The sequence below is a fragment of the Rathayibacter sp. AY2B3 genome, assembly GCF_002931755.1.
In the GTDB taxonomy this organism is placed as follows: domain Bacteria; phylum Actinomycetota; class Actinomycetes; order Actinomycetales; family Microbacteriaceae; genus Rathayibacter.
Genome location: NZ_PSUG01000029.1, coordinates 1 through 48,052, shown reverse-complemented (window position 1 = coordinate 48,052; position 48,052 = coordinate 1). Strand labels below are relative to the sequence as shown.

The window sequence follows — 48,052 nt, the reverse complement described above, 5'->3', positions numbered from 1 at the left end:
GGCGCGAGGCGCCGGGGGCGGCCGTGCTCGGGACGGCAGCGTCGGGGACGGCACCGTCCGGCCCCGCACCGTCCGGCCCCGCACCGTCCGGCCCCGCACCGTCCGGCCCCGCACTGTCGAGATCGGCACCGGAGTCGGCAGCGTCCTGCTCGGCCGAGCCGGGCTCCTCTCCGCGCGCCCCGGCAGCGGACGCCTCAGCCGCCACCGCCTCCTCCGCCGCACCAGCCGGGTCGAACCGCGCCAGCGCCGCCGTGATGTTGTCGTGGCCGCCGCGCTCGTTCGCCCAGGCGACCAGCGCCTCCGCGAGCGTGACCGGATCGGCGCCCACCCGTTCCTGCGCGTCGCGCAGCACGCGCGCGAGGTCCTCGGCGGCGGACGCGTAGTTCCAGAGCCCGTCGGAGCAGACCAGCACCCACCCCGGCTCGATCAGTTCCTCGGTGGTGACCCGCGGCTCCTCGTCGTGTGCGTCGGCGCCGAGCCAGCGGGTGATGGCGTGCGCGTCGGGCGCCGTCTCGGCCTGCTCCCGCGGCACTCCCGAGGCGATCTGCTCCTGCGCCCACGAATCGTCGACCGTGAGCTGCCGCGGCTCGCCCGCGTCCGGCATCCAGTAGCTGCGGCTGTCCCCCACGTTGCCCGTGACGAGCAGCGCGCCGTCGAGCACCGCCGCGGTGAAGGTGCACGAGGGCGGATTCGACCGCTTCTCGGGCACGGCCGCGTCGATCGCTCCGGAGGCGCGCGCGGTCGCCATCTGCAGGAGCGCGCGCCAGCGGTCCGCTCCCGCGCTCTCACCGCCGACCTCGGCCTGCAGCGCGCTGAGTGCGGCGCGAGCGGCGGCGAGCGACGCCTTGTCGGAGTCGGGCGTCGACGAGACCCCGTCGCAGACCACGAGCAGCGCCGTCTTCAGAGAGCCGTCGTCGCCGGTGGTCGCCCCCAGCGCCATCGCGTCCTCGTTGGCCGGGTGCCGGAGTCCGCGGTCGCAGACCCCGCCGACCAGCGGGTGCGGCGCCTCCGCCCAGTGCTCGCGCTCGCTCGGTGCGGGGCGTCCGCACTGCTCGCAGTAGCCGTCCTCGGCGACCGCTCCCCCGCAGGAGACGCAGGTGGCGGATCCTCCGACAGCGACGGGCGGAGCGGAGGGAGTGGCCGCGACGATCAGCGGTGTCCCGCAGGCCTCGCAGAACGCGTCGCCCGTCGTGACCGGCTCGCCGCAGTTCGGGCAGGGCGTCGACAGCGCGCCGCTCACGTCAGCGTCCAGCGTCGGACCTCGTTGGCCCGGTCGACGAGGCGCAGGCGCTCGTCGCGCTCGCGGGTGGAGGCGGCGAGCGCGCGATAGGAGGCCTCGAGCCCATCGCGGATCGCGGCCTCGTTCGCCTCGACTCCGCCGAGGGTCGCCCCCTCGGCCGGGCCGTCGCGCCGCACCAGCTCGAGGGCGGAGGCGAGGACCTGCGTCGTGAGCTCGAGGCGGGTCCGCTGATCGATCGACACGGAGTCGACGCTCGCGAGAGCGGCCGAGAGCGCCGGCAGCCCGCGGCCCGACTCCGCCAGCAGCTCCGCCCGGCGGCGGCGCGCGTCGGAGTAGGAGGAGCGCGTGGGCGCGACGATGTCGAGGGCGTCGAGCGCCCCGTCGAGGTCGGAGCGCAGCTGCCGCACCCGGGCGAGCCCGAAGGCGGCCGGTGCCGTGTAGTTCGCGTCGGCGCGGGCACAGATCACGTAGAGGGACTCGGCGACCTCGGGCTCACCGCTCGCCTCGCACGCCGCGGCGAGCGCGAGCTTCGGGGCGAGCTCGCCGGGGACCTGCCCGTAGACGGTGTTGAAGGAGGCGCGGGCCCCGATGTCGTCGCCGCGCGCGAGCTGCGCGAGGCCGCTCATCCAGACCGCCCGCCACTCCCACGGGTCCTCCGTGAGGATCTCGCCCGTCGCGCGGGCCGCCTCCTCCCAGCGCTGCGCCTCGATCGCCGCCCGGGCGCGGGCGAGCCGCACCTCGACCGTCACGGTGGGGGCGAGCGCGAGAGCGCGCAGGCGCACGATGGGGTCGGCCACGTTCACGCCCGCGAGCCACGACCGCGCGGGATCGGACTCGTCGCGGCGGAGCGCCGGCAGCGCGTCCCACGGCGGGACGCGGTCGACCACGTCGGCCACGGGCGCCTCGAACAGGGCCGACTCCGTCGAGTGCAGCGCGGGGTGCCCCGGACCGCGATCGGTCGCGACGACCTCGCGCAGCACCCCGAGCAGCTGGCCGCGCATCTCGTCCACCGTGGCGAAGCGGTCCTGCGGATCGGGAGCGCACGCCTTCGCGATCAGGCGGTAGAAGGAGTCGTAGCGCTGGAACAGCGGCGTCTCGGACACCGGCGGCAGCGAGGCGACGAAGGTCGTCTGGTTGCCGCGGAAGTCGAGCACCAGCGAGGCCAGCGTCCGGCCGATCGTGTAGACGTCGGAGGCGACCGAGGGACCGAGGTCGGCGACCTCCGGAGCCTGGTAGCCGACGGTGCCGTAGATGGCGGAGTCCTCGTCGTCGATCCGGCGCACTCCGCCGAGGTCGATCAGCTTGACCTGGTCGCCCACCTGGATCATGTTGTCCGGCTTGAAGTCGCAGTAGAGGAGCCCGTGGTCGTGCAGGTAGGCGAACGCGGGAAGGACCTCGAGCACGAAGGCGAGCGCCTGGTCCACCGGCAGCGGATCCGCGGCGCCGCCGTTGGCGTCCAGCCGCTCCTTCAGGATCTGCTTGAGGCTCGGCCCGCCGACGTACTCCATCACGATGTAGCCGGCGCCGTCGTGCAGGACGAAGTTGTAGATCTCGACGATCAGCGGGTGCTCGACCTCGGCCAGGAACCGGCGCTCGGTGACGGCCGCGGCGTACGCATCGGGGTCGCCGGAGTTGAGCAGGCCCTTGAGCACCACCCAGCGTCCCGAGACGTTCCGGTCGCGCGCGAGGTAGATCCAGCCCAGGCCGCCGTAGGCCAGGCAGCCGACGACCTCGTACTGGCCGCCGACCACGTCGCCCTTCACCAGCTGCGGGGTGAACGAGAACGGCGTGCGGCAGTTGGGGCAGAACCCCTCGGTGCGGCCGGGCCGACCGTCGCGCCCGCGGCCGACGGCGGTGCCGCAGTGCGAGCAGAAGCGCTTGCGCTCGGGGAGGACCGCCTCGGTCATCAGGGCGGCCGTCGGGTCGGCGGCCGGGCGGGACGGGACCGTGGTGAGCCCGGCGCCGAGCCTCGGGCCGCGCAGGCGGGTCGAGGTGGTGCCGACGCGGCGGGTGACCTTCGAGCCGGTCTGCGCGGTGCGGGCGGAGCCGAGGGCGGCGGTGGCGAGGCGGGCGGAGGAGGTGCGCGTGCTGCGCGCGGTGGCCGACTCCTCCGCGGGTCCGGGTGCCGCGGCACCGGGCGTGCCCTCGACGAAGCCGGTGCCGAAGGCGGCGGAGGCGGTGGCCGGCGGGGAGGCCGTGGCGGCGCGGCGCGCGGTCGGCGCGGAGGCGGCGGCGCCCTCCTCGGGCGGGAGGCCGCAGACGTTGCAGTAGCCGTCCTCGATCGTCCCGGTGCAGCCGGGCGTCGCGGTGCAGGGGGCGCCGTTCATGGGGTGGCCTTCCGGTGGTGCGCGGGGACGGGATGCGGGAGGTCGCGGGTGACGACGTCGTACTGCTCGACCAGGTGGCGGGCGAGCGGGACGGAGCAGGGCACCGCGTCGAGGGCGGCGCGCACCTCCTCCTCGGCCGCGACGCCGACGGCGGTGGCAGCGCGACCGTTGCCCTCGGCCCGCTCCCGCAGCGCCCGGAGGCGGAAGCCCAGAGCGGCGCGCTCGCGCAGGGGCGACGTGTAGGCGGCCTCGACCGCGTCGAACGCGCGGCCGACGGCGGTGAGCCGCGCGAGGTGCGCGTCGAGCGCCTCGCGGTCGGACGGAGGATCGCCCAGCCGGGAGACGTCGGGCACGGCCAGCCGCGGCGGGTCGGCGATCTCGCGGCGGCAGCGGGCCACGAGCTCGCGCAGCGGCGCTTCGCGGCGCTCGGCCGCCTCCGCCAGCTCGCGCGCCCGCCGGCGGTCGCGCTCGAGTCCGCGCCGCTCGGACGCGGCGATGATCAGGTCGCGCTCGAGCCGGGCGGAGTCGCTCTCGAGCTGGCCGAGCGGCCCCGACACGTCGGCTCCCCGGCCCGCCCGCTCGGCGAGCGCGTCGAGGCGGGAGCGCAGCACGCCGACCCGCTCCGCCCGCTCGCGGTCGACCGTGCCGCTCCCGTCGCGGGTGAGATCGCGGCAGCGCTCGATCTCGGCGCGCACCCCGACGATCCGCCCGGCGACGTCGGTGCCGCTGGGGTCGAGCTCGAGCCGGGAGCGCAGCTGGCCGACGACCGCGTCGCAGAGGCGCACGGCCTCCACCAGCGAGACCGCGCCGCTCCCGGAGGCGTCGAGACGGCCCCAGATCAGCTGCGACATCCGCTCGCGCGCCACCACGTCGACGCGGCCGGAGTCCCAGACCGTCTCGAGCTCGGCGAGACGCCGGGTGACGGATTCGCGGAGGGACTGGGCGAGCACCACGTCCGCCGTGTAGTTCTCGGCCTGCGGCGATGCCAGCGCGGCGGCGTCCAGCCGCGAGAGCTCTCGCGTGGTCCGCTGGAGCCAGCGGGTGAGAGCGGCGAGGTACTCGAAGAGCTCGCGCTGCGGCGCGGCCTCCCCCAGCCGGCCCGGCGCGACGGGGGTCCCCTCCGCGAGACCGGTGCTCATCGGCCGTACACCGGGGCCGGCGGCGATGCCTCGCCGAGGACCCCGAGCCAGCGCTCGTAGATGCTCTGCCAGCGGCCGTCGGAGCGGATGCTCTCGAGGGCGGCGTTGACGAAGCGCACGAAGTCCGGGTCGTCGGCGGGGAGGCCGAGGCCGTAGGGCTCCGAGCTCAGGGCGTCGCCGACGACCTTCGCGTACGGGTCCTGCGCCACGAAGCCCGCGAGGATCGTGTCGTCGCCCGCGATCGCGTCGACCTCGCCGGCCTGGAAGAGGGCGAGGCACTGCGAGTGCGTGGCGGCCTCGACGGCCTCCACCTGCGGGTAGTCGTTCTGCAGGCGGCTGAGCGTCGTGGTGCTGCTGGGCGCGCAGACCTTCTCGCCGTCGAGGTCGCCGATGCCCGTGACGGGGGCGCCGTCCGGGTCGTCCGAGACGAGCACCTTGAGGCCCGCGTCGTAGTACTCGGACGAGAAGGCGATCGAGCTCCAGCGGTCGCAGGTCATCGTGAGGGTGCGGGCGACCATGTCGACCTGCGGGGCGCCGTCACCGCCGGTGAGCGCGGGGAGGCGCTGAGCGGAGGTGATCACGACGTAATCGATGGAGTCGGTGCCGAGGATCGCCCGGGCGACCTCCCGGGCGATGTCGACGTCGAAGCCCTCGATCGACCCCGTGATCGGGTTGCGCGCGCTCATCAGGAGGGTGTCGGCCGAGACGCCGACGCGGAGGGTGCCGCGCCCGCGGATCTCCGCGAGCCTGGTGCTGTCGGTCACGCCGGTCGGCGCGTAGGAGGTGACCGCCGAGGGCGAGCAGTCCGCCGCGGCCGGAGCGGCGGGAGCGGCCTCGCTCGCCGTCGGAGTCGGGGTCGCCGCGGCGAGGGGCGTGCCGAGGTCGTCCGCCCCCGTCGTGCAGCCGGTGAGGGCGAGCGCCGCGGCGGTGGCCAGGGCGAGGGCGGCGGCGCGCAGGCGGTTCATCGGTACTCCTCCAGTCGCTGGGCGATGCCGCGCCAGGCGGACACGGCTCCGGCGAGACCCGCCGCCAGCAGGATCCACGAGACGAGGGTCGCGAACTCCGCACCCCTGTCGAGCGTGGTGGCGGCGGCCAGGGCCTTCTCCTGCACCACGTCGCGGGCGTCGTCGGAGAAGGTGGTGAAGAGGTCGTTCGGGGTGCCGTTCCCGGTGATCGTGGCGACGCGGACGGCCTGGTCCCAGTTCCCGGCGTCGTCCGCCGCGCGGATCTCCTCGTGGAACGACTGCCACTGCCCGAACTCGTCGACGAGCCGCGTCCTCGCCAGCTCGTCCTGCACGCCTCCCGAGAGCTTCTCCCGGGCGGAGTCGACGGCCTGCGTGTAGCGCTCCTCGAGGGCGGCGCCGGAGCCGCGCTTGATCAGCGTGAAGCTCTCGAGCGACTTGGCGTCGCTCGCGGCGATCAGCGCGTTCGAGACGGTGAGCGCCTCACGGTAGGACTCGACCCGCGCCGTCCCCGCGTCCGCCGCGACCGATCCGTAGGCGAGCGCCCCGCCGACGCCGACGACCAGGAGGAGGGCGGTCCCCGTGGCGAGCGGGCGGTTGAGGTAGCGGTGCGTGCGGCGGGCGAGCCAGAGCTGCGCCGCGAGGAGGAGGACCAGCATCACGAGCGAGCCGATCATCAACAGGACGCTCCAGCGGACCGCGTCGTAGGCGGCCGCGACCCGGTCGGCACCGGAGTCGACCAGCCCGTCGAGGTCCTCGAGGATGCCGCCGTCGCCGGAGAGCGCCGTCGCCGCCTGGTCGAGGTAGGCCGAGGCGACGGGGAAGCCCTGCCGGTTGTTGGCTCGTGCCTGCTCGATCAGCCCGCTGTAGGTCGTGATGCTGCTGGCGACGCGGGCGAGGGCCTCGGTGTCGGCCGAATCCGCGGCCGAGAGCCCTGCGATCGCCGACGCGGCGCCGGTGAGGCTCGAGACGTAGGACGCCCGCAGCTCGGTCGGCTCGAGTCCGCCGACGAGGAAGGTGTTGGCGGCGATCGCGTTGGCGTCCACGAGCAGCGTGCGGACGTTCTGCACGCCGAGGAGCTGGGCCGACTGCTCCCGGGCCGTCGTCGCGGCGCGCGCCTGCATCGCTCCGGCCTGCTGCGCGAACACGCCGAACAGCACGGCGGCCAGCGCCGTCAGGGCGAGCAGGAGGCGCAGAGTGCCGGGAGTCGTCGCGGTCGCGCGGGCCAGCAGCGACGGCCTGCGCTGGGCCGCCCGGTTGGCGACCTGGACGAGGGGCGGCTCGGGGATCCTCTGCGCGGGCGGCGCGGCGGGTGCGGTGCTCAACGGCTCTCCTCCTCGGGGTCGTCGGTGACGGGGGGCGCCGCGCCGCTCGGGGCTGCGTCTGGCTGCCCAAAGGCCTCCTCCGAGCCCGCGACCGCGCCCTCGGCGTCCTCGCCGGGCCCGTCCGGGCCGCCCGAGGCGTCGGGGCTCTCCACCACGTCCTCCGGCAGCAGGATGCGCAGCTCGTCGAGCGTCGGCTCCTCCACGTCGCGGAGCCGCCACGCGTGCCGGGCGATCGCCGCGTCGAGGACGTTGCGGACCCAGCGCCCGTTGCCGAACGCCTCCGTGCGCTGCTGCGCCGAGGCGAGGCCCGCGAACGCGGCGAGCGCCTCCTCCGTCGGCTCGAAGTCCGCGGAGGCGGCGAGGCGGCCGAAGATCGCCGAGAGCTCGTCGTCCGAGTAGTCGGCGAAGTCGATCGTGGTCGAGAAGCGGCTGGCGAGACCCGGGTTCGTGTCGAGGAAGCCCTGCATCGGCCCGGAGTAGCCGGCGACGATCACGACGAGGTCGCCGCGGTGGTCCTCCATGTCCTTCACCAGGGTGGTGACCGCCTCTGCTCCGTACTGGTCGAGCGCGAGCGCGTAGGCCTCGTCGATGAACAGGACCCCGCCGCGCGCGGAGGCGATCACCTCCGCGGTCTTCGTCGCGGTCTGCCCGAGGTAGCCGGCGACCAGCTCCGAGCGGTCGACCTCGACGAGCACGCCCTTCGAGAGGATGCCCAGCGATCGGTAGATCCGCGAGACCAGCCGCGCCACCGTCGTCTTGCCCGTGCCGGGGTTCCCCGTGAAGACGAGGTGGCGGGTGAGCGTGGGCGTGCTGAGTCCGGCGGCCTGGCGCAGCGTGTCGATCCGGAGCAGCTGAGTCTGCCGCTTGATCTCGCTCTTCACCCGGTCGAGGCCGATCAGCGCGTCGAGCTCGGCGAGCAGGTCGTCGATGGACTCCGGCGGATCGAGCGGCTCCGGCTCCGAGGCGGGCTCCGCAGCGGCAGCGGCGGCGGGGGCCGGCTCGTCCTGCGGGCCGTCGTGCTCGGTCCGGCGGAGGCGCTCGAGGATCTCGTCGATCCCGGGCACGCCGGCGGGCAGACCGGTCGGCAGGTCGGCGCTCGCGGCACCGTCCGGCGTCCGGCCGGTCGTTCGCAGTGCTCCCCCGCCCGTCGTCGCAGCGGCTCCCCGGGCGCCCGGGACGGCCGAGAGCTGGGCCGCGGCGGTCGCGGAGGCGGAGGCGATGCCGCCGATGCCCGGGTCGCCGAGAGCGCTGGCCGCCGACACGACCTCGGTGAGGGCGCGGGCGTAGGGGGCGGCGTGCGGAGAGCCGGCGGCGACCAGTGCGGCGAGCTGATCGGTCGGCCCCGACCGCCAGCGCCGGCCGCTCGAGGCGGCGGTGAAGAACGCCTCCAGGCCGCCCGTCGCGCCGGTCGCGGCGAGCCAGTCCGGCCCGGCGCCACGGATCGACTCGGCGACGGCGGCGGCCAGACGCGCACCCTCGTCGCGGACGGCGGCGGCATCGAGTCCGGCGGCGGTCCCCGCGAGCACGAGGGCGTCCAGGGCCGGGGCGAGCGCGGTCACGAGGCGCTCGGCGGGGTCAGCGAGCCGGATCCGGACGGCGCTCCCGGCTGCGGAGGCGCGTCGAGACCGCTCGGGGAGAGCGAGGACTCCGTGAACTTCTCGGCCAGGAACTGCCCGTGCGCGATCAGCGCCGAGGCGTCCTGCCGTGAGACGGCGTCCGAGATGCGGTCGAGCGTGCCTCCGAGGAGGTCGAGCTGGTCGCAGAGGATCATCAGCGAGGTCTTCCCCCTGTGCACGGCGCGGCGGTCGGCGAAGTCCCTCGGCAGGCGGAGGTAGCCCTCGACCGCCTCGGGGAGGTAGCTGGTCGCGGTCGCGACGACGGTGTGGCCCTGCCGGCTCATCCCGCCGAGGCGGTCGAGGCGGGGCACCATCTCGCGGACCGTCTCGTCGATCCGCTGGATGCGCGCCGCGACGATGCCGGGCACCTGCCCCTCGGTCCGCGCGCCGACCCTGTCGAGCGCCGCGAGGATGTCCTCGCTCGTCGGGACGCTCGGCAGAGCGGGCGCGGTCTCCTCCGGTGCCGCGGGGGCACCCGTGAACAGTCGGGAGAACCAGCCCATCGGCTAGCGGCCGAGATCGAGCGAGGACGTCGCGTCGATGTCCGAGTTGCTGCGGCGGGCCCGCTCGACGTACTCGCCGGCCTTCGCGGTCTCGGTCTGGAGGACTCCGACGGTCTGGGCCATGCTGTCGAGCGCCTTGATCTTGAAGTCCGAGATCGAGTCCATCGTCTGGTAGATGTTCGCGAACGCGGCCTGCAGCTGCGGCAGCCCGACCGTGGCCGAGGCGGCCTGCGACTGGATCGAGGCCGACTGGTCGGCGAGCATGCGCGAGGTGGCCTCGATCATGTTGGACGTCGTGGTGTTCAGCGCCGTGATCTGATCGAGCACGAGCCGCTGGTTGGCGAGCGCCTGTGCCACGATGACCGCGGTCCGCAGCGCCGAGACGGTCGTGGTCGTCGCCCGGTCCACGCCCTTGATCAGCTCGACGTTGTTCTTGATGACGACGTCGATCGCGAGGTAGCCCTGGATCGACACGGCCAGCTGGGTCAGCAGGTCCTGGTGCTTCTGGCGCGCGTAGAAGAGGACGTCCTCGCGCAGCGCCTTCGCCCGCTCCGGGTCGGTCGCGTCGAGCTCGGCGATCTTCGCCGAGAGCTTCACGTCGAGCCGCTCGGCGACGTAGATGTACTCGTTGAGACGGGTCATCGTCTCCCAGAGGTTCTGCTTCTCGAGGTTCAGGGCCGCGTTGTCCTTCCGCAGCTCGTCCTGCCCGTCGTACAGGGCCTGGATGATCGCGTTCAGGTGCGACTGCGCGCTCTCGTACCGGCGGAAGTAATCGGTGATCCTGTTGCCGAACGGGATGAAGCCGAGGATCTTCTTCTGCAGGTTGTCCTCGGACGGGTCCAGGTCCTCCACCGTGCGCCGCAGCTCGAGCAGCGTCCTGCCGATGGTCGAGCCCTCGGCGAGCCCGCCCTCCTTCAGAGCGCGCACCGGCGTGCTCAGCAGCCGGTTCGACGAGTCGGCGGCCGAGCGGATGTCGGCGTCGCCCATCGTGCGGATGTCGTTGGCCCGGGTCGCGAACTCGGGGCTGCGCGCCTCCGTCGCCAGGAGCGTGTCGAGGTAGCCGTCGACCTTCGCCTCGAGGCCGGGCAGAGCGGCCTCCGGCACCTTCGGAGCGATCGACGGCGCCGAGGTGGTCGGCACCGCCGCCACCGGCTCCGGCGGCGTGAGCGAGAGGGCGTTCTGGACGGGCGGCTGCAGGGCCTCGGTCATCGGGATCCTCACCGTTCCTGGCGCTCGGCGCCGACTGGGATGAACGTCCGCCCAGCATATCCCGGGCCCTCCCGCGGGATCCCCGCGAGCCGCCTCGTCCGAGGACTCGACGCGAGAGGGCGGCTGTGGAGGAGCGTCGGCCGCCGGTCAGACCGCCTTCGGACGCCTCCGCAGCGTCGCCACCGCGACTCCGGCCAGGGCGAGCGCGCCTCCGAGCAGCGCGGCGAGCGGCGGGGTCTCGCCGAGGACGAGCCAGGACAGCAGCACGACCACCGCGGGCACCGCGTAGGTGGACGCCGCGGTGCGGCCCGCGCTGGAGCGCGCGAGGACGTATCCCCACGTCGTGAAGGCGACGGCCGTCGGGAAGATCCCGAGGTAGACCACGGCCAGGATCGAGGAGAGCGGAGCGGCGGCGAGCGCCTCGACGAGCTCCGGGGCGAAGGGCAGGCACGCGACCGTGCCGGCGAGGCAGCCGAGCCAGGTCATCGTCGGCGCGTCGATCCGGCCCAGCAGGCGCTTCTGGAGGGTCGCCGCGCTGCCGTAGACGACGGCGGCGACCAGGCCGAGGGCGACACCGATCACGTCGAACTGCCCGGTGGAGGTGGAGAACGCGATCACCGCGACGCCGGTCAGCGCCACGAGCATCCCCGCGAGGAGGCGGCGGGGGAACCCCTCCCCCAGCAGCAGCCCGGCGAGCACGGCGGTGATCATCGGCGCGATGTTGACCAGCAGCGCCGCCGTCCCCGCGTCGACGTGCCGCTCCGCCGCGTTGAGCGCCAGGTTGTAGACCCCGAACCAGGCGACTCCCCAGCCCAGCACGAGCAGGAGGAGGCGCCCGCGCGGGACCGCCGCGCGCGGGTCGGGAGCCGCCTCCGAGCGGCGCCTCCGGGCGGTGAGGACGACACGCACGACCGTGAGCGCGAGCGACCCGACCACGATGCGGCCGAGGGTCAGCGCGCCCGGGCCGAAGTCCTCCGTCGTGGCGCGGATGCCGACGAAGGCCGACGCCCAGAGCAGGACGGTGACCGCGATCGCGCCCCACAGCAGGAGGGCGTCCCTCGTGGAGGGCGGGGCGGAGGAGGAGACGGCGGTCATGAGGCCATCGTGGCGCTGCCGGCGATTCAGCACCAGTTCCGTTCACTGTCGGATCATTCAGCGGGACTGTACGGTCGTCCCATGCTCGACGTGCACCGGCTCCGCATCCTCCGCTCCGTCGTCGCCTCCGGCTCGATCGCGGGAGCCGCCTCCGGCCTCGGCTACACGCCCTCCGCCGTCAGCCAGCACCTCACCGCTCTGCAGCGCGAGACCGGACTGACCCTGCTGGAGCGGGTGGGGCGCGGCGTCCGCCCGACTCCCGCCGGACGCGCCCTCGCCGCCCAGGCGGACCGCGTCCTCGAGCGCCTCGCCGAGGCGGAGGCCGTGGTGGAGGAGCTGCGCGAGGGCCGCTCCGGCCGCCTCTCGGTGACGTACTTCGCCTCCGTCGGCAGCGCCTGGATGCCGGAGGTCGCCCGCCGGCTGACCGCTGCGTTCCCCGGCCTCGCCCTCGACCTGCGCCTGGGTGAGGAGCTCGACGACGACCTCGGGGCGCGCCCCGACGTGCAGCTCCTGGTCGCCTCCTCCGAGCCGACCGCTCCCGGGTTCACGGCGCACCACCTCCTCGACGACCCGTACCTCGTCGTCCTGCCCGACGGACATCCGCTCGCCTCCCGGAGCGAGATCGACCTCGCCGAGCTCGCTACCGAGCGCTGGGTCGACAACGACCTGCCCACCGGCTGGTGCCGCCGGAACGTCGTGGAGGCCTGCGCCGCCGCCGGATTCGCGCCGCCCTTCCACGTCCAGGCGAACGACCACATCACCGCCGCCGCGTTCGTCGCCGCGGGAATGGGAGTGACGGTCCTGCCGGAGCTCGCGGCCCACCGCCTGCCCGACGGCGTCCGCGCCGTGCCCGTCGTCCGCCCCCGGCCCGTCCGCTCCCTCGAGGCCGTCGTGCGGAACTCCGCCGCCTCCTCCGCACCGGTGGCCCTGGTGCTGGAGACGCTGAAGGCCCTCGCCGCGCGCCGCTGAGCGCGCCTGGACGGGCGAGCTCGCAGCACATCGGAGCACGATGGGCGCGTGAGCTCCGTCGAACCCGTCACCCGTTCCGCGCCCGCGCTCGGCGGGCCGCGCATCCTGAAGCAGCGCTGGACCGAGGCGACGTTCCTGCACTGGCGCGTCGACCCCGCCCTGGTGGCGCCCCACCTTCCGGCCGGGACGAGGCCGGACGAGCACGACGGCTCCTCCTGGGTGGGCCTGATCCCGTTCCGGCTCTCGCGGACGGCCTTCCTCGGCGGCCCGCGGGTGCCCTGGCTCGGCACCTTCCCCGAGGTGAACGTTCGGCTCTACTCCGTCGACGAGCAGGGACGACGCGGAGTCGTGTTCGTGTCGCTCGACGCCTCGCACCTCCTTCCCGTGCTCACCGCGCAGGCGGTGTTCGGGCTCCCCTACCGCTGGGCTCGGATGAGCATCGAGCACCGCCACGGCGCGGTGATCTACGACACGATCCGGCACGCGGACTCGGCCGCCCGCTCCCGGATCGTCGTCCGCCCGGGCGAGGCCGTCGGCGAGGACCCGCTCGCCTCGTTCCTCACCGCACGCTGGGCCTACCACGAGCGCCACCTGGGCTCCACCTGGTACGGCCGCAACCTGCACCGGCCGTGGCCGCTGCGCCGCGCGGCGCTTCTGGCGCTCGACGACGGACTGCTCGACGCTGCGGGCTTCCCCGGGCTGGCGTCGCGCGCGCCGGACTCGGTGCTGTACTCGCCGGGAGTGGAGACGGTGTTCACCGTGCCGCGGCGGGTGTGAGAGCCGCCCCGCTGCGGGTCGCGACGCTGCTCCGGCGGCGCCGTTCAGGGCAGGCGGAGAGCGCTCGTCCTCGGAGCGGTGACGGCGCGGGGAGGCAGCCAGCCGCGCTGGACGGCGAGCACCCCCGCCTGGAAGCGGCTGTCGGCGCCGAGCAGCTCGAACAGGCCGGCGATGTGGCGACGACAGGTGCGCACACTGATGTCGAGCCGGCTGGCGATGACCTCGTCGGTGAGTCCCGCGGTGAGTCCGGAGAGGATCGCGGACTGGACGGCCGACAGCCCCGCGTCGCCCGCCGGAGGGGCCTCCGCGCGGAACGGCGCGGCGAACTCCCACGCCGCGTCGAACACGTGCACGAAGGCCGAGATCACATCAGGAGAGCGGATGACGAGTGCGGCGCGGTCGTCCTCGTCCCGCTGGCGGGAGACGAGGGCGAGGGTGCGGTCGAAGACCAGGAGGCGGAACGGCACGAGCGGCAGCGTGCGGAACTGCGCTCCCAGGGGCTCCAACTCGGCGACGGTGCGCTGAGTCGGCAGGTGGTCGCGGCGGCGATCGTGGTACATCGTGCGACGCGAGACGCCCTGCGCGAGGAGTGCCCGGTCCTTCTCGTTGCTCTCCTCGTGCCGCTCGACACTCGCTCCGCTTCCCGGCTGGACGATGAGCACCTCGCGGGACACGCGCCGACCGACGTCGATCAGCAGGCGCATGACCGTCACCGGGTCCTCGACCACCTCGACCTGCGAGACGCTCGCCACGGTGTCACGGGCCTCGCGGTACGCGGGCAGCAGGGCCATCAGCTCACTGCGCTGCTTCGTCACGGCGGCCCGCAGATCGTGGATGCGGCGCTCGTCCTCGTCGACCAGGCCGGCGAGCGCGACATCGGGCGCGGTCGCGGCCAGCGCCTCGCCTCCCTCGTGCAGCGGGGTGAGGAGCCGCCGCGCGACGAGTTCGTCCCGTGCCTCGACGAGCTCGCGGACCCGCACGCCGAGATCCATCGACGCGCCGTCGATCGTCCATTCGGAGCGCGCGCACACGTACAGATACAGCTCGACGGCATGCTCGCTCAGCACTCGACTACTCCCCCCGGACGGACCCGCCGATCCTACTCACCGATCCGGGGTGGGAGCTCGGCGAGCCGGTCATGACGGCCACAGGCCGTCGGCCCACGCACGTTCGACGGGCAGCGCGTGCGCCGGACGGCGCGGCGCCGGCTCCTCCGAGTGGCACGGCTCCGAAGGGCGCGGCTCCGAGCCGGGCCGCTCCTGGTCGGCCGGCTCCGGGTCGGACCGCTCCGGGTCGGCCGGGGCGCCCGCGGCGGCCTCCTCCCGGTCAGGCACGGCGCCCTCGCCGGAGCGACACGACGGCCAGCACCGCCAGCTCGGCCGCGAAGACGAACGAGACGACGCCGAAGACGAGCGCGCCGCCGAGCCGGAACAGCGGTGTCATCGCGGCGAGGGCGATCATGGGTGCCGTCAGCGCGACGACGAGAGGCCCGCGACCGGCTGCCGGCCGGGCGCGGACAGTGCCGACGATCGCGAGCGCGGTCGCGGCGACGGCGACGAGGACCAGGGCGATCGTCACTCCGATCACCTCGAGGCCGCCGAGCAGGGATGCGCCGAGCGCGATCCAGGCGAGGGCTCCGACGGCCGCAGCGGCGGTCGTGCGAGCGGCGACGGGGGTGCGGGTGGTGGCCGAATTGCTCATCGGTTCTGTCCTTTCGTTGACGGTCGAGGATCTGTGGACGACAGGGCCGTCCAGTCCCGCGCGTGGATCCCGAGCAGGGCCTCCTCGCGCGGGAGGTACCCGAGCCGGTTCATCAGCATGTGGTTCTGGTGGAACACGAGGTGCTGCGGGGTGCGCGGCACCTCCATCCTCCCCGCCGCGGCGAGGTGGTCGTCGATCGCGCGGAACCAGCGGCGGCGCCACGCCTGCACCCCGGGCAGGGCCGCCGTGCGCCGCAGGCGCTCGCCGACCGCGTCCCGGTGCCCGGCGGCCTGCGCCTCCAGAGCGACGCGCAGCGTCTCGTCGCCGAGGACGGCCCCCGTCCACCATCGCGAGTGGATGTGCCAGAAGCGCGACCAGGAGACGGCCCGTCGCGCGGGCCACCGACCCGCGCGGGCGCCGTGCAGGAGCGCACCAGCCGCATCGGCGAGCAGGAGCGCCGCGAGCGCATCGCGTGCACCGCCCTTCTCGTGCTCCGAGACGCCCCAGAGCGCGAGCTCCGACGAGAACTCGAACAGCCGCTCCGCCAGCTCGACGCCGTCGAGACCGCCGTACTTGTCGATCTCGGGCTCGTAGACCGCGGGCCGCACCCCGACCGCGTCGCCGGCACCCGCGAGGAGGGCGGCGCCCGCTCCGGGCACGAGCTCGATCGGCCGCGCTCGGGGCGCGGTCGTGATCAGTTCGAGGTGCGCGCCGAGGTCGTCGACGCTGCGCACGAGGCGGTCGAGGCTCGCCCCCGGTCCGAAGACGCGCAGGCGCAGGTGCGGCCCCCTGCGATCGACGTAGCGGAGGAAGAACCAGCGGCTCGCGCCGAGCGCCCGCACCTCGGCGAGCACGGGCGGCAGGAGCCCCGCGACCACATCGTCGGTCGCGTCCACTCCTCCGGTGTACAGGCACGCGTACCACCACTGCGGGGCGTCGGCGAGCTCGACCGGCCGTGACGCGGCCCCGAGGAGCATCACCGGTCCTCACCCCCGAGCAGCACGACGTGCTCGACGGCGCGGAGGGAGCCGTCGGAGGCGCGCGCGTACTCCGAGGGAGCGGGCAGCGCCTCCGTGAACTCGACGCCGCGCAGGTCGTCGCGTCGATGGGCCTCGGCGAGCATCGTCTCGAGCAGCCGGAGCGAGTGCGGGCTGCGCAGATCGATCGCGACGGGCTTGCGGCCCACCGGATCCAGCGCGATGCGCGCCCTGACGAGGCGTGCGAACACCAGCGGCGGCAGTCCGTGCTCGCGCCGCCAGCGTCCGACCGAGCGGAGCAGCTCGACATCGCCGCCGGATCCGGACGGCGGACCGCCGGCCGGCAGACCGGCGGGGAGCTGGGAGGCGGGCACGGTCCAGAGCGCGCGACGGGTGACGATCCTCCCGGTGGTGCGCCGTGGGCGCGACACGACCCGGCCGGCGTCGGCGAGGACCGCGAACGCGGGCGATCCGAGGCGCGGCAGCCGCCACGGGTCGGCGAGGAGGGCGAGGATCCGCTCCGGCCCGCTGAGCAGGTGCGACGGCACCAGTCCGAGGTAGAAGGGCACGACGGGCGTGCCGTCGGCGGTCAGCAGCTCGATCGACTCGGTGGCCGGATCGTGGTGCAGGCGGAGCCCCGCGAACTCGACCGCGGCGGCACGCTCCTCCGTCACCGGACCCTCGACCGGCAGCGACAACCGCGGCAGCGTGCCCGCGGCAGCGGACTGCATGCCGTTGACCTCCCACGAGGGCACAAACTCGACGGCGAGCCCGCCCCGCGCGAGACGGCGGGCGCGATCGGCGAGCAGGGGTCGGAGACCGGCGTGCAGCGCGCCGAGACGGCTGACGAGTCCCCCCTGGCCCCCGAGGAGCTGGTTGACCACGAGCAGCGGCGTGCTCCCGTGCACGACCTGCACGGCGACGGCGGCGGTGGCGGTCGGCATCGACCGGCCGAGCGGAGGCTCCGGCACCTCGATCCCCGACGCGTCGGCTCCCGGTCCCGCGAGCGCCGCGCGGAGCGCCTCATCGGCGCTCGCGGCGAGCAGCCAGCGCCACGGGTCCTCGATCGTGCCGCCGACTCCGCAGCGCTCGACGACCGCGGCGACGAGCGCCCGGTACGCGGGCGAGCGGGTCGTGCGGCGGGCCACGGAGCCGGCGAAGCGCTCGAACTCGTCCTCGAGGTCGGGCGCGGGGCCGGCGACGGCGACCGACGGAGCCGCGTCGACGTAGACCTCGAAGCGGCGGCGCCCCGCGCTCACGCCGCGATCGGCGAGAGCACGCTCGGCCCGGTCGCGCAGCGCCGCTCGACGGCGGCCGCGCTCGACCCCGGTCAGGGCGGTGACGGCGCGCGCGTCGGCGGCGAGCTCGGCGAGCAGGGCTCCGGCGGGATGCTCGGGGATCGAAGCGTCCAGCCGCGCGGCGAGCACGTCGAGGGGGTGGCGCTCGGCGTAGCCCCAGGGCGCGACGACGCGCAGGAGCCCCGCGTCGAGCATGCGGAGGTAGGCGGCGAACGGATCGCTCCCTCCGAGCTCGTCGAGGAGGCGTCCGAGCGGTCTGCGTCCGCCGCGCTGCAGCGCCTCGAGCACTGCGCCGGTCTCGCGGAGGGCCACCCGCAGGGTGCTGCGCCAGACGAAGTCGGGGGTCTCGAGCAGCTCCGCGACGGCGACGGGCTCGCGCACCGGGTCGAGACCGCCGGTGGGCAGCGGCTCGATCTCGAGGGCGGCGACGGCGGTCTCGTCGCGGGCGAGCACGTCGAGCCAGGCCGCGGCGTAGGCGTGGGTGACCGCGGCGGCCGGGGCGGAGGGTGCGGGCGCGTCGGCGAGCGCGACCGTGGTGAGCGTGCCGAACGGGCTGGTCTTGCAGGCGGCGCGGGTGGCGTACGAGAGCAGGCTCCTGGCGGCGTGGCGTCCAGGATCGAGGGCGGCGCGGCCGGGAGCGGCGGCGAAGTCCGGGCTGGCGTCGGCGATGGCGCCGATCACCTGGGGGTCGTCGCGCAGGGCCGTGAGCGCGGCTGTGGCTCTCGCGGTCCCTCGGTCGACGGCGTCGCGATGGCGATCGCCGAGCACGGCGCGCAGGCCGGCCGCCTCCGCCCAGGCGGTGACCGCCTCCGCGTCGGAGGGACGCCCCGCCAGCGCGATCCCGATCGCGGCGAGCAGGGCGGGGTCGAGGGCCGCCGGAGTCGCCGAGCGGGTGCAGCGGCGCAGGGCCAGCACGGCGCGGCGGAGGGTCCGGTCGTCGTCGAGGAGCGGGACGAGGCGGTGCAGAGCGCCGCTGGCCGCCACGCCCAGAACCGGGAGCCGCGCCTCGAGGTCGTCGAGGCGGGCGGCGAGCTCGTCGGCGCCCTCGGGCGCCTGGGGCAGCCGCTCGGCGTCGAGGCCTGCGACCCGATCGAGACGGAGGCGCTGGACGGGCGTGCGCGGGGCGGGGACGGTGATGCTCATGAGAGGACCTCCACGAGTCCGATGACGGTGCGGGCGACCCCCGCGACCAGAAGCACGAGGAAAGCGAGGCAGGCGAGGGCGTAGCCGACGAAGAATCGGCGGCGGCGGGCGGACAGCGCGGCGACTCCCTGCGGCAGCGGGAGGCGCAGGAGCCGGTGGGTGAGGAAGGAGAGGGCCTGGCCGCGGACGTTCACCTCTCCGGCGAGCGCCGAGACGGCGTGGTACCCGTCGGACGGGGTGACCGGGTTCAGGTTCATGACGGTGAGGAACGCCTGGAAGACCAGCAGCACGAACGCGAGATCGCCGACCTCGCCGGGCACGGTCAGCGCGACGACGGCCGCGACTCCGAACCAGAGCTGGTCGTTGACCGGGCCTGCGAGCGAGAGGAAGGCCCGGGACCGCCGGTCCGGGACGCGGTAGGCGTCGGTGCGATCGACGTATCCCACCGGCATGACGTAGAGCATCAGCCCGATCCCCGCCTCGCGGACGGGAACGCGCAGGTACTGGCAGACCAGCGCGTGCGAGAGCTCGTGCGCGGCGATCTGCGCGAAGAGCAGAGGATAGACGAGCCAGAGATGGGCGGGTGGGCGCCAGTCGGCGCCGGCGGTCGCCAGGGCGAGGACGCCGAGCACGGCGCCGAGCGCGGCGAGGGCCACCCACAGGGCGACCAGCTGCGACCCCGGCACGGAGCGCAGCGGTGCGATCAGCGGTTCGAGCGCTCGGTCGACGCTGCGCGTCAGCGGCAGGCGCAGCAGGTGCTCGCGGCGCATGAACCGAGCGATGCCGCGGCGGCCTCCGACGCGCGCAGGCGGCTCGTCGAGGGCGCCGGCCTGGCGCAGGCCGTGGGCGAGGCGGGCGAGGCGATCGGCGACCTGGTCCGCGTCGCGCTCGCCGCGGATCCGCTCGACGAGTTCGGATCCGGCGGCACTGCCGTCGAACAGCGGCAGGAGGGGGACGACCTCGCGGCCGATCGCGATGTAGCGGCCCGACGCCCCGATGTGCAGGAGGGGCTTGTCGTCGAGGCCGGCGAGAAGCTCCGCGTCGGCGCGCAGGCGCGGGCGGCTGTCGCGGAACCAGTCCACGGGCGCGTCCTCCAGTGCGGAGGCGGTGCCGCGGACAGTGGTCGTGGTGCTCACGCTGTTCCTCGTTTCGAACGGATGCTGAGGGGAGGGTGGAGAGGGTGGTCGTGCCGCCCGCGGTGGAGCGGGCGGCACGACGGGTCAGTCGCCGGCGCTCGAGAAGGAGCTGCCGGTCGAGGCCGAGGAGGCCGGGCAGGACGCCGAGCCGCCGGTCGCGAACGAGCCCGCGGTGGTGAAACCGGCTGCCACCTGGTTGTCGAGCTCCTCGACGGAGAGGTCGTGCGCGAGGAGGTCGTCGGCGAAGAGGTCCTGGTTCTCGCTGGCGTTCTGAGTCATGGTGTGTCCTTTCGAAGGGTGATGCGGTGGGTGGTGCGGATGTCGGCGATCAGCCGAACGAGGAGGCGGATCCGCCCGAGCTCGCCGTCGAGGCCGGGCAGGAGGCCGAGCTGAACGTGCCGGCGGAGCCCCAGGTGCCCAGAGCGGTCTGAGCGTCGAGCTCGTCGACGCCGAAGTCGCCGTCGAGGTCCTGTGAGGTGAGGTCGTCCATGGGAGTGGTCCTTTCGTCGTGGGAGGAGTGAGTGAGGAGCAGTGCCGGCGCGGCTCAGCCGAAGCAGCCGACGGTGCCGAGGGTCGAGGCCGACGAGGCGGGGCACGAGGCCGAGCCGACCGTCGAGCCCGAGCTCAGCGACGCCAGGGCGGCGTCGCCCGGCAGCTCGGCGACATCGAGGGCCTCGATGTCGACCGAGAACAGGTCGTCGTCCGAGGACGAGGAGGCGGGGAGTGCGGTCATGATGCGGTCCTTCCGGTGGTGGTGGTGGTGGTGGTGACGATGTCGCCCTCCACGGCCGGATGGCCGAGGGAGGCGGCGAACAGCTGGGCGTTCGCGTAGCCGTCGACATCGAGGAGTCGACGAAGTCCAGAGGTGAGGAAGCCCGCGAAGGGGCTGCCCGCGAGTCCGAGTCCCGCGGCCTCGTGCAGCGCCGCCGTGACGGCCGCGGCGGCGCGCGTGTTGACGAAGCGCTCGCCGTGGTCGCCCCAGCGCTCGAGCGCATCGGCGAGCGGCGCGATCGCGATGAGGATGACGGGCGACCAGGCGTACTCGATCTGCAGCACCAGGTCGTCGGCGCTCTCCTCGTCGAGCTCGGCGAGCGGCACGAACTCGTCGCCGTCGAGCCGGAGGATCGCGGGTGACGAGCCGGTCATGCGCCGCGCGGCGACGAGCAGCTCGATGCCGAGTCCCGCCTCCGCCTCGCCCGGCCACGTGGACGCATCGGCCAGGTGCCCCGCCCGCACGATCTGCGCGACGGCCTCGGCATCGACCCACTGCTCGCGGTAGAACCGCACCGACTCGCGGCGCTCGAGCACCTCGTCGAGGCTGTGGAGGCGCGGGGTCGCGTCCCGTCTGACGGGAACGGTCGGCAGGCCGGTCGGCCGCACCCCCTGCACTCGCGGGCGGCGGGGGGCCGCAGGCGACGGGCGGGTGGCGAGGGCGGCGGGCGAGAGCCGCACGCTCTGCTGCAGCTCGCCGATCAGCTCGTGCTGGGCGCGGAGCCCCCTCATCGGCGTCGGGATCGTGGTCATCGCGCGGTACCTCCGGTCGTGGTGGATGCGGCGGCGGCGTGCAGCGACACGACGGCCGTCACCGGCTCGGCGTCGAGGTCGATGCCGAGGAGGCGGCCGATCGCGGCGTCGTCCCAGGCCGGAGCTGCGTCGGCACGCAGTCCGTGCTGCGCCGCCAGGAGTCGTGCGTGGGTCACAGCGACCCCCGCATCGAGGTGGACGATGCGCCAGGCGAAGGCGGCGTACTTCGACGCCACCCGGCCGAGCGCACCGGTGAGCACCAGCACGGCGTCGGCGTCGGGATCGGCTCCGGCGATGCGGGCCTCGGGGTCGGCCCAGGGCAGTTCGGCCCAGGTGTCGTCCCCGCGCTGGTAGCCGTAGACGCCCGCCGGCAGCCCCGCCACTCTCCGGGCGAGCACTGCGGCCTGCACGGAGCCGAGGTTGCCCCCGGAGGCGGCCCAGCGGTGCACCTTGCCCTCTCGCGGGGTGCCGCTCTCGCGGTTGCCCGCGGTGCGGATCACGAGGTCGGCGAGGACGCCGGCGGTCAACGCGGACCCTTCGGTCTCGCGCTCGGCCAGCGCCACGGTGCGCGCGCTCGGCCAGCGCTTGGAGTCGCGCTGCAGCACGATGTTCGACTGCTTGTAGTGGACCTGGTGGTCCTTCGGCGAGGCGAGGGCGCGCGGCGGGAACGCAGTCGACGCCTCGAAGGCGTAGGCGAGCGGGATCCCGTCGGGTGTCGACGGCACCGCCACCAGTCGGTCCTGCACCAGGGTCTCGAGGTCGAGCCGCACGAGAGACTGCTGCGACAGCGGCGTCCCGACCCGCGAGAGCAGGGCGGCGACGTCAGCGGCGACGAGAGCGGCGGCCAGCGGGTGGTCCAGGGCGCTCGGGTCGTCGTGGGTCTCCGCCGCGATCTGGTCGGCGATGTCGTCGAACCGTGCGGTGTAGGAGGGATCGACGTAGGGCCCGTAGTACAGCCGGCGCCCGCGCAGCCGGACCGGCAGCACGCCCACGCCGGCGGCGGCGGCGCGCTCGGCGTCCCTGCGCAGCGGTGCGGAGTCGCCGACGAGGATCAGCAGACTCCGACCATCGACGGAGGCGGTGCCCGGCTCGGCGAGTCGGACCTCGCCGATCTCGGTGAGTCGCAGCTCCGCGGTCAGCTCCTCGGCGAGTCCGGACGCGGTCGGTCCGGCTGCGACGAGCACCCGGCTGGTCCGCAGCCGCTGCACGGCCTCGGCGCCGGAGGCGTTCACCCGGGTCGAATCGATCGAGCGGGAGTAGAAGGCCAGTGCGGCGGGGTCCGCGCCGGTGACGTCGGGGGCGCCCTGGGCGTCCTCGAGCAGACCGCTGGCGTAGAGCAGAGCGACGGCCGAGTGGGTCGCCCGCAGCGCCCGCCCGGTCTCCGCGGCGAGCTCCTCGATCGAGCGGGAGCCGTCGAGCAGCGGCAGCAGAGCGCCGAGCACGGCGCCGGCCGCACGGCCGCCGAGCAGCTGCCGGGTCGGCCCTCCCTCGACGAGCACGCCATCGTCGCCGGGGACGACGACCAGGCCGGGGGCCAGCCGCGGGCGCCGCGGGAGGCGGAACTGCGGATCGGTCAGCGCGGCGACGCCCATCGCCTCGGCCCCGAGCACTCCGGATTCAGACATGGTGGACACTCCTCCGGTCGGTCGCGCCGAGGGCGGCGAGCTCGGTCGCCAGCGCCGACCAGGTGGAGTCGGGCCGGGGCACTCCGCAGCGCTCGCAGCCGTGCACAGGGATCAGCTCGGTGCGGTGGGTGGTGCCGTTCAGCAGGTGCACCGTGCGGACGACGTTGCGCTCCTCGGCGACGCGCCCCTCCCGCACGGCGGTCGCGATGCCGGCGAGCAGAGCGACGGCGACCGAGACGTGCTGCGGAAGGTGCCCGACGGGGCCCGCGGACGGATCGTCGGCGTAGCGGCGCCACAGTGCCTCCGCACGTTCGAGACCGCCGTCGTGCTGCCGCTGGCGCCGCTCGAGGCAGCGCTGGCAGCCGCCGATCGTGTCGGACGGGCCGCCCGAGCCGCCCGGCACGAGGGTCGGGCCGACCCGGAGCCGGGGGTGGACGAGGACGGCCTGGGTGGTGGGCACACCCGTCTCGACGGAGGAGCGGTCGACGGCCTCGAAGAGCGCTGCCGACTCGCGCCAGGCGAGAGTGATCCGCAGATCGGGGTGCGGCCAGTAGGAGGGGTCGAGGCCGCGGTCGGCGGTGACCCGGTCGGTCGCGGTGACGTCGCCCGCGGCGTGCAGCACCGCAGTGAGGCGGTCCGCGACGGCCTGGGCCGCATCGCCCGAGGCGAGGAGGTGAACTCTCATGATGTCGTCCTTGATCTGCCGGGCCGGGTCAGGCGAACGGCTGCGGGAGCGGATTGAGGCCGGCCTCGTCGGCGGCGGGATATCCCATCGCGACGGGGGCCTCGTAGAGGCGGGGGTGGGCGAGGTAGCGGCCGGTGTGCACGAACGAGAGCGGCATCAGCTCGGGCACGATCACCCGGACCACGCGGAAGCCGGCTGCCCGCGCCTCCTCGGTCGTGATCTCGACCACGACCACCTCGGCGCCGATGGCGTCGAGACGCTCGACCATGCCGTGCAGCTCGGTCTCGGGGTCGCCGCGGAGCTGCGACGGGATCTCGGACAGCCGGCGCGTCGCAGTCGAGGTGAGCAGGAAGTCGTAGTCGCGGATCCGCTGCGGCTCACCCATGTAGCTGGCTCCGTGGAACACCGATGTGAAGTCGGCGACGTCGTCGGGCCGGCCGCGCGAGGCCTGCATGGCGATGCGCGACGACGCGGACTCCCGGAGCATCTTGGCGACCGAGTCGACCGGGTCGAGTGAGGTGTTGCACATCACGAGCTGGCCGAGCACCTCGTTCTCGGGAGTGACGTCGACGGAGTAGAAGGTCGGCACGCCGACGTCGGTCGTCGCGTCGTAGAAGCGGGTCTGCACGTGACTGGTGCGGTAGCGCTCGAGGAACGGCGCGAGGCGCTCGTCGTCGACGTCGATGTCGAGCTGCGGCCACGGGATCCGCTGCAGCCAGGTGAGGGCGATCGAGTCGCGCTCGATGACCTCGCTGAGCCCGTTGATCACGGCCTGAGCGAGCGACGTGTGGGTCGCGCATCCGGTCGAGATCGGCATCGTGAAGCGCTCGGTCGGCGTCCGGGCCGGGATGTGCAGCCAGGTGGAGACGGCCGGCACGTACACGGGCCGCGAACGGGTCAGCGACCAGCCGCGCGTCCAGCGGAGGGGCGCGGTCGTGTCGACCGGGGCGTGGATCGAGCGCGGGTGGGCGAGTTCCGCCTCCGAGCACTGCGGGAAGCGGCGCAGGTCGATGCCCTCGTCGCCGAGCTCGTCCGATGCGGCCCAGATCAGCTGGTCCTCGGGGACGAAGCACGACGCGTAGCGCTCGATCGCCTCAGCGAGGCAGAGGCGGGAGGCCTTCTCGGGGTCGAGGGCGCCGCCGGCGCCGTCGATCCCGCCGCGAGTGGAGGCTCCGCGGGTCGATTCCCGGACGTTCGGCGAGACGGGCGAGAGGTCGCCGATCTGCGCGACGTAGATCGGGAAGCCGGGTTCACCGGGCTGGTTGGGCAGCCGGTCGACTCCGTGGACGACTCCGAGCGGGCCGACGAGGCGGTCGAGATCGGCGAGACGGCCGAGGTCGTGCTGCGCGCCGGTCATCGCTTCTCCCCCTGGTCCCAGCGGAAGAGCACGGTCGCCAGTCCTGCGGCGAGCGCCGCGACCGCGGCCATGACGCCCCAGGCGACCCCGATGTCCACGGCGTCCACCGCTCCGACCAGATCGACCGAGAGGGCGTTCGCGAGCACCGTCGTCGGCAGCCAGGAGACGACCGCCTGGACCTCGGGAGGGAACACGCTGAGCGGGATGACGGACCCGGAGAGCATCAGCGCCACGGGGATCAGCAGCGAGACCACGGTGGTGGTCGCCTCCGAGTTCGAGGCCCGCGAGCCGATCAGGTAGCCGATCGCGAAGAGCATGGTCAGGCCGATCAGGGCCGTCACGATCAGCCGGGGCACGGCGGCCGGGCTGAGGTAGCCCAGTACCGCGGTGACCGCGATCACGAGAGCCAGCTGCGCCACTCCGAGCAGGAACCGGGCCGGCGACTGCGACAGGATGAACGTCGAGCGCCGCAGCGGAGTGGTGCCGAGCAGGCGCAGAGTCCCCTTGCCGCGCAGACCCACGACGGGCACGGCGGTGCCGAGCAGAGCCAGGGTGAGGAACGAGACCATCACGATCGAGGCGAGGCTGTTGCGCAGCGGATCGAAGACCGCCGTGCCGTCGCTGTAGCCCGCCGAGATGCTCGTCCGCGCGATCCCCGCGGCGGCGACGCTGTCGACCAGGCCGCGCCACTGCGGCTTCTCCTGCGCGTCGAGCAGCACGGTCGCGCCGCCCTCCTGCACGGTGACGATCGCCGTCGACCCCGGGGCGGTCGTGCCCGGAGCCGCCTCGGTCGCGGTGAAGCCGTCGGCCTCGAGCCGGTCGACGAGCGCGGCGCTGCCGGACGACTCCGCCACCGTCACCACGGGCCGGGGCGACTCCGCATCGATCGTGTTCGCCAGGAACCAGAACAGCCCCAGGAAGAACAGCGGGAAGAACAGGAGGAAGAACATCGTCTTCCCGTCGCGGAGCAGCTCGCGCGCGTTGGTCAGGCTCAGCTCGGCCAGCGCGGAGCGCGGCGGGGCCTCGAGAGTGGCGGTCATCGGTTCTTCCGTCCCTTCCGCTTCGTCCCGCGGGAGCGGGACTCGTAATCGCTCGTCTCGGCGAGTGCGAGGAACACGTCCTCGAGTGTCCGGGTCGCGACGGTCAGGTCGCGGGGCCGCCAGCCGGCGGTGGTCAGGTGGGCGATCAGATCGTCGGAGTCGCTGGTCACGACCTCCACGCGCTGCTCGTCGGCGCCGGGCGAGGTCTCGAGCGAGACGACCCCCGGATGAGCCAGCAGCGCGTCCGGAGCGGCCTCGAGCGGGAGCGTGAACGACACCCGGCGATGCGCGGAGCGCTGGCGCACCAGCTCCTCGGGGGCGCCGACGGCGACGATCGCGCCGTCGACGACGATCGCGACGCGGTCGCAGAGCACGCTCGCCTCGTCCATGTGGTGCGTGGTGACGACGACCGTGGTGCCCCGCTCGCGGAGCGAGGCGATCAGGCTCCAGAGACTCTGACGCGCCGCCGGATCCAGGCCGGCCGAGGGCTCGTCCAGCACCACCAGCTCAGGATCGCCGATCAGGGCGACGCCGAGCAGGAGGCGCCGGCGCTGGCCGCCCGAGAGCCGCTTCACGCGCACCCCGGCCTGGTCGGCCAGGCCGATCCGCTCGGCGATCTCGGCGACCGGCCGCGGTGCGGTGTGCAGCGAGGCGAACAGGCGCAGCGTCTCGGCGACGCTCAGAGTGTCGTAGAGGCTCGCCTCCTGCGGCTGCACGGCGACGCGGGCGGTGAGGGCGGCCCGGTCGGCCGCAGGATCGAGACCCAGGATGCGGACGGAGCCGGCGCTCGGGCGACGCAGCCCCACCAGCAGGTCGATCGTGGTGGTCTTGCCGGCGCCGTTGGGACCGAGGAGGCCGAAGACCTCGCCGCGACCGACCCGGAGGTCGAGACCTGCGACCGCACGGAACTCGCCGTACGTCTTCACCAGACCCTCGACGACGACGACGTCGCCGTCCGAGGAGCGGCCCGCCGTCTGCGGTGCGGCTGCCGGTCGTTGCAGGATGCTCATGCTCTTCCTTCGTTCTGTGTCGGAGGGACGCGGGTCGGAGGGACGGGGCCTGCGGCTCACCAGTCCCAGATCTGCGGACGGACGACGCCGGGGACGACGCGCTCGACGATCCGCTCGAGCTGCTGCACGTGCTGCGTGTCCTGCACGTCCTGCACCTGCTGCAGGCTCGCGGCGCTGAGCGCATCCGCCGAGGCCGGTCCGGCGGCGGCGGTCGCGAGTCCCACCGCCACGGCGGCAGTGATCAGGAGCTGGCGGGTCTTCGACATGGGCTGTCCCTCGTTCCGGTGGTCCGTGCCGGAGAGGAAGGGATCCTCGTCGGCCTGTGGATCGAGACTCGCCGACCCTCGAGGGGGCCACAACGTCAGCTTCCGGGCATGCCCTCTGCTGCCATCGAGAGCCCGCCGCCGGCCCGGAACGGCGGGGGAACGGCGACCTGAGGCGCCGCGGCAGCTTCCGGACGTGACAGCTTCCTGACGTCGTCGACGGCCTGCGTCAAGGGGGGTACGGGGCGCCGCACCCGGCGCGTACTGTTCAGCGGATGACAGCTGACAACGACACCCCCGTCGCGCCCGCCGCGGTCCTCTTCGACATCGACGGGACCCTCGCCGACACGAACTTCCTCCACGTCGAGGCGTGGTCGCGCGCCTTCTGGCAGGCCGATCTCGTCGTCCCCGCCTGGCGGATCCAGCGGGCGATCGGCGCCGACTCGTCGGAGCTGCTCGACATGCTCCTCGAGGACGAGGTGGAGGAGGAGCGGCGTGCGCTGGTGAAGTCGCTGCACACGAAGAACTACGCCGAGACGACGGCCCGCATCGTTCCTCTGCCGGGCGCTCGCGAGCTCGTCGCGACGCTCGTCGGTCGAGGCGTCCGCGTCGTCCTCGCCACCTCGGCGCCGCAGAACGAGCTCGACGCTCTTCTCGACGTCCTCGACTTCGGCGGGTCCGTCCACGCCGTCACGAGCGGAGCGGACGTCTCCACGGCGAAGCCCGCACCCGACCTGATCTCGATCGCGCTGGACCGAGCGGGGGTCTCCGCCGACCGCGCCGTCATGGTCGGCGACGCGACCTGGGACGTCCTGGCCGCCGAGCGCGCGGGCCTCGCGACGGTGGGAGTCCTGTCCGGCGGCACCTCGGAGCACGAACTCCGCGAAGCCGGGGCCGTCGCCGTCTACGAGGACGCGGCGGCCGTCCTCACCGGTCTCGGCGAGGGGCCTCTCGCGAGCCTCCTGCGCTGACCGGCGAGGGTCCGAGGAGGCTCGCGAGACTCAATCGCGGGGTCGGCGCCGCAGCACCAGCAGGGTCACCCCGATGGCGGCGGCGACTGCGGCGAGAGCGCCGCCGATCCAGAGCACGTCGCCGAGAAGTGCCGGATCCGATCCCGACTCCGTCCGGGCCTCATCGGCGGTCTCGGCTCCGCCTCCCGAGACCGCGACGGTCCCGTTGCAGTCCGGGATCGAGTCCGACCCGTCGGCGAGCGCAGCGCCGTCGGCCGGCGCCCAGTCGAAGGCGTACTGACCCGAGACGGGGTGCCCGTCCGTCGACACGACCTGCCAGGTCACCTCGTACTCCCCCGCAGCACCGAGCTCGAGCGGCATCGACGCCTCCGGCCCGACGACGCTGACGCAGCCGTCGCCGTAGTACAGCCCGTCCGGCCCGACGACGCGCAGAGCCGCCGCCGTCCCGTCCGTCCCGAGGACGAGCAGGTCGTCGTTCGTCGTCAGCACCAGCGTTCCCGGCTGCTCTGTCACCGTCGAGTCCGCCGCGGGAGTCGTCGAGACGAGGTAGTTGTGCGCGCTGGCGGGCGCCGCCACCGCGATCGAGCCGAGCAGCCCGATCGCGGTGGCGGCGACCAGGGCCCTGCGACGGGTCACGCCGACGCCCGGGGTCCGCGCCGGCGGGAGGCGAGCCCGACGGCCACGCCGACCGCACCGACGACGAGCCCGCCGACTCCGAGGATGCGGGCGAGCACGTCGTCGCCGCTCGTGGCGGTCGTCGCGGAGGCGGTGGTCGCGACCGCGTCGTCACCGTCGCCGTCGTCGTCGTGTCCGCCCCCGTGACCGGATCCCGCTTCCGCGGCGGTCACTGCGACGGTGGGTGCGGGCAGCTCGGGCTCGTCCTGGCCGTCGACGGTCGGCTGGTCCCACGCGGTGCTGCCCGTCTCGCAGGTCTGCAGCACAGGGAACTCGAGCGTGGAGCCCGCTGCGTCCTCGGGGAGCTGCAGCTGGAGGGCGACCGTGTCGCGGTAGCCGTCGGCGAGGGGCGTCTTCGCCGTGTAGACCACGTCCGAGACCCGCTGGGTGGCGGTGTTGCCGTGGGAGTCCGTGACCGGGTCGGCGATCGCGACCTCGTTCTTCACGACGTCCCAGTTCGGGTTGATCGTGGGGCTGACCGAGTTGATGCCGTCGGGCATCGTGATCGTGAGTCCCGTCGTCGGCGAGCCCTCGCAGCCGTGGGCGAGCGAGAACGTGACCACCGTATACGAGCCGGCGGCCGTGCTGCTCGCCGCCGCGGTCACGTGAGCGCTGGCCGCGGCCGGTGCGCTGAGAGCCAGCGCGACGGATCCGGCGGCGACGAGAGCGCCACTGCCGACGAGGCGGAGGCGGGAGGAAGAAGAAACAGCAGAAGAAGAGCGGTTCATGACAGTCGTGTCCTTGGGGAGGTCCGGCCGTGGGCCGGAAGGTCAGGACGCAGCGCGGATTCGCGGTGCGCGCGGGAGCACCGACCTGAGCCGCTCCCGCGCGGGAGGGACGTCAGGCGGCGCGCAGGGCGCGCAGCGGCGGGCCGCGGTGCCTGAGGATCGAGAGCACCGTGTCGAAGATGAGGGGCGACCGCGGCTCGGCCGCGTTCGTCGGAGGAACGCCCGGAGCCCCCGCGAGGACCGGGGCGGACGCACGGGTGACGATCCGGACGACGACGCGCTGCAGGCCGGCTCCGAGAGTCCAGAACAGGCGCTCGCCGTGCCGCAGTGCCGCGACCGTGAGCGCGGCCGCAGCGAGGTGGGCGACGAGCATCAGCGGAGCATGAGCCGCGTGCCCGCCTCCGCCGGCGATCAGCTCGATGGTCGATCCGTCGTGGAAGTGCGCGCCGGTGCCCGTCGTGCCGACCACGCTCACCTCTCCTCCGCTGCCCGTCACGAGGAAGAGCCCGTGGTAGGCGATCTGGCTGACGAGGACGGAGGCGGTCAGCCGAGGGAGGGAGAGGCGGCGCCCCGAGAGGAGGACGCAGACGACGACGGCGAACGCCGCGGCGAGGGCGAGGACTGCGGGAGCGGGGGTCTCGGCGCCCGCGAGCGTGTGGGAGGCGGCGGCCGTGGTGGTCGCGGCGAGAGCGGCGGCGATGCCGCGAGCCACTCGTGCGCCTCGGGTCTGCACTCGCCCGTCCTCTCCTCGTCGCGTCGACGCGTGCGCGCGACGCCTCCAGGGTAATCGACTCCGCGGAGCACCCCGCCGGCTCCCGGTTCCCTGCCGTTACGAAGCCGTTACCTAGATCACCGAAAGAAATCCAAACCCCCGCAGGGAGGGCTCCGAACACCTGTCAACGGCCGCGACACGGTCCACACAGAACAGGTCCTCCGCATCGAGTGGGGGCCGTCTCACGAAGGAGTAATCCCATGCGATCCACCAAGCGTTCCGCCCTCGCCGCATTCGCCCTGCTGGGCACCGCCGCCCTCGGCCTCACCGCCTGCTCGAGCGGAAGCGGCTCGACCACCGCCGCCAGCGACGCGGCGACCGAGATGTCGACCCCGATGGCCACCTCGTCGGCCTCCGCCTCCTCGACCCCCATGGCGACCATGGACCCGGCCGCGAACCTCGTCGGCCCCGGCTGTGCCGCCTACGCCGAGCAGGTCCCGGACGGCGCCGGCTCGGTCGAGGGCATGTCGCTCGACCCCGTCGCGACCGCCGCGTCGAACAACCCGCTGCTGACCACCCTGACCGCTGCGGTCTCCGGTGGCCTCAACCCCGACGTCAACCTCGTCGACACGCTGAACAGCGGCGAGTTCACCGTCTTCGCCCCCGTCGACGACGCGTTCGCCAAGCTCGACGCCGCGACCGTCGACTCCCTCAAGACCCCCGAGGGCGCCGCCACGCTGTCCTCGATCCTCACCTACCACGTCGTCCCCGGCCAGATCGCCCCTGACGCGATCGCCGGCGACCACGCCACCGTCCAGGGCGGCAACCTCACCGTCACCGGTTCCGGCGACGACCTGAAGGTCAACGACGCGTCCGTCATCTGCGGTGGCGTCCAGACCGCCAACGCGACCGTCTACCTCATCGACACCGTGCTGACCCCCCCGGCCAGCTAATACCCCTCAGCGGCTCCGGCCGTTGACGAACGCCGAAGGGCGGGCACCGCGAGGTGTCCGCCCTTCGGCGTTCCTGCGCGCGGGGGCGGTGATGCGGGCGGAGCGGCGGCCTCCCCGGTCGGGACCCTCCCGCCACGAGACCTGAACGGCGAGAAGCACAGCGCCTGCTCGTCCCCGGCACGACGACCCCTCGGGACACACGGAAAGAGGCGCGGACCCCGATACGGGGGTCCGCGCCTCTCGTCGTGCGGGCCGCGCTACTCGGCCGGGGCGCTGATCTCGCGCAGGACGCTGTCGCCGGGGCGGGCCTCGATCATCTCGGCCTCGATCTCGGCCCGGTCGAGCAGCTCCTCCATGCGGCGGCGGCGGTTGCGCGTGATGAGCGTCACGACCGTGCCCGTCTTGCCCGCGCGGCCGGTGCGGCCGGAGCGGTGGAGGTACGTCTTGTACTCGTCGGGAGCGTCGGCCTGGATCACCAGGTCGATGTCGTCGACGTGGATGCCGCGCGCGGCCACGTCGGTCGCGACCAGCACGTCGACGCGTCCGCTGGTGAGCAGCGCGAGGTTGCGGGTGCGGCGCGACTGGTTGAGGTCGCCGTGGAGGCTCGTCGCGGGGATGTCCGCGTGGTCGAGCTGCTCGGCGAGCTGCTCCGCGAACGCGCGGGTGCGGGCGAAGATCAGCGTCTTGCCCTGGCGAGCGGCGAGCTGCTCGATGATCTCGGCCTTGTCGCGGTGCTCGATCAGGAGCACCCGGTGGTCGATGGTCGAGGAGGCCTGGTCCTCTCCGGCGACCTCGTGGACGCTCGGCTCGACCAGGAACTCGTCGACGAGCGTCGCGACGCCCTTGTCGAGCGTGGCCGAGAACAGCAGGCGCTGACCTCCGTCGGCGGTCTGGCGGAGGATCCGCTGCACCGGCTCGAGGAAGCCCAGGTCGCACATGTGGTCGGCCTCGTCGAGCACCGTGATGGTGATGTTCGAGAGGTCGAGGCGGCCCTGCTCGACGAGGTCCTCGAGGCGGCCCGGCGTCGCGATGACGATGTCGACTCCGCGCTGGAGAGCACCGACCTGCTTGTACTGGGGGACGCCCCCGTAGATGGTCGTCGTGAACAGGCCGACGGAGCGGGCGATCGGCTGGATCGTCCGGTCGATCTGCATGGCGAGCTCGCGGGTCGGCGCGAGGATGAGCGCACGCGGAGCGCGGCCCGGCTTGCGGCCCTTCGCTCCGTTGTTCTCCATCAGTCGCTCGACGACGGGGGCGCCGAAGGCGATCGTCTTGCCGGAGCCGGTCTTGCCGCGGCCGAGGACGTCCTTGCCTGCGAGCACCTCGGGGATGGTCGCGGCCTGGATCGGGAACGGCGCGGCCGCTCCGAGCTCGGTCAGCATCCGGACGATGTTGCCGCCCAGACCCAGGTCGCCGAAGGTGACGCCCTCGACGTCGACGGCGAGCGTGGCCGTCGCCTCGAGGCGCTCGAGCACGACGTCGTCGGCCTGGTGCGGCGCGCGGGCGTCGCGGCTGGGGTAGAAGTCCGAGCCGGAGTCGCGGCGCGAGGGCCGGGAGTCGCGGTCGAACGAGCGGGTCGGGCGGTCGCCGCGGTCGTGGCCGCGCGAGGGACGCGCGTCCCGGTCGAAGGAGCGGGTCGGGCGGTCGCTGCGGTCGAACGAGCGGGCGGGACGCTCGCTGCGGTCGTAGCCCCGCGAAGGGCGCTCGTCGCGCTCGCCGGTGCGGGCGGGCCGGTCGTCGCGCCCGTAGGAGCGGGCCGGACGGTCGTCACGGTCGTTCGAACGGGCCGGACGCGCATCGCGGTCGAAGGAACGCGCCGGACGGTCGCTCCGGTCGAAGGAACGCGCCGGACGCTCGTCGCGCCCGTAGGAACGGGCCGGACGCTCGTCGCGGTCGTTCGAACGGGCCGGACGGTCATCGCGGTCGTTCGAACGGGCCGGACGCGCATCGCGGTCGAAGGAGCGCGCCGGACGGTCGCCCCGGTCGAAGGAACGCGCCGGACGGTCGTCGCGGTCGAAGGAACGCGCCGGACGGTCGTCGCGATCGTTCGAGCGGGCCGGACGCGCATCGCGGTCGTATCCGCGGGCCGGACGCTCGTCGCGGTCGTTCGAACGGGCCGGACGCGCATCGCGGTCGTATCCGCGCGAGGGCCTCTCGTCGCGGTCGTTCCCGCGGGCGGGGCGATCGGCGCGCTCGGTGGCCCGCTCAGCGCGCTCGTCGGCGTTCCAGCGGGCCTTCTTGTGGGCGTTCTCGTCGACGGCGCGGAAGCCGCGGTGGCCCTCGCTGCGGGAGCCGGGCTTGGCGCCCGGGAAGCGCGAGCGGCCGCCGAGCTGCGACTTGCCGCTCGAGGCACCGAAGCGGTTGGGCTCGAAGTTCTTGGCCGGACGTCCGCCGGCGGGCTTCTTGTTCTTGGGCATGGCAGTTCTTCCTGGGTTCAGGTCGTGCGCGAGGAGGCGACGCCGGAGGAGCCCCGTCGTGTGGGGCGTCCGTGCGCTGGACTGCTGCAGGGCAGCAGGGGGAGAACCCGGGCGAGTCGTTGACCGGGGCCGATTCACACATGTGATTCGTCTCACGACGACTGTCGGAGACTCGGCCCACTTGACTAACAAACCCATCCGCACGAGAACGCGCGGTGTCAAGAGCCGACCGAGCGAGTCTACACGCGGCCCGGGAGCCTGGCTAGGGCGTGCCGCCCACCGCCGCGCCCGTCACGCCGCCCCGCCCGTCACTGCGACGCCCGCCGAGCCCGGTATGCGGCCACGTTCGCGCGGTTCCCGCAGTTGCCCGTGTCGCAGTAGCGCTTCGAGCGGTTGCGCGAGAAGTCCACGAGCACCGCCTCGCAGTCCTCCGCCGCGCAGACGCGGATCCGCTCGCGCTCGTCGCCGCGGATCACGTCGACGAACGCCATGGCGGCCTCGACCAGGACGCGGGTGGCGAGCGGGCTCTCGTCGCGCGTCGCGTGGAGGTGCCAGCCGTAGGGTCCGTGCCGCACCAGCTGCGGGAGGGCGCGGCCGGAGTCGAGCATCCCGTTGACGACGGGGACGAGGTCCTCCTCGGCCCGCGTGAGCCAGAGGGTGCGGAGGGAGGAGCGGATCGCCCGCACGGCCTCCAGCTCCTCGGCCGATCCGTCGCGGCTGCCCGTGTACCTGTTCTCGAGGAGGAAGTCGTCCAGCTGCTCGATCGTCGCCATCTCGTCCTCGCCGGACGGCGAGAGCTCGGGGAGCGTGTTGACGAGGGTGGCGGTGGAGGTCAGCGACGCCTCGACGTCATAGGCGAACACCATGTTGACTCCTGACAGTGCGGCTCAGTAGTGTGCGATCAGCTCGCTGTCACGAGTGTAATCCTTTTGACTCCTGAAGGAGCCGGCCATGACCGCCGAGAGCACCGCCGCCGTCACCCTCCCCGCCGCGAGCGCGCCCGCGCCTGCACGGCGCCTCGGCTCCGGCCTGGTCGCAGCGCTGGCCGCGTCGGCGGCGTTCGGTCTGGGCGGGCCGTTCGTGAAGCCGCTCCTGGAGGCGGGCTGGACGCCGGCGTCCGCGGTCCTCTGGCGGGCGGGCGGCGCGGCCCTGATCCTCGCGATCCCGGCGGTCCTCTCCCTCCGCGGCCGCTGGCCCGTGCTCCGCCGCAACCTCGGCACGATCGCCCTCTACGGGGTGTTCGCCGTGATCGCCGCGCAGCTCTGCTTCTACAGCGCGATCGAGCACATGTCGGTCGGCGTCGCCCTGCTGATCGAGTACCTCGCGCCGGTGTTCCTCGTCCTCTTCGCCTGGGCCCGCACCCGCCGGCACCCCGGCCGCTCCACCCTCGCCGGCTCCGCTCTCGCGCTCGGCGGCCTGGTGCTCGTGCTCGACCTGTCCGGCGAGTCCGCGCCCGAGCTGGTCGGCATCGCCTGGGCGCTGACCGCCTCGCTCGGCCTGTGCGTCTACTACGTCATCGCCGGCCGCGTGGATCCGGAGCTGCCGCCGATCGCGCTCACGGCGGGGGCGATGACGGTCGGCGCCGCGATCCTGCTGGCCCTCGGGGCGCTCGGTGTCACGCCGCTGCGCGCGACGTTCGGCGAGGTGGTGTTCGTCGGAGCGGAGGTCAGCTGGCTGCTCCCCGCGGGCGTGATCCTCGGCATGTCGACGGTGCTGGCGTATCTGCTCGGGATCGAGGGCGGACGCCGTCTCGGCACGCGGATCGCCTCCTTCGTCGGACTGACGGAAGTGCTGTTCTCGATCGCGGCCGCGTGGCTGATCCTCGGGGAGCTGCCCGCGCCGATCCAGTTCGGCGGCGGCGCGCTGATCCTCGCGGGGGTCGTCCTGGTCCGGCTGCAGCGCGAGCCCCGCACCCCCTGATCGCGGGGGTGCCGCCTGCGGGGCGCCGGGCACCCCGTACGCTGATCGCACTCATGCGCGAGCCCACCCGATCCCCGCGACGCGTCGCCGCGGTCCTGGCCGCCCTCGTACTGCTCCTCACGGGCTGCGCGAGTACGACTCCCGTGTCGGAGCCGGTGGCGCAGGCGCTGGGAGCGGCACCCGGTCCCGACTGGTCCGGCGTGGATGTGACGGCCGACGTCGTCTACGACGAGAGCACCGGGCAGAGCGTCGACGTCTGCTCCTCCCCCGCCCCGTCGGCGCAGCCGCGGCCCGCCGTCCTCGTCGTGCACGGCGGCAGCTGGGCCCGCGGAGGCAAGGCCGACGCGAACTGGCGTCCGATCTGCCAGTGGCTGGGATCGGAGGGGTTCGTCGCCGTCTCGGTCGACTACCGCCTCGCACCCGCCGCCGTGTTCCCCGCGCAGCTCGACGACGTGACGGCCGCTCTCGACTGGCTGCTCGAGCCGGAGCAGACCGCGCGCTTCGGCATCGATCCGGAGCGGGTGGCGGCGTTCGGCGGCTCGGCCGGCGGCACTCTCGCCTCGTTGCTCGGCACGCTGCCGGCGACCTCGTCGCGCCTGGCCGCCGTGGTCGACCTGAGCGGCCCCTCCGACCTCAGCGCCGCCGGCCTCGCCGACGACGACCCGGTGGTCGGAGTCGCGGCCGCCGTGCGCACTTACCTCGACTGCGCGGACCTCGCCTCCTGCCCGGCCGCGACCGCCGCCTCGCCCCTCGCGCAGGTGGACGGCTCCGAGCCGCCGTTCCTCATCGCCCACGCGGCGCACGAGCGGGTCGCGCTCAGCCAGTCGACCCGCTTCGCCGAGGCGCTGCGCGGAGCGGGAGCGAGCGTCGACCTCCTCGTCCTCCCCGGCTCGCTGCATTCGATCGCGCTGCTCGACGACGCGCTGCGGGCGCGGGTCGTCGAGTTCCTCCGCGCCCGCCTCGACTCGTGAGCGGAGTCGTCGTCCGCCTCGAGGACGCAGCCGGAGCGGAGGGCCTCCTCGCCGCGGTCCCGCCCCCGAACGCCCGTGTCCTGGTCGCCCGGATCGACGGAGCGGCGGCCGGAGTGCTGGTGCTCGCTCCCGGCCCGGACGACTTCGCCGAGGTGCTGGAGCTCGTCGTCGCCTCCGTCCACCGGCGCACGGGAGTCGCCCGACGGCTCGTCGCGGCGGCGGAGTCGTGGGCGCGCGTGCAGCGGATCCGCACGCTCCGCCTGGCCGCCGCTCCGGCGCTCGCCCCTGCGGCCGACGCGCTCGGCTTCACGGCGATCGACGGATTCGGAGCCCACGTCGGCGACGACGCGGTGCTCTGCTTCGCGCGACCGGTCTGAGCAGCGCCCACCCCGATCCGAGTGCCGCTCCCGGGAGGAGGCCCCGCCCTCGTCCGGCGCGCACCCCCGCCGTCAGTCGATCGAGCAGCCCGGCTCGTCCGACAGCGCCCGCTCGATCCGGGCGCGGTGCTCGTCCGACATCGGCGGGAGCGCGTCGGGCGCGAACCAGCCGACCTCGGTCGACTCGTCGTCCGCGACGTGGGCGTCTCCCGAGATCCAGCGGCAGCGGACGACGTGGTCGAGGTACTGCGAGCGGTCCCCGTTGGGGTACTGCATCGGCGGGAGGGTGTGCACCTGCACGAGGCGCTCGACCTCGATCTCGACGCCCGCCTCCTCCTGCGCCTCGCGGCGGGCGGTGCCGGCGACGGTCTCGCCCGGGTCGATGATCCCGGTGACGGCCGTCCAGGCGCCGGTGTCGGCGCGCCGGACGAGCAGGACCTCGAGCACCGGCTCCTCGCGGAGGATCACCGCGGTCACACCCGTGAGCCAGAGCAGCTCGGTCCCGATCCGCTCGCGCAGCCGCAGCACGAACTCGGGAGTCGCCATCAGTGCGCTTCGGGCCGGAAGTCGAAGGCGACGATGCCGGCCGTGTCGACGAACGGCCCGACGAACTCCTTGAACGCGTCGTGCGCCGGGTCCCAGTGCGCGGGATCCTCGACGGCCGGCCGGCCCAGGTAGTAGTGCAGGTCGCCCTCGGACGAGAAGGTCAGCAGGAACGCGCGGTCGAAGCCCTCGCCCGCGCCCTCGATGCTCAGCTGCGGCCCGGTCTCGATCGACTCGATGTAGGGCCGTCCGTCGCGCACGCACTCGTCGGCCAGGGCGAGGAAGCGGCGGGTGACCTCGTCCGCCTCGGCGACCAGCGCCGTCGGGCGGAAGCGGATCAGGACGAGGTGCCGGAGCGTGCCCGGGCCGAAGTCGCGGGCGACGAAGCGCTCCGGACCGATCTCGTCGAGGACCGCGGTGGCGCGCTCCGGTCCGCTTCGCCAGCGCGAGCCGACCGTCTCGGCCGCATCCCTGATGTCCGTCATGCCGACGCCTTCCCGGCGCGGGCGGCACGCCGCCGCTCACGATACCCCTCGACCAGGTTGTAGACGACGGGCAGGACCACGAGGGTCAGCACCGTCGAGGACACCAGGCCGCCGATCACGACGATCGCCAGCGGCTGCGAGATGAAGCCGCCGTGGCCCGTGATCCCGAGCGCCATCGGCAGCAGGGCGAAGATCGTCGCGAGCGCGGTCATCAGGATGGGCCGGAGCCGCCGCTCGGTGCCGTGCAGCAGCGCCTCCCGCACCGGCATCCCGCGGTCGCGGTACTGGTTCACCAGGTCCACGAGCACGATCGCGTTCGTGACGACGATGCCGATCAGCATCAGCACGCCGATCAGGGACGGCACGCCCAGCGGCACGCCGGTGACCACCTGCAGGAGGATCGCGCCGGTCGCCGCGAACGGCACCGACACCAGCAGGAGCAGCGGCTGCAGGAGCGAGCGGAACGTCGCCACCATCACGACGTAGACGATCAGGATCGCGACCAGCAGCGCGATGCCCAGCTGCGAGAACGCGTCGGCCTGGTCGGCGGTCACTCCGCCGAGGGAGGCGTCGACACCGGCCGGGAGCGGCGTCGCGTCGATCGCGTTCTGCACGGCGACGTTCGCCGAGGCGAGGTCGTCGCCCTCCGGGGTGACGGTGAGGGTCGCGGTGCGCTGGCCGCGCTCGGTGGTGATGCTCGCCGGGCCGTCCGTCTGCTCGACCGCCGCGAGGGTGGAGAGCGCGACGGTGCCGGTGAGGGTCGGCACCTCGAGGTTCCGCAGCTCGTCCACCGTGGCCGGCGGCTGCCCGTCGGCGAGGTAGATCGAGAGGGTGCGGTCGTCGATCACGACGCTGCCGACCTGGCTGGGCTGGAGCGCCTGGCTGACGATCGTGCCCACGGCGACCTCGCTGAGACCCGCCCGGGCCGCGGCGTCGCGGTCGACCCGCACCGCGATGTAGGGCAGCGAGGAGGAGAGGTTGCTCTCGGCCTGGCTGATCCCGTCGGTCCCGCGCAGGGCCTCGAGGAGCTGGTCGCTCGCGCTCTGGAGGTCGCTCTGCGACGCGGTCGAGAGGTCGACCTCGATGTCCGAGGAGGCGCCGAAGCCGGAGGAGGCGGCGACGCTGATGTCCTCGGCCGAGGCCACGCCCGACAGCGCGTCGCGGACGTCCGCCTGCACGGCCTCCTGGTCGGCCGACTCGTCGGTGGTGACGGAGTAGCGGATCGAGCTGCCGCCTCCGCCTCCTCCGCCGAAGGCGCTCTGCAGCCCGCCGGAGGAGCCGACCGTGAGCTGGACGGTCTCGACGCCGCCGACGCCGAGGATGGCCGTGCTCGCCTGCTGCGCCGTCGCGTCCTGCGCATCGAGGCTCTGGCCGACGGGGACGGTCTGGGTGACGGTGAAGGTGTCCTGGCCGCTGGAGCCGAGGAAGTTCGTCTTCATCAGCGGATACAGCGCACCGGTCCCGACGAGCACGAGCAGCGCCAGGAGGACGGTGACGACCGAGTGCTTCAGGGTCCAGTGGATGATCGGGCCGTAGACCGACTGCAGCCCGCGCGCCCGGCGGGGAGCGGCGTGGGCGCCGTGGTGCGGGGCCTCCTCGACCGGCGCGGCGGTGTCGGTCGGGACGCGGGTGTCGGCCGGGACGCCCGAGCCGGGTGCCCCTCCGGCCGCCGCGCGCTCCTCCGCGAGCGCCGCCTGCGCGGCCTGGCGCACCGCCGGCCGCTTCGAGGGGCGGAGGAACCAGTAGGCCAGCACCGGCACGATCGTCAGAGCCACCACGAGGGAGGCGAGCAGGGCGATCGACACGGTCAGCGCGAAGGGCCGGAACAGCTCGCCCGTGGTGCCGCCCACGAACGAGATCGGCAGGAACACCGCGACCGTGGTGATCGTGGAGGCGGTGATCGCGCCGGCGACCTCGCGGACGGCGACCGCGATGGTCCGGGCCCGGTCCTCGCCGGCGTCGAGGTGCCGCTTGATGTTCTCGATCACGACGATGGAGTCGTCGACCACACGGCCGATCGCGATGGTGAGCGCACCGAGGGTCAGGATGTTGAGGGTGTAGCCGGCCGTCTGCAGGCCGATGAAGGTGATCAGCACCGAGGTCGGGATCGAGATGGCCGTGACCAGGGTCGAGCGCACCGAGAGCAGGAACAGCAGGATCACCAGCACGGCGAAGACGAGGCCGAGCGCGCCCTCCTGCGCGAGCGACGCGATCGACTCCTGGATGTAGGGCGCCTGGTCGAAGACCGAGGTGAAGGCGGCGTTGTCGCCGATCGACTCCTCGAGGTCCGGGAGCAGCGCGGTCACGCCGGTCGACACGTCGACGGTGTTCGCGGCCGGGAGCTTGGTGATCGAGAGGGTCAGGGCGGGCTGGCCGTTGACGCGCGAGATCGAGGTGACGGGGGCGTCGGTGACGGCGACCGTCGCGACGGAGCCGAGGGTGGTGACGGTCGGCTCGGCGGTCACGACCGCTCCTGCGCCTCCCGCCGCCGCGCCGGCCTCGGAGCCGCCCGCGGATGCACCGGCGCCCGCGGACGCACCGGCGCCCGCGGAGGCACCCGCGCCGCCGGAAGCGCCCGCACCCGCGGAGGAACTCGCGGACGGCAGCAGCGGCAGCGCCGCGATCGCGTCGGTGGAGTCGAGCTTGACGCCCGACTGCACCGAGAAGGTCGACCCGTCCTGGGTGATCTGGCCGCCTGCGACGAGCACGCCGTTCTGCTGCAGGGCCGAGCGGATGTCGCCGGTCGAGAGGCCGGCTGCGGCGAGCGCCGCGGCGTCCGGGGTGATCGTGACGCGCTGGGCGGTCTCGCCGACGAGCGCCGCCTCGCGCACGCCCTCGACCTTCTCCAGGTCCGGGATGACCGTGGTGCGCAGGCGCTCGGCCAGCGCGTCCGCGTCGCCGTCGCTCGACACGGCGAGCTGCAGCACCGGCAGGTCGTCGAGGGAGCCGGTGACCACCTGCGGGTCGACGCCGTCCGGCAGCGTGCTCGTGATCCGGTTGATCGCCTGCAGGATCTTCTGCTCGGCGGTGGCGAGGTCGGTGCCGTAGGTGAAGGACGCCGAGATGAGGGAGGAGTCCGTGGAGGACGTCGCGCTGGTCGTCTCGAGCCCCGGCACCCCCTGGATGGCGGTCTCGATCGGCGTCGAGACGTCGTCGTTGACCACCTCCGGAGCGGCGCCCGGGTAGGACGTCACGACGGCGAGCTGCGGGAAGGAGATCGACGGCGCGAGCTCCTGCTTGAGCCCGGTCAGGGCGACTCCGCCGAAGACGGCTATGACGACGGTGACGAGCGCGATGAGCGCCCGGTTCTTCATGCTGAGGACCGCGAGGAGATGCACCCCCCGAGTCTTCCATCAGCCGACTGAGTGTTCGGAGGGACGCGGCGTTCCGGACGGCGACGAGCGACCCGCGCCGCCGGTCGGCCCCGGGCGCCCTCAGCCCAGGCGGACCTCCGCCGTCGAGGACCCGACGGGCAGGCTCACCCCAGCGCCCGCCCCCGCGCTCGAGAGCGCGAAGTCCCCGGCGAAGGCCCGGACGCCGACGCGCCCCTCGGCGTCCGTCCGCAGCACCGTCGGCTCGAGCCACCACTGACCGCGGATCCGCGAGCGCAGCGCCTCGTAGGCCGGCTTCGGGCTCCCGTCGCGGCGGAGGAACCCGCCCGGCGCTCCGAGCCAGGCGCCGGCGTCGTCGAAGCCCCAGTAGGTGATCGCCTCGACCGCCGGATGCGCGACCAGCGTCTCGTAGTGCCGCACCATCTCGTCCGCCTGCCGCGCCTCCCCCTCCGGAGTGGTCGGCCAGTCCTCGACCACGTGGTCGTTGAGGTCCTCGATCTCGGCGGGCATCAGCTCACCCGAGACGAGGGTGGTCTCGGTCCAGTGCAGCGGCAGGCCGAAGCGCGCGAACCTGTCGCAGATCGCCGTGATCTGCTCCTCCCCGCGGAACCCCTGGTGCATGTGCGACTGGAGGCCGATCGCGTCGAGCCGGATCCCGGCCTCGAGCACGTCCTCGATCAGCCGCTCGTATTCGGGCCCGAGGTCGAAGTCGTTCAGCACGAGCACCGGTCCGGTGCCGAGGCTGCGCGCCTCCGAGAAGGCCAGCTCGACCATGCCGACGCGCCCCTTCTCCCGGGCGAGGCGGGTGACGGCGTTCGTCACGCCGTCCGGCTCGTTCGCGAAGCGCGGCATGATCACGACCTCGTTGATCGCGTCCCAGGTGTCGATCAGCCCGGCGAAGGCGCCCACCTCCCGGCGGATGCGCGCGCGGAGGAGCTCCTCGGCCTCGTCCAGCGGCAGCGCGTCGAGCCACTCCGGCTTCACGTAGTGCCAGACCAGCGGGTGCCCCTTCAGGCGGACGCCGTCCGCGGCGAGCGCGCGCGCCTCGGCGAGCACCTCCTCCGTCGCGGTGCGGCCGCGCTCCGGCTCGAAGCGGCCCCAGTAGACGGGGAGGGTCGCCGTGTCGAACAGGTCGAGCCAGAGCCGGCGCTCCTCGGCGCGCGCGGGGTCGGTGCTCGGAGGAGTGCAGCCGAAGCCGAAGGCGTGGCGGCGGTGCTCGATCGTCACGTCGGCATGGGCGAGCGGAGCGCCGTCGGCACCGAGGACGGTGACGAGGGCGTCGGCGAGACGGGGGCTGAAGTCGGTCATGCGGGGCCTCTCAGGCGGGGTCGCGCTCGTCGAGCGCCGTGTACTCGGATCGGGTGAGCGGGAGGACCGCTCCGTGCTTGGTGTCCTCGGGCAGGTCGAACTCCTCCGCGAGCTCCCAGCGGCCCGAGGCCGGGTCGGTGCTCGTGTACGCGCGGTAGCCGTAGGGGCGGACGGCGTACTGGTCGACCCAGAGCGACCAGCGCTCCTCGCGGTGGTGCCGGAAGACCAGCGGCCCCTCGACGCTCGGGCCGAGCTCCTGCCCGATCCCCCGGGCGACGGTGGCGAAGTCGTCCGCGAGGAGGGAGGAGCCGACCTGCTGGAACACCTGCATCGTGTCGGGGGCGTCGTCGTGCTGCTTGGCGAAGCGGTGGACGGCCGTGCCCTCGATCAGCAGCGTCATGTCGATCACTCCGCCGGGCAGCCGCAGGTAGGTCTCGGGCTCGGTGAACGTGCGGAAGTCGCGCGTGCGGGCGAGCAGGATGCGGCTGTCGCCCGTCTCGCCGGTGGTGGGATCGCCGTCCTCGGCCAGGCCGGAGGACCAGTGCACGAGGAAGTCGCCCGAGACCGGGTCGTAGACCGACTCCGGCGCCCAGGCCATGCCCGCGCCCTCGGGTGCCACGGTGACGGCGCGCGGCTCGGACCACTCCAGGAGGTCCGGGGAGTCCCAGACCACGAGGTCGCGGCTGCCCCGGTGCCGGTAGAGGTCCCAGTCCGGGCCCTCGGGCCGCCACACGCGGAGATCGGTGGCGACGAGATGGAAGCCCCGCGGCCCGCGGACGATGTGGGGATCCCGGACGCCGCCCGTGCCGCCGGTCCACTCCAGCACCGACCCGAGCGCACGCCAGCGCAGCGGATCGTCGCCCCGGCTGAGCGAGAGGAAGATCTTCTCGCTGTGGCCGATCCGATCCTCCACGAAGTGGACCAGCAGGTAGCCGTGACCGTCGCTCATGAGAGAACGATCTCACACGCCCGGCGGGCGCTCCACCTCAGACCACGTCGGCGAGGTACCCCGGGTCGGCAGCCGGGTGCCGGGCGACCTGCGCCCACGCCGTCGCGAGCGCCTCCACGGCCCGGTCGGTCGCCTCGGGCGAGTAGCCGATCGGGATGCGGAGGAAGCGCTCGAAGGCGCCGTCGATCCCGAAGCGCGGGCCCGCGGTGATCAGCAGCCCCGCCGTCCGGGCGGCGAGCGCCAGCTGCGAGCTCGCCGGCCGACCCAGGCCCACCCAGGTGGAGAGGCCGCCCGAGACCCGCGGCACGCTCCACTCCGGGATCGCGCGCGCCAGGGCCGCCTCGAGGTGGTCGCGGCCCGCGCGCAGCTGCGAGCGCCGCAGCTCCAGCACGCCGTCCATCCGGTCGAGCATGTCCGCGACCAGGAGCTGCTCCAGGATCGGCGTGCCGAGGTCGCTCGCCGAGCGCGCCAGTGCCAGCTTGCGGATCACCGCCCGCTCGGCGCGGATCCAGCCGATCCGGATGCCGCCCCACAGCGTCTTGCCGACGGAGCCGATCGAGAGCACCGTCCCCTCGGGTCCGTAGGCGGCGAACGGCAGCGGGCTCATCCGCCGGTCGATGTCGAGCTCGGCCGTCGTCTCGTCGGCGATGATCAGCGTGCCCTGCCGGGCCGCGGCGCTGATCGCCCGCTCCCGCAGCTCGGGGGCCATGGAGCGGCCGGTCGGGTTGTGGAAGTCGGGCATCAGGTAGGCCAGGCTCGGGCTCGTCCCGCGCAGTGCGGCGATCAGGCCCTCCCCGTCCCAGCCGTCCGCTCCGTCGACGTTCACCGGCACGAGCCGCGCGCCGGCCAGCCGGAGGGCCTCGTAGGCGTGCGGGTAGGTCGGGGCCTCGATCAGCGCCCGGTCGCCCCGCGCGAGCAGGGTGCGGGCCACGAGCGCGATCGCGTGCTGCGCGCCGATGGTCACCATGATCTGGCCGGGCTCGGTGCGCAGGCCCCGCACGGTGTAGCGCTCGGCGATCGCGCGGCGCAGCACCGGCAGGCCGACCGTGTCGTAGGAGCCGGAGTCGAAGTGCTCGGGCGCCGCCTGCGCCGCGCGGGTGTACGCCTCCGCCAGCTCGGGGACGGCGGGCAGGGCCGCCTTGGTGAAGTCGAGGAAGTCCGGCGCGAGCGAGGGCACCGCGTGCACGGCCGCTCCGGGCAGACGGGTGACGCTGCCGGAGCCGCGCACGCTGACGAGGTAGCCGCTGTCGCGCAGCTCGCGGTAGGCGGCGGCCACGGTCGTACGGCTGACGCCGAGGCGGGCCGAGAGCTCGCGCTCGGCGGGCAGGCGGCTGCCCGCGGGGATGCGGCCGTCGATCCCGAGGAGGCGGATCCGGTCGGCCAGCGCGAGGTAGGCGGGACGGGTGCCGCGCTGCTCGCGCCAGTCGCCGAGGAGGGTCTGCAGGGCGCGCGCGCCGAAGTGGACATCAGCCATGCGTCCAAGGTAGCCGGATTGGACCGCGCGAAGAAGGCCAATGTCGCGCTGTGATGTGTCCATGACGATCACCGCTCCTGCCCCGGCCGCCGCTCCCCCGGCGAGCCAGTGGCGCCTCCGACCCGTGCCGCGCCTGCTGGTCGGCCTCGTTCTCTACGGATTCGCCGACGCGATGATGATCCGCGCGGCGATCGGGGTCGACCCGTGGACCGTCTTCGCCCAGGGGGTCGCGCACCAGACCGGCCTCGGGATCGGACTGCTCACGAACGTGATCGGCCTGCTCGTCCTGCTGCTGTGGATCCCCCTCCGGCAGCGGCCCGGCCTCGGCACCGTGCTGAACGTGCTCGTGGTCGGCACGATGATCGACGTCGGGCTGCGCGTGCTGGCGACGCCGGAGGAGTGGTGGGCGCGCGGCCTGCTCTTCGCCGGCGGTCTGGTGCTGCTGGCGGTCGCGAGCGGGATCTACATCGGCGCGCACCTCGGTCCGGGACCGCGAGACGGCCTGATGCTGGGCCTGCACACCCGCACGGGGCTGCCGATCTGGGTGGCGCGCTCCGGCGTCGAGCTCACGGTCCTGCTCATCGGCTGGGCCCTCGGCGGCGACGCCGGCCTCGGCACCCTCCTCTTCGCGGTGCTGATCGGGCCGCTCTGCTCGGTGACCCTGCCTCTGCTCGGGGTGCGGAGGCACTGACCCGCGCACGTCGAAGGCCCCGCCTCCCGGACCGGTTCCGGGGGGCGGGGCCTTCGCGATCGGATCGGCTAGCGCTTGGCCGCGATCTCCGCGCGCATCCGCGACGCCTCGTCCGAGTCCTGGATCGACGCGATGCCCTCGGTGATCGAGGTGCCCGAGGCGGGGGCGTCGTGCTCGTCCGCTCCGAGCGTGGTCTCGTCGAAGGGCGAGCGTCCGCCGAGGACCTCGCGGACCTGCACCATGTCGATCTGCTTGGTCCAGGTGCCCACGAGCAGGGTGGCGACCGCGTTGCCGGTGAAGTTGGTGACCGCGCGGGCCTCGGACATGAAGCGGTCGATGCCGACGATCACGCCGACGCCGTTGACCAGGTCGGGGCGGAAGGACTGCAGGCCGCCGGCCAGCGTGGCCAGGCCCGCTCCGGTGACGCCCGCGGCGCCCTTCGAGGCGATCATCATGAAGAGGAGGAGGCCGATCTGCTCCGGGACGGACATCGGCGCGCCGGTGGCCGAGGCGATGAACAGCGACGCCATCGTGAGGTAGATCGCCGTGCCGTCGAGGTTGAAGGAGTAGCCGGTGGGCACCGTGATGCCGACGACGGGCTTGGAGACGCCCAGGTGCTCCATCTTCGCGATCAGGCGGGGCAGCGCCGCCTCCGAGGAGGAGGTGCCGACGATGAGCAGGTACTCGCGGGCGAGGTACTTCATCAGCGAGAAGATGCTGACGCCGGTCACGAGTCGCAGCAGCAGTCCGAGGACGACGATCACGAAGATCGCGCAGGTGATGTAGAAGCCGATCATCAGGGTGGCGAGAGCGACGACGGCGCCCCAGCCGGTCTTGCCGACGACCGCGGCGATGGCGCCGAACGCGCCGATCGGGGCGACCCAGAGCACCATCGAGAGGATGCGGAAGACCAGGACCTGGAGCTGCTTGATCGCTCCGAGGATCGGCTGGCCCTTGGCGCCCATCTTCTGCAGCGCGAAGCCGACGAGCAGGGCGACGAAGAGGGTCTGCAGGATGCTGCCGTCCACGAGCGAGGAGAACAGCGAGACGGGGATGATCCCGAGGACGAAGTCGCTGGTGGTCTCGGCCTTGAGGTCGCTGGTGTCGTAGGTGGCGCTCGAGATGTCGAGGCCCTCGCCCGGGTGGAGGATGTTGCCGACGACGAGGCCGATCGCCAGGGCGAAGGTCGACATGACGATGAAGTAGCCCAGGGCGAGGCCGCCGACCTTGCCGACCGTGGCGGCCTTCGCGATGGAGCCGATGCCGATGACGATGGTGCAGAAGATGATCGGCGCGATCATCATCTTGATCAGTCCGACGAAGGCCTTGCCGACGGGCTCCAGCGTCGCCGCGAAGGCGGGAGCGACGAGTCCGACCACGACGCCGGCGACCACCGCGATGATGACGGCGATGTAGAGCCAGTGGTTCCGGTCGATGCGCCGCCGGGTCTTCGGAGGGGTGACCGCGGGGATCAGCCGGTCGGACGGCGTCTGAGGCGTCTTCGCCATGGGGGTGTCCTTCTCTTCGTCGAGGTGAGGGGGTAGGACGATGGTGGCCCCGCCTCCGGAGCCCGGCACGGTTGCGTTCATACTGTTCACGGCGGGGCGCCCCGAGCGCTCGCCCACGAGGGAGTGGCATGGTCAGGACGCCGAGCGCACGCGGACCGCGAGGCAGCATCGCCGCGCGCCTGTTCGCCGTGCAGCTGCTGAGCATCCTGCTGATCGCCGTGGCGGCCGTCGCGGTGCTGGCTCTCGACGCACGGAGCCGGGCGGGAGACGAGGCGGCCCAGCGGAGCCTCGTGGTGGCGCGGACGGTGGCCGACAACCCCTTCGTCCTCGAGTCGGCGGCCGGCGCGGATCCCTCGGCGAGCCTGCAGCCGTACGCCGAGGAGGTCATGCGGGACACCGCCGTCGACTTCCTCACGATCATGGCTCCCGACCGCACCCGGTACACCCACCGCGACCGCGACCAGATCGGCCTGCCGTTCCAGGGCACGATCGAGCCGGCGCTGGAGGGGCGGACCTTCACCGAGACGTACACCGGCACGCTCGGTCCCTCCGTCCGCGCCGTCGCGCCGATCGAGGACGCCGACGGCGCGGTCGTCGCGCTCGTGTCGGCGGGCGTGACGCTCTCGGCCGTGGACGCCTCCTTCGCCGCCCGCGTGCAGGTCGTCGCCTGGGGCGCGGGCGGGGCGGTCGCGCTCGGCGCGCTCGGCTCGTGGCTCCTCGCCCGCTACCTGCGGCGGGTCACCGGCGGGCGGGGCCCGGAGCAGATGAGCCAGGTCTTCGCCTACTACGAGTCGGTCCTGCACTCGGTGCGGGAGGGGCTGCTGCTGGTCGACGACCGCGGCCGGCTGGTGCTCGCCAACGACCACGCGCTGGAGCTGCTCGGGCTCGAGGGCGTGCGGACGCCGGTGCCGGTCGCGGAGCTCGACCTCCCCGGCGCCCTGCGCGAGCTGCTGCAGGACGACGAGCCCGTCTCGGACCGCCTGGTCGTGGCCCGCGAGCGGATCCTCGTGGTCAACGAGCGGCCCGGCACGAGCGCGATCCCGCGGGCGGCCAGCGCCGCCGCCTCGTCGCCGGCGGGCGCGGGTGCGCCGTGGAGCAGGATCGACGTCCGGTCGCT

45 protein-coding genes are annotated in these 48,052 nt (G+C 73.8%); 9 read left to right on the top strand and 36 right to left on the bottom strand.

The genetic code is table 11. The annotated features are described in order from the left end of the window. The 9 genes from C5C24_RS11060 to C5C24_RS11020 form a co-directional block, all read right to left on the bottom strand. Nucleotides 1–1,240 (bottom strand): PP2C family serine/threonine-protein phosphatase (locus C5C24_RS11060; RefSeq protein WP_219812867.1); only part of this gene is annotated, 1,240 nt, incomplete at its 3' end. Continuing rightward, nucleotides 1,237–3,567, bottom strand: coding sequence for a serine/threonine-protein kinase (locus tag C5C24_RS11055; RefSeq protein ID WP_104304968.1), 2,331 nt, complete (start codon nucleotides 3,565–3,567; stop codon nucleotides 1,237–1,239). The genes C5C24_RS11060 and C5C24_RS11055, both read right to left, overlap by 4 nt. Next, a complete protein-coding gene (locus C5C24_RS11050) occupies nucleotides 3,564–4,706 on the bottom strand; it encodes a hypothetical protein (RefSeq protein ID WP_104276877.1) in 1,143 nt (380 codons plus the stop codon). Before C5C24_RS11050 ends, C5C24_RS11055 begins: the two co-directional genes overlap by 4 nt. Beyond that, nucleotides 4,703–5,671 (bottom strand): glutamate ABC transporter substrate-binding protein, encoded by a 969-nt coding sequence (locus C5C24_RS11045; RefSeq protein WP_104276876.1) that lies wholly within the window; start codon nucleotides 5,669–5,671, stop codon nucleotides 4,703–4,705. Before C5C24_RS11045 ends, C5C24_RS11050 begins: the two co-directional genes overlap by 4 nt. Then, on the bottom strand, nucleotides 5,668–6,993 hold the full coding sequence (locus tag C5C24_RS11040) for a hypothetical protein (RefSeq protein ID WP_104304967.1): 1,326 nt from the start codon (nucleotides 6,991–6,993) through the stop codon (nucleotides 5,668–5,670). Before C5C24_RS11040 ends, C5C24_RS11045 begins: the two co-directional genes overlap by 4 nt. Further along, the gene (locus C5C24_RS11035; protein ID WP_104304966.1) at nucleotides 6,990–8,552 is read right to left on the bottom strand and encodes an AAA family ATPase; all 1,563 of its coding nucleotides are present in this window, start codon (nucleotides 8,550–8,552) and stop codon (nucleotides 6,990–6,992) included. Before C5C24_RS11035 ends, C5C24_RS11040 begins: the two co-directional genes overlap by 4 nt. Continuing rightward, nucleotides 8,549–9,112, bottom strand: a complete 564-nt coding sequence (locus tag C5C24_RS11030; RefSeq protein WP_258065179.1) for a hypothetical protein — start codon at nucleotides 9,110–9,112, stop codon at nucleotides 8,549–8,551. Before C5C24_RS11030 ends, C5C24_RS11035 begins: the two co-directional genes overlap by 4 nt. Before the next feature lie 3 nt (nucleotides 9,113–9,115). Beyond that, a complete protein-coding gene (locus C5C24_RS11025; protein ID WP_104276874.1) occupies nucleotides 9,116–10,321 on the bottom strand; it encodes a toxic anion resistance protein in 1,206 nt (401 codons plus the stop codon). 147 nt (nucleotides 10,322–10,468) lie between these two features. After that, complete coding sequence (locus C5C24_RS11020; RefSeq protein WP_104276873.1) at nucleotides 10,469–11,416, bottom strand: DMT family transporter; 948 nt, start codon at nucleotides 11,414–11,416, stop codon at nucleotides 10,469–10,471. An 81-nt stretch (nucleotides 11,417–11,497) separates the two neighbouring features. Between C5C24_RS11020 and C5C24_RS11015 the strand changes: the two genes are divergently transcribed. Both C5C24_RS11015 and C5C24_RS11010 read left to right on the top strand, forming a co-directional pair. Further along, nucleotides 11,498–12,385, top strand: coding sequence for a LysR family transcriptional regulator (locus C5C24_RS11015; protein ID WP_104276872.1), 888 nt, complete (start codon nucleotides 11,498–11,500; stop codon nucleotides 12,383–12,385). A 48-nt stretch (nucleotides 12,386–12,433) separates the two neighbouring features. After that, a complete protein-coding gene (locus C5C24_RS11010) occupies nucleotides 12,434–13,162 on the top strand; it encodes a YqjF family protein (protein ID WP_104276871.1) in 729 nt (242 codons plus the stop codon). A gap of 44 nt (nucleotides 13,163–13,206) precedes the next feature. Here C5C24_RS11010 and C5C24_RS11005 read toward each other — a convergent pair whose 3' ends face one another. The 15 genes from C5C24_RS11005 to C5C24_RS10930 form a co-directional block, all read right to left on the bottom strand. Next, the gene (locus C5C24_RS11005; RefSeq protein WP_104276870.1) at nucleotides 13,207–14,229 is read right to left on the bottom strand and encodes a helix-turn-helix transcriptional regulator; all 1,023 of its coding nucleotides are present in this window, start codon (nucleotides 14,227–14,229) and stop codon (nucleotides 13,207–13,209) included. Between the two features lie 259 nt (nucleotides 14,230–14,488). After that, nucleotides 14,489–14,863 carry a hypothetical protein gene (locus C5C24_RS10995; protein WP_104276868.1) on the bottom strand — a complete coding sequence of 125 codons (375 nt, stop codon included), beginning with the start codon at nucleotides 14,861–14,863 and terminating at the stop codon, nucleotides 14,489–14,491. After that, complete coding sequence (locus C5C24_RS10990) at nucleotides 14,860–15,840, bottom strand: lantibiotic dehydratase C-terminal domain-containing protein (RefSeq protein ID WP_104276867.1); 981 nt, start codon at nucleotides 15,838–15,840, stop codon at nucleotides 14,860–14,862. Before C5C24_RS10990 ends, C5C24_RS10995 begins: the two co-directional genes overlap by 4 nt. Next, a complete protein-coding gene (locus C5C24_RS10985; RefSeq protein ID WP_104304965.1) occupies nucleotides 15,840–18,281 on the bottom strand; it encodes a hypothetical protein in 2,442 nt (813 codons plus the stop codon). The genes C5C24_RS10990 and C5C24_RS10985 overlap by 1 nt, the downstream gene beginning before the upstream one ends. Next, nucleotides 18,278–19,417, bottom strand: coding sequence for a M50 family metallopeptidase (locus tag C5C24_RS10980; protein ID WP_104276865.1), 1,140 nt, complete (start codon nucleotides 19,415–19,417; stop codon nucleotides 18,278–18,280). The genes C5C24_RS10985 and C5C24_RS10980 overlap by 4 nt, the downstream gene beginning before the upstream one ends. A gap of 84 nt (nucleotides 19,418–19,501) precedes the next feature. Then, entirely contained in the window at nucleotides 19,502–19,696 is a 195-nt protein-coding gene (locus tag C5C24_RS10975) for a thiocillin family RiPP (RefSeq protein WP_104276864.1), read from the bottom strand. 49 nt (nucleotides 19,697–19,745) lie between these two features. Further along, the gene (locus C5C24_RS10970) at nucleotides 19,746–19,907 is read right to left on the bottom strand and encodes a thiocillin family RiPP (RefSeq protein ID WP_104276863.1); all 162 of its coding nucleotides are present in this window, start codon (nucleotides 19,905–19,907) and stop codon (nucleotides 19,746–19,748) included. 54 nt (nucleotides 19,908–19,961) lie between these two features. Then, complete coding sequence (locus C5C24_RS10965) at nucleotides 19,962–20,150, bottom strand: thiocillin family RiPP (protein WP_104276862.1); 189 nt, start codon at nucleotides 20,148–20,150, stop codon at nucleotides 19,962–19,964. Beyond that, nucleotides 20,147–20,941, bottom strand: a complete 795-nt coding sequence (locus tag C5C24_RS10960) for a nitroreductase family protein (protein WP_104304964.1) — start codon at nucleotides 20,939–20,941, stop codon at nucleotides 20,147–20,149. Before C5C24_RS10960 ends, C5C24_RS10965 begins: the two co-directional genes overlap by 4 nt. After that, nucleotides 20,938–22,566, bottom strand: coding sequence for a hypothetical protein (locus tag C5C24_RS10955; RefSeq protein WP_146082590.1), 1,629 nt, complete (start codon nucleotides 22,564–22,566; stop codon nucleotides 20,938–20,940). The genes C5C24_RS10960 and C5C24_RS10955 overlap by 4 nt, the downstream gene beginning before the upstream one ends. Further along, a complete protein-coding gene (locus C5C24_RS10950; protein WP_104304963.1) occupies nucleotides 22,559–23,251 on the bottom strand; it encodes a hypothetical protein in 693 nt (230 codons plus the stop codon). The genes C5C24_RS10955 and C5C24_RS10950 overlap by 8 nt, the downstream gene beginning before the upstream one ends. Before the next feature lie 28 nt (nucleotides 23,252–23,279). After that, nucleotides 23,280–24,608 carry a YcaO-like family protein gene (locus tag C5C24_RS10945; protein ID WP_104304962.1) on the bottom strand — a complete coding sequence of 443 codons (1,329 nt, stop codon included), beginning with the start codon at nucleotides 24,606–24,608 and terminating at the stop codon, nucleotides 23,280–23,282. Continuing rightward, nucleotides 24,605–25,648 (bottom strand): ABC transporter permease, encoded by a 1,044-nt coding sequence (locus C5C24_RS10940; protein ID WP_104304961.1) that lies wholly within the window; start codon nucleotides 25,646–25,648, stop codon nucleotides 24,605–24,607. The genes C5C24_RS10945 and C5C24_RS10940 overlap by 4 nt, the downstream gene beginning before the upstream one ends. After that, nucleotides 25,645–26,658 carry an ABC transporter ATP-binding protein gene (locus C5C24_RS10935; RefSeq protein WP_104276856.1) on the bottom strand — a complete coding sequence of 338 codons (1,014 nt, stop codon included), beginning with the start codon at nucleotides 26,656–26,658 and terminating at the stop codon, nucleotides 25,645–25,647. Before C5C24_RS10935 ends, C5C24_RS10940 begins: the two co-directional genes overlap by 4 nt. A 56-nt stretch (nucleotides 26,659–26,714) precedes the next feature. Further along, on the bottom strand, nucleotides 26,715–26,924 hold the full coding sequence (locus tag C5C24_RS10930; RefSeq protein WP_104282218.1) for a hypothetical protein: 210 nt from the start codon (nucleotides 26,922–26,924) through the stop codon (nucleotides 26,715–26,717). Nucleotides 26,925–27,196: 272 nt separating this feature from the next. On the opposite strand from C5C24_RS10930, the gene C5C24_RS10925 reads away from it, so the two are divergent. Next, complete coding sequence (locus C5C24_RS10925) at nucleotides 27,197–27,892, top strand: HAD family hydrolase (protein ID WP_104276854.1); 696 nt, start codon at nucleotides 27,197–27,199, stop codon at nucleotides 27,890–27,892. A gap of 30 nt (nucleotides 27,893–27,922) precedes the next feature. Here C5C24_RS10925 and C5C24_RS10920 read toward each other — a convergent pair whose 3' ends face one another. The 3 genes from C5C24_RS10920 to C5C24_RS10910 form a co-directional block, all read right to left on the bottom strand. Continuing rightward, a complete protein-coding gene (locus C5C24_RS10920; protein ID WP_104282219.1) occupies nucleotides 27,923–28,528 on the bottom strand; it encodes a copper resistance CopC family protein in 606 nt (201 codons plus the stop codon). Continuing rightward, nucleotides 28,525–29,295 carry a YcnI family protein gene (locus tag C5C24_RS10915; protein WP_104276852.1) on the bottom strand — a complete coding sequence of 257 codons (771 nt, stop codon included), beginning with the start codon at nucleotides 29,293–29,295 and terminating at the stop codon, nucleotides 28,525–28,527. The genes C5C24_RS10920 and C5C24_RS10915 overlap by 4 nt, the downstream gene beginning before the upstream one ends. Before the next feature lie 112 nt (nucleotides 29,296–29,407). Next, a complete protein-coding gene (locus tag C5C24_RS10910; RefSeq protein WP_181135521.1) occupies nucleotides 29,408–30,028 on the bottom strand; it encodes a hypothetical protein in 621 nt (206 codons plus the stop codon). A 239-nt stretch (nucleotides 30,029–30,267) separates the two neighbouring features. On the opposite strand from C5C24_RS10910, the gene C5C24_RS10905 reads away from it, so the two are divergent. Continuing rightward, the gene (locus C5C24_RS10905) at nucleotides 30,268–30,960 is read left to right on the top strand and encodes a fasciclin domain-containing protein (RefSeq protein ID WP_104223824.1); all 693 of its coding nucleotides are present in this window, start codon (nucleotides 30,268–30,270) and stop codon (nucleotides 30,958–30,960) included. A gap of 257 nt (nucleotides 30,961–31,217) precedes the next feature. Here the strand turns inward: C5C24_RS10905 and C5C24_RS10900 are convergent, their stop codons facing one another. Together C5C24_RS10900 and C5C24_RS10895 are read right to left on the bottom strand one after the other, a co-directional pair. Then, nucleotides 31,218–33,377, bottom strand: a complete 2,160-nt coding sequence (locus C5C24_RS10900; protein ID WP_104304959.1) for a DEAD/DEAH box helicase — start codon at nucleotides 33,375–33,377, stop codon at nucleotides 31,218–31,220. A 308-nt stretch (nucleotides 33,378–33,685) separates the two neighbouring features. Then, complete coding sequence (locus C5C24_RS10895; RefSeq protein ID WP_104276849.1) at nucleotides 33,686–34,243, bottom strand: CGNR zinc finger domain-containing protein; 558 nt, start codon at nucleotides 34,241–34,243, stop codon at nucleotides 33,686–33,688. Nucleotides 34,244–34,328: 85 nt separating this feature from the next. Between C5C24_RS10895 and C5C24_RS10890 the strand changes: the two genes are divergently transcribed. The 3 genes from C5C24_RS10890 to C5C24_RS10880 are packed head-to-tail and all read left to right on the top strand — an operon-like array spanning nucleotide 34,329 to nucleotide 36,645. After that, on the top strand, nucleotides 34,329–35,297 hold the full coding sequence (locus tag C5C24_RS10890) for a DMT family transporter (RefSeq protein ID WP_104276848.1): 969 nt from the start codon (nucleotides 34,329–34,331) through the stop codon (nucleotides 35,295–35,297). 53 nt (nucleotides 35,298–35,350) lie between these two features. Beyond that, on the top strand, nucleotides 35,351–36,268 hold the full coding sequence (locus tag C5C24_RS10885; RefSeq protein WP_104282222.1) for an alpha/beta hydrolase: 918 nt from the start codon (nucleotides 35,351–35,353) through the stop codon (nucleotides 36,266–36,268). After that, the gene (locus C5C24_RS10880; RefSeq protein ID WP_104276846.1) at nucleotides 36,265–36,645 is read left to right on the top strand and encodes a GNAT family N-acetyltransferase; all 381 of its coding nucleotides are present in this window, start codon (nucleotides 36,265–36,267) and stop codon (nucleotides 36,643–36,645) included. The genes C5C24_RS10885 and C5C24_RS10880 overlap by 4 nt, the downstream gene beginning before the upstream one ends. Nucleotides 36,646–36,717: 72 nt before the next feature. On the opposite strand, the gene C5C24_RS10875 is transcribed toward C5C24_RS10880, so the two are convergent. From C5C24_RS10875 to C5C24_RS10850, 6 genes are all read right to left on the bottom strand, one after another. Next, nucleotides 36,718–37,191, bottom strand: a complete 474-nt coding sequence (locus C5C24_RS10875; RefSeq protein ID WP_104282223.1) for an NUDIX domain-containing protein — start codon at nucleotides 37,189–37,191, stop codon at nucleotides 36,718–36,720. Beyond that, nucleotides 37,191–37,673, bottom strand: coding sequence for a Dabb family protein (locus C5C24_RS10870; protein ID WP_104282224.1), 483 nt, complete (start codon nucleotides 37,671–37,673; stop codon nucleotides 37,191–37,193). The genes C5C24_RS10875 and C5C24_RS10870 overlap by 1 nt, the downstream gene beginning before the upstream one ends. Continuing rightward, nucleotides 37,670–41,011 (bottom strand): efflux RND transporter permease subunit, encoded by a 3,342-nt coding sequence (locus C5C24_RS10865; RefSeq protein WP_104282225.1) that lies wholly within the window; start codon nucleotides 41,009–41,011, stop codon nucleotides 37,670–37,672. The genes C5C24_RS10870 and C5C24_RS10865 overlap by 4 nt, the downstream gene beginning before the upstream one ends. A 96-nt stretch (nucleotides 41,012–41,107) precedes the next feature. Beyond that, nucleotides 41,108–42,313 (bottom strand): endo-1,4-beta-xylanase, encoded by a 1,206-nt coding sequence (locus C5C24_RS10860; RefSeq protein WP_104304958.1) that lies wholly within the window; start codon nucleotides 42,311–42,313, stop codon nucleotides 41,108–41,110. A 10-nt stretch (nucleotides 42,314–42,323) separates the two neighbouring features. Beyond that, a complete protein-coding gene (locus tag C5C24_RS10855; protein ID WP_104304957.1) occupies nucleotides 42,324–43,262 on the bottom strand; it encodes a glycoside hydrolase family 43 protein in 939 nt (312 codons plus the stop codon). A 37-nt stretch (nucleotides 43,263–43,299) separates the two neighbouring features. Continuing rightward, the gene (locus C5C24_RS10850) at nucleotides 43,300–44,736 is read right to left on the bottom strand and encodes a PLP-dependent aminotransferase family protein (protein ID WP_104282227.1); all 1,437 of its coding nucleotides are present in this window, start codon (nucleotides 44,734–44,736) and stop codon (nucleotides 43,300–43,302) included. Between the two features lie 61 nt (nucleotides 44,737–44,797). On the opposite strand from C5C24_RS10850, the gene C5C24_RS10845 reads away from it, so the two are divergent. After that, complete coding sequence (locus C5C24_RS10845) at nucleotides 44,798–45,427, top strand: YitT family protein (protein WP_374954082.1); 630 nt, start codon at nucleotides 44,798–44,800, stop codon at nucleotides 45,425–45,427. Between the two features lie 68 nt (nucleotides 45,428–45,495). Here the strand turns inward: C5C24_RS10845 and C5C24_RS10840 are convergent, their stop codons facing one another. Then, entirely contained in the window at nucleotides 45,496–46,935 is a 1,440-nt protein-coding gene (locus C5C24_RS10840) for a cation:dicarboxylate symporter family transporter (RefSeq protein WP_104304956.1), read from the bottom strand. A gap of 128 nt (nucleotides 46,936–47,063) precedes the next feature. Here C5C24_RS10840 and C5C24_RS10835 point away from each other — a divergent pair. Next, nucleotides 47,064–48,052, top strand: a 989-nt coding sequence (locus C5C24_RS10835; protein WP_146082589.1) for a PAS domain-containing protein, incomplete at its 3' end; no start/stop codon positions are given.

Bases quoted from the DNA above. Each gene is read 5' to 3' on its own strand.
- C5C24_RS10840 (WP_104304956.1), bottom strand. From the start codon at position 46,935: ATGGCGAAGACGCCTCAGACGCCGTCCGACCGGCTGATCCCCGCGGTC.
- C5C24_RS10895 (WP_104276849.1), bottom strand. From the start codon at position 34,243: ATGGTGTTCGCCTATGACGTCGAGGCGTCGCTGACCTCCACCGCCACC.
- C5C24_RS10995 (WP_104276868.1), bottom strand. From the start codon at position 14,863: ATGAGCAATTCGGCCACCACCCGCACCCCCGTCGCCGCTCGCACGACC.
- C5C24_RS10855 (WP_104304957.1), bottom strand. From the start codon at position 43,262: ATGAGCGACGGTCACGGCTACCTGCTGGTCCACTTCGTGGAGGATCGG.
- C5C24_RS11050 (WP_104276877.1), bottom strand. From the start codon at position 4,706: ATGAGCACCGGTCTCGCGGAGGGGACCCCCGTCGCGCCGGGCCGGCTG.
- C5C24_RS10875 (WP_104282223.1), bottom strand. From the start codon at position 37,191: ATGGCGACTCCCGAGTTCGTGCTGCGGCTGCGCGAGCGGATCGGGACC.
- C5C24_RS10985 (WP_104304965.1), bottom strand. From the start codon at position 18,281: ATGAGCATCACCGTCCCCGCCCCGCGCACGCCCGTCCAGCGCCTCCGT.
- C5C24_RS11020 (WP_104276873.1), bottom strand. From the start codon at position 11,416: ATGACCGCCGTCTCCTCCTCCGCCCCGCCCTCCACGAGGGACGCCCTC.
- C5C24_RS11055 (WP_104304968.1), bottom strand. From the start codon at position 3,567: ATGAACGGCGCCCCCTGCACCGCGACGCCCGGCTGCACCGGGACGATC.
- C5C24_RS10935 (WP_104276856.1), bottom strand. From the start codon at position 26,658: ATGAGCATCCTGCAACGACCGGCAGCCGCACCGCAGACGGCGGGCCGC.
- C5C24_RS11025 (WP_104276874.1), bottom strand. From the start codon at position 10,321: ATGACCGAGGCCCTGCAGCCGCCCGTCCAGAACGCCCTCTCGCTCACG.
- C5C24_RS10870 (WP_104282224.1), bottom strand. From the start codon at position 37,673: ATGACGGACATCAGGGATGCGGCCGAGACGGTCGGCTCGCGCTGGCGA.
- C5C24_RS11045 (WP_104276876.1), bottom strand. From the start codon at position 5,671: ATGAACCGCCTGCGCGCCGCCGCCCTCGCCCTGGCCACCGCCGCGGCG.
- C5C24_RS10970 (WP_104276863.1), bottom strand. From the start codon at position 19,907: ATGGACGACCTCACCTCACAGGACCTCGACGGCGACTTCGGCGTCGAC.
- C5C24_RS10890 (WP_104276848.1), top strand. From the start codon at position 34,329: ATGACCGCCGAGAGCACCGCCGCCGTCACCCTCCCCGCCGCGAGCGCG.
- C5C24_RS10915 (WP_104276852.1), bottom strand. From the start codon at position 29,295: ATGAACCGCTCTTCTTCTGCTGTTTCTTCTTCCTCCCGCCTCCGCCTC.
- C5C24_RS10945 (WP_104304962.1), bottom strand. From the start codon at position 24,608: ATGACCGGCGCGCAGCACGACCTCGGCCGTCTCGCCGATCTCGACCGC.
- C5C24_RS11030 (WP_258065179.1), bottom strand. From the start codon at position 9,112: ATGGGCTGGTTCTCCCGACTGTTCACGGGTGCCCCCGCGGCACCGGAG.
- C5C24_RS10845 (WP_374954082.1), top strand. From the start codon at position 44,798: ATGACGATCACCGCTCCTGCCCCGGCCGCCGCTCCCCCGGCGAGCCAG.
- C5C24_RS10900 (WP_104304959.1), bottom strand. From the start codon at position 33,377: ATGCCCAAGAACAAGAAGCCCGCCGGCGGACGTCCGGCCAAGAACTTC.
- C5C24_RS11015 (WP_104276872.1), top strand. From the start codon at position 11,498: ATGCTCGACGTGCACCGGCTCCGCATCCTCCGCTCCGTCGTCGCCTCC.
- C5C24_RS10990 (WP_104276867.1), bottom strand. From the start codon at position 15,840: ATGCTCCTCGGGGCCGCGTCACGGCCGGTCGAGCTCGCCGACGCCCCG.
- C5C24_RS10975 (WP_104276864.1), bottom strand. From the start codon at position 19,696: ATGACTCAGAACGCCAGCGAGAACCAGGACCTCTTCGCCGACGACCTC.
- C5C24_RS10950 (WP_104304963.1), bottom strand. From the start codon at position 23,251: ATGAGAGTTCACCTCCTCGCCTCGGGCGATGCGGCCCAGGCCGTCGCG.
- C5C24_RS10860 (WP_104304958.1), bottom strand. From the start codon at position 42,313: ATGACCGACTTCAGCCCCCGTCTCGCCGACGCCCTCGTCACCGTCCTC.
- C5C24_RS10930 (WP_104282218.1), bottom strand. From the start codon at position 26,924: ATGTCGAAGACCCGCCAGCTCCTGATCACTGCCGCCGTGGCGGTGGGA.
- C5C24_RS10955 (WP_146082590.1), bottom strand. From the start codon at position 22,566: ATGTCTGAATCCGGAGTGCTCGGGGCCGAGGCGATGGGCGTCGCCGCG.
- C5C24_RS10925 (WP_104276854.1), top strand. From the start codon at position 27,197: ATGACAGCTGACAACGACACCCCCGTCGCGCCCGCCGCGGTCCTCTTC.
- C5C24_RS10960 (WP_104304964.1), bottom strand. From the start codon at position 20,941: ATGACCACGATCCCGACGCCGATGAGGGGGCTCCGCGCCCAGCACGAG.
- C5C24_RS10965 (WP_104276862.1), bottom strand. From the start codon at position 20,150: ATGACCGCACTCCCCGCCTCCTCGTCCTCGGACGACGACCTGTTCTCG.
- C5C24_RS10940 (WP_104304961.1), bottom strand. From the start codon at position 25,648: ATGACCGCCACTCTCGAGGCCCCGCCGCGCTCCGCGCTGGCCGAGCTG.
- C5C24_RS10905 (WP_104223824.1), top strand. From the start codon at position 30,268: ATGCGATCCACCAAGCGTTCCGCCCTCGCCGCATTCGCCCTGCTGGGC.
- C5C24_RS10885 (WP_104282222.1), top strand. From the start codon at position 35,351: ATGCGCGAGCCCACCCGATCCCCGCGACGCGTCGCCGCGGTCCTGGCC.
- C5C24_RS10850 (WP_104282227.1), bottom strand. From the start codon at position 44,736: ATGGCTGATGTCCACTTCGGCGCGCGCGCCCTGCAGACCCTCCTCGGC.